The following is a 56,593-nucleotide window of genomic DNA, read 5'->3' as shown; positions in this document are numbered from 1 at the left end:
TTCCAAAGAGCACATCATGCCTTCGCTGGGGAGGCCGCGCATTTTCGTTTCTTTAATTTTCATGCCGCCGGCAAGTTTTGCACCGTCCAGCGCCACGGGCACGACGGCGCCTTCAAAGACGTTTTTTGCCGCCGTTAAGATTTGTTTTTCTTCGCCGCCCACGTCGATTTGGCAGACCACCAATTTGTCCGCATTGGGGTGGGGTTCGATTTTCAATATCTTTCCTACGACGACGCCTTCGAGGCCTTTGCTGCGGTCGATAATGGATTCCACGTGATTGCCCGTGGCGGTAATTTCATCGCACATGGTCCGCGTGTCGGCGGGGAGTTCTACGTATTTTTCAAGCCAAGATTTGGGTAATAACATCCTTCAGTACCTCCTAGAATTGAGACAAGAAACGGTCGTCGTTTTCAAACATGAGGCGAATGTCCGTAATGCCGTATTTAACCATGGCAATCCGGTCGATGCCCATGCCGAAGGCAAAACCGCTGTAAACATCGGGGTCGATGCCGCAGTTTCTGAGGACGTTGGGGTGTACGACGCCGGCGCCCAAAAGTTCCATGCTCCAGCCCGTGTGGTTGCAGGCGGGGCAGCCTTCCCCGTGGCAGACGAGGCAGGTGACGTCAACTTCCGTGGAAGGTTCCGTAAAGGGGAAGTTGTGGGGGCGGTATCTGATTTGCATGTCGTCGCCGAACATTTCTTTGACGAAGACATTTAATGTGTCGATTAAATTGGCCAGGCTCACGCCTTTATCCACGACCAGGCCTTCAAATTGATGGAACATGGGCGAGTGGGTGTCGTCCACGTCGTCGAAACGGAAGACGCGACCGCTGCTCACAATGCGAAGGGGCGCGCCGTATTCTTTCATGGCGCGGATTTGCATCGGCGAGGTGTGGGTACGAAGCAAGGTTTTATCGTCGATGTAAAAGGTGTCGCTCTTGTCGCGGGAGGGATGGTTTTTCGGGGAATTCAAGGCGTCGAAATTGTTTGCGACGCTTTCGATTTCCGGACCGTCCACGACGGTGAAGCCCATTTCCACGAAAAGATCTTCCAATTCTTCTTTCGTCTTTAAAAGGGGATGGCGATGACCGACGCGGAGCTTCCCTGCATCTAAGGTGACGTCCAGGTATTCGTCTTCCATTTGCGCTTCGTAGACGCTTTCTTTCAGGTTGACGATTTTTTCTTCAAGCTTTCCCTGAACTTTTTCCCGCACTTCGTTGGCAAAACTGCCGACGATGGGGCGTTCTTCCTTAGATAACTTACCTAAGCCCTTTAAAATTTGAGTTAATTCACCTTTCTTACCGAGGTATTGCAGGCGAATTTTTTCCAAATCATCCATGGTTTTGGCGCCGTCAATGGCGGACAGTGCGCCGGATTCCAATTTTTCAAGTAACTCTTTCATAAGTACTCCCTTCGGTTTGTGCTCTGATCTAATGGTTCATTATACCATAGAATGGACGGCGGATAGGGCATCGGCGCCAATTTCTCTAGTCAAAAAATCCGCCTTGCTTATATTTAAAGTCTATGTTATACTGACATAGTCAATAGGTAAGGCGACATAGCCAAGTGGTAAGGCGCGGGTCTGCAACACCCTTATCCCCGGTTCAAGTCCGGGTGTCGCCTCCAAACCGTCGAGAAAGCTCGGCGGTTTTTTTGTGCCCTTTTTTACTTCTTCGGCCTCACGCTTTCATTCCGACATAAAAAACAGCACCTGCCGAAACAGGTGCCCAAGCAAAAAATAAGTCCGGTTTAAAAGCTATTTGTCCTTTACATTCATTCCGACGAGCATGCCCAACAACATGCCGACGGAGATTCCCATGGCCAGGTTTTCCGCGCCCAAGGCGATTCCCGTCGCCGTGCCGAAGCACATGCCGATGGCCATGCCCTCGGCCATATGATTCTCGGCTTTCTCCTCTTCACTTTTATCCTGCGAATCCTGCATCTTCTTTGCTCTTTGAATCGTATAGATGACCAGTATGCCGACTAGTATGAGCGGCAAAAGAATTCTGATGATTTTCATTGATCGGCCTCCTCGTCATGTTTTTGGGTAAGAAAAAAGCCCGGTATGAACCGAGCTTGGAGCGGAAGACGAGATTCGAACTCGCGACCCTCGCCTTGGCAAGGCGATGCTCTACCACTGAGCCACTTCCGCAAGTGGTGCCCAGAGCCGGAATCGAACCAGCGACACGCAGATTTTCAGTCTGCTGCTCTACCGACTGAGCTATCTGGGCAAGGTCGTCAGCGACAACCTTTTTCTATCTTACAGAAACTTTACGGATCTGTCAAGAAATTTTTAAACGGGTCGAAGAAATTATTTACTCCTCCGCCTCGTGGGCCGAGAGCATGGCCTCAAGTTCCGCTTCGTCGAATTGATAGCGGCGATTGCAGAAATGGCAGGTGGCTTCGCAACCCTTGTCTTCTTCGATCATTTCGCGAATCTCGAAATCCGGCAGCGCGGCGATGGAATCCGCCACTTTCTCTTTGGAACATTCGCAGACATAGGCGATGGGTGCCTCACTTAAGATCTTCAATTCGTAGCCGGGCAAGAGGGCGTGCAAGAGCCCTTCTGTGTCAAGCCCCTGCGCCAAAAGTTCCGTCACAGACTTCACGCCCTTTAATGTCTTTTCCAGGTGCTCGATGTCGTCGTTGTCGGCGCCGGGCATGATTTCAATAATAAAGCCGCCGGCGTGTTTCACGCTTAGATCCGTGTCCACGGCGACGCCGAGGCCTACCGCCGAAGGAATCTGCTCGGACTGGTACAGGTATTGGGCCACATCCTCGCCGATTTCGCCGCTCACGAGGGCGACTTTTCCCGTGTAGGGCTCCCGCATGCCCAAGTCCATGGTCACGGTTAAGGTGCCGGGAAGGCCCACGGCGGCGCCGACATCCAGCTTGCCGTCGGTCTCGCGACTGGGAAGGTCCGCCTGGGGATGATCCACATAGCCTTTAATGTGGCCGTTGTTTCTGCCGGTGACCACGATTTTTCCGAGAGGCCCGGATCCGTCCACGATCATGGTCATGGACTCCTCTTTGCCCTTTAATTTATTTCGGAGCAAAAGCCCTGCGATTAGACTCCGCCCCAAGGCCGCCGTGGCCGTGGCCGAGGTTTGATGGGTAATGCGGGCGGTTTCCACCAAAGCCGTGGCCGTGGCCACGCTCACTTTAATGGTGCCCTTCTCATTCATTGCACGAATACATGTATCGGTCATAAAACTCCTTTACTCGTCGATTCCCGCGACGAAACTGATCCGCTTCGATAGCGGCGTCGCAGGCGAAAAACTATAGCCGTCGTACATAGCGAGCACCTTCAGGCCCGCTTCCTTTAGGCATTTTTTCACGGTCTTTTCATCGTAAACATACTCTTCGTGGATTTCGTCGAAGCGCTCGTAGGAGCCGTCTTCTTCTTCCAAAAAGGCGGTAATGACGTAGCGATTCACATCGCCGTCGAAGTGATTTTCCCACGTTAAAAAATAGTCCTCTTCGTCGCGAATTTCTTTTAAGTCGCCGTATTCCCGAAAACGGGCGGCGGTATTTAAGTCGAAGAGAAAGCGGCCGTTCGTTTTTAAATGGGCTCGCACCTGTTTAAAGCACGCCAAGAGATCCGCCTCATCAGGCAAGTAATTGAGCCCGTCGCAGAGGCAGAGGATCAAGTCAAAGGATTTGCCGAAGGAAAAATTCCGCAGATCCATTTTTGTCCACTTGGCCCGGGGATTTTTGTAGAGGCGACGGTAGGCCTGCATCAACATTTCTTCGGAGCGATCGAAGCCTACCACCGTGCCCATGGCCGTGAGCTTTTCCGTAAGCTTTCCCGTGCCCATGGCCATTTCAAGAATGTCGAGTCGATCCCTTTCACCGGCCACGCCTTTCACCCAGTGAAAGGCCTCGTCGTAGTCGTAATTGGCCATGACGGCGTCATAGATCAGGCTAAAGGCTTCGTATTCACTCACTGAGTCGCTTCTCCAATTCCGTTAAAATGGGCGAGGCTTCCCCGTCGAAAATCACATCCGCATTATGGTCGTAGGGCGTGGTGCCCTTGTTGATGATGATTAAATGCTCCACCATTCGCGGCAAATAGGCCACGGGCATGACCTTTAAAGAGCTGCCCACGACGATCATGGTGTCGGCTTTTTCCGTGGCGCGCACGGCGTCGTCAAAGGCTTGGGGCATGGCGTCGCCGAAAAGAACCACATTGGTTCGCATCACGCCGCCGCACTTCGGGCATTTCGGAGGAATGTCCCCCGACTGCACCCGCTCGTCGAAGGCCTTGAAATCTTCCCGGTAGTTGCAACGTTCACAACGGGCCGTGGAGGCGTCGCCGTGCACCTGAAGCACATTCTTCGCGCCGGCCGCCTGATGCAAATCGTCGATGTTTTGCGTAATGATTTCGTGAATAATGCCCTTTTCCTGCATTTTAGCCAAAGCCACGTGGCCGGGATTGGGCTTTTTGCCTTCCAGATCCTTTAAAATCGTGTAGCCTTCCTTGTAAAAGCGCTGCGGATTACTTTCCAACACGCCGACGGACAGGGCATCTTCCGGAATAAAATTGGTGTAGTAGCCCCTATCGCTTCTGAAATCGGGAATCCCCGATTCCGTGGAGATGCCGGCGCCGGTTAAACAGACGGCGTACTTCGCATTTTTTAAAATTTCTGTCGCTTGTGCTAATTTATCCATCATCGACCTCCTATACAAGTAATTGAATCACATAAACTGCCGCGAGCATGGCAATCGGAATCCACTCCTTGCGCCGCACCACTTGCTTTCCGCGAGGCAAGGGCCTTTTTATGGAGGCGCGCAAAATCAAAGCCACGCCCACGGCGCTCGCCACGAGGAGCATCACCGTGGTGGCATTTTTTACGCCGCCCAGGCGAAGCACGATCCCCGCCTTTGAAAAGGACGCGATCCACCGTTCGTTAAAGAAGTGGATAAACAGAATGGATGACAAATTATAAAGAAAATGGGAAAAAATACAGGCCTTTAAACCGCCGTAGAGGTAAATATAGCCCAGGACCAATCCGAAGAGAAAGGGAGCCAAGCTGTTTTGCAATTCGAAATGAAAAATGGCGAAAAGTGCCGCCGACAAAACCACGGCGCCCCGCGGGCTGCGGCGGGAAAACTGTTCGCACAAGACGCCGCGGAAAAAGAATTCTTCCATAATCGCCGGCGCCAGGGCCATGGTAAGGATTTGTTTAAAAAGGCCCACGTCGCCCCTGAGCAGGTCCAGATTTTGATTTTCCAAAAGATAAATGCGGCTCAAGGCATCGAGAAAAATGCCGTTGATCACGAGGATGATGGGAAAGACGGCCACGGTCAAGAGCGCCGCCTCGCCAAGGGCCATGCCTCCGTGCTTTTTCCCGCCGTAGCGGCCCCTGAAATAAATTGCCGGGAGAAAAATCGCCACCGCCTCCGTGAGCACGATGCCGAAAAACGGATCTCTCTTTGAAAACAGCGGCCCTAAGAGCAAAAACAAAATCGCCGCCGGGACGCACCAATAGAGCAGGCCGATGAAATTAATCTTCGTAGGTGTAGATGTAGGGTTTGTTTCTGTAATACGGCCCATAATTTAATCCATAGCCCACGATAAAGACATCGTCGATGGTAAATCCCGTAAAATCGGCGGAAAAATCCACTTGTCTGCGGGAGGGTTTGTCGAGCATCACCGCCGTTTTCACCGACGCCGGCTCCATTCTTTCAATGGCTTCCGCCACCGTTTTAAGGGTGTGGCCCGTGTCGATAATGTCGTCGACGATGAGCACGTGGCGGCCCTTCACCTCACTGCGCAAGTCGCCGAACACCTTCACATCCCCGGAAGAGGATTCGTTGTTTTCGTAGCTGGAGGTGGTCATAAAGTCGATTTCCATTTTGCTCTTCATTTCCCGAACAAGGTCCGAGCAGAAGACGAAACAGCCGCGCAAAAGGCCGATAATCAGAATCTCCTCGCCGGCGTAGGCCGCGTCAATCTCCTTTGCCAATTCTCCGACGCGCTCGGCGATGGCTTCCCTCGAGTACAACACCAATTCTTTCTTTTCCATAGGCTCCTCCTTTTTACTATCTATTCATTATATCAGAATCCGGCCCATCTTTTCTCCTCGGGTGCTATAATTCTTATAGGTGATACTATGAAAAAGGAAACATTACACACATTGGCGGCGGACAAACTCTACCTGCTCTCCTCCATCGACGCATGGAAGGGCCCGGTGAGGCGGAAGGATTTTTACGACGCTGTTTTAAACGAAGGGCGCATGAATTACTTCTTTCTGTGCCAATACATGAGCGAATTGTGCGATGCCGATTTTATCGAGGATGCTGACGAGATTCTTACCTTAACCGAAGAAGGCAAAGACGTCCTCGCCATGTTCGGCGATGCCGCCACTCCCGTGGCCCAAGGAGACGGGTTGCCCAAGGCGAGCTACGCCGTATACGACGAGGGCAAGTTCAGAGTCTATCAAAAGCGCGTGGACGACGTGCTCGTCTTTTCACTTGCCCTCTCAAGCGACGCCTTTGAGGTAAATCTAGCCGGCGAAACCGACGAGGCGCAGGTGGAGGAATTAATGCAGCGTCTAAAAAACGGATAATCTCTTAATCTTTACACCATAAGACCATCGAGAAGCCTTTCTCGATGGTTTTTTAATGCTCACCTGGCCTTTTCGGAAACCAAGGAAGCACGCGATTCACCTTCCTACAATAGAGGGCATATTCCTCGCCGAATTGGCGGAGCAACCACTTTTCTTCCGTTTGCTTCATTAACAGGGTGAGCATCGCCCAAAATAGAATAGGCAGTAGGAGCAAGAGATAATTGGCAGCGAAAAGAAGGGCTCCGGTAAAGATAAATAAAAAGGCGCTGTATACGGGGTTTCGAACCCATCCGTAGACGCCGGTGGTTAAAAGCTTCCGTTCCCGAACTTTTTCGTTGATGCGTTGTAAAATCACTGCATGAATCCAGAGATACATGCCGCCGAATAAAAATAAAATGCCGAAGGCGACAAAAATGAGTCGTTCCCATTCCATCTGGCCTGCACTCAAAAATCTCTTGTTTCGAAACATGATTCCGAGCGTGGTTAAAAACAAACAGCTAAGTACATAAATCGGCCCCACACCAAAAGCGGGCATTTTAAAATCGTCAGATCTCATGCATCCCTCCTGCGTTATTTATTTTTATTTGATATTATCTCTCAGGATTATTATATAGTAAAACCGCTTTTCGCTCACAAAAAAACGGATGCCGAGAATCTCAGCATCCGTTTTTTCGCGAACTGATTTTATATCAAGCCCTTGGATTTACCATTGACGATTGTAGTCTTGTTTGTTGGATCCGACTTGATTGGAAATGCTCTTTTGTTTCTTTTCTTCGAAGTCTTTGCGGGTGAGTACGTCGACGACTTCCATATTGAGTTCCACGACGTCCAAGCCCGTCATAAGCTTCAGTTGTTTTTCCGTGTATTGTTTTAATTCTTCAAAAATCCGCGGTGCCGATTGGCCGAATTCCAAAAGGATTTTTACGTCCAACACGACTTCCTTGCCGTTGATCGTGGCATCGACGCCCTTGGTGTCGTTGGATGCGCCGAAGCTTTCCGTAATGCCGGAGATGAAGCCGCCTTTTAAGTCCAAGACGCCTTTTATTTCGCGGGCGGCCAAGGAGACGATTTTTTCTACGACGGAATTATTGAAGATCAAGGAGTCTTTGTGTTCGACTTCTTTCGCTTCTTCGCCGGGAACTTCCGGTAAATCCTTTAAAGCTTCTTTTACTTCTTCTGCATTTTTTTTGATTTCGCTTGTCATGATCCGGTCCTTTCTCTTAACCAATGGAATCTAAAAACTTGAGTACGACGGGATTGCGGTCGAAGAAACCGCCTACCACAAAGCCCGCACCGATTAAAATGGCGAGGAGCAGGGTTTTGAAAAATCCGATGGTGATGAATAAAATCCCGATAATAAGGCCCATCACCATGCCGCCGACGGTTTTCTTGTAGCGTCTGAAGAGGGGCGAGGAAAATAAATCTCCCAACCGCCTTCTTTCCGCAGGCGCACTTCCGCTTTCCGCGATTTGGGGTGCCGCAACGTTTTGCGGAACGATGTCGTAATCGCCCAGGTAGTGCAGCTGCTGCTGTTCATCTTGTGTAAATAATCGCATCGCCTCACCCCGCAACCTGTTCTGTCTTCACTTCACCGGGCTCGGTGAGGGTGATTTCCACATCGCCTACGGGATAGCCCACGTAGTTTTCCAAATTTTCCCGCACGCGTCCCTGAATGGATTCAGACAACGCGTCCAGATTGGTAACTTCCGCGACGCCGCAGGTAATTTTCGATCGAATCGTAGGCTCTTTGCCCCCGTGGATGTCCACGGACACCTCGGGCCGGGTCACTTCGGAAAAATTTTTCACCGTACATGCCACGACCGAGCGCACCGACGATTCCGTTAAATACACTTCGCCGTCCTCATGCTTGATGCGGATGCTTCTTTCCCGCGTCTTTACGGTTAATGAGCGCAGGAAAAGGAACAATCCGTAAACGGCCGTAAGAGCCGCGAATACGGAAAAGGCATAAAAACCCCATTCCTCATTTAAAATCCCGATCAACGCTTCCTGCCACCGGTCGAGACCGACGGCACTGCCGTAAAATGAGAAGAAACAAACGCAGGCAAAGACGAGAAGTACCAGGGCCACGAGAATATCCATGACCTTCTTACTCTTTCTCACAAACATGCCTCCCTTCACACGAGTCCTCTCGTGTGATCTTTCCTTCTTCTTACACTTTACCCTTCGCGAAGGGAGATTACGCATCAAGCAACTGTAAATTCCTTGGTTTCAGAAAAAACCTAATCCGCCAATTGCTTTTGAACGAAGGCGGCCCGTTCTTTTAAGTTCTTGAGGTTTTCCTTGTGTGTTTCCAGTTTTTCCCGTTCTTTTTGTACGACTTCGGGTTTGGCTTTGCTGACGAAGTTTTCGTTGGCCAGCTTCTTTTCCGCCCGCTCGATTTCAGCTTCGGTCTTTTCCATGTCTTTTTTCAGCCGTTGGGCTTCCTTGTCGTAGTCGACCAAGTCTTTCATGGGGAGGAAGAGTTCCGCTTTTTCTACGACTACGGAAATGACGTCGTCGGAAACGGCGTCGCGATCGGGAATTCGCTCGATGTCGGTGCAGTTAGCCAAGTTGGCGAAGTGATCTTTTAATTCGTCGTAGACTTCCGCCCGGGCGTCGTCGTCGGTTAAGAGATAGAGCTTGCTCTTTCTGAAGGGCTCGATGTCCATTTCCGCCTTGGCATTGCGAATGCCGCGAATGGCTTCTCTCAAAATAGAGATTTTTTCCACGTCTTCGTCGTATTTGTAGACGCCGCTTTCGGGCCAGGCGCTCACGATAAGATCTTCTTTCGTAGAGGGCAGGAAGGCGTAGATTTCTTCCGTAATAAAGGGCATGAAGGGATGGAGCATTTTCAGGATCTTTTCAAGCACATCGAGGAGCACGCCATAGACCACTTCTCTGTCTTCGATGTCGTCGCCGTAGAGGCGCGGCTTCACCATTTCGATGTACCAGTCGCAGTATTCGTCCCAAATAAAGTCGTGTACCGCTTCGGCGGCCATGCCGATGTCGTATTTTTCGATTTTTTCCTGAACTTCCACAATGGTTTCATCGACGCGGGTTAGGATCCAGCGGTCTTCCGAATGGAGTTTTTCCTTCATCACCTTGGCGTCGTAGAAATCTTCCGGCAGATTCATGAGCACGAAGCGAGACGCGTTCCACAATTTGTTGCAGAAGTTGCGGTTGCTTTCCACACGCTTGTAGCTGAAGCGCATGTCGTTGCCCGGAGTGGAGCCGGTGATCAAGGTAAAGCGCAGGGCGTCGGCGCCGTATTGGTCGATGACGTCCAAAGGATCGATTCCGTTGCCCAAGCTCTTGGACATTTTGCGGCCCTGTTCGTCGCGAATAAGCCCGGTGAGGTAGACGTCGGTGAAGGGCAGTTCGCCGGTAATTTCAATGGCGGAGAAGACCATGCGAATGACCCAGAAGAAGATGATGTCGTAGCCGGTGATCAAGACGTCGGTGGGATAGTAGAAATCCAAATCCGGCGTGGAGTCCGGCCAGCCCATGGTAGAGAAGGGCCACAGGGCGGAACTGAACCAGGTGTCCAAGGAATCTTCGTCTTGGCGAATGTTTTTGCTGCCGCAGGCGGTGCAGGTGTGAACGGCTTCTTTCGATACCATCACCTCGCCGCAATCGTCGCAATAGTAGACGGGCAGGCGATGGCCCCACCACAATTGACGGGAGATGCACCAGTCGCGAATGTTTTCCAGCCAGTGGGTGTAGATCTTGCCGAAGCGTTCCGGCACGAAGTGAAGATCGCCTTTTTCGTAGGCTTCCAAGGCGGGCTTAGCCAGCTCTTCCATGGACACAAACCATTGTTTGGAGAGCATGGGTTCGATGACGGTTTTGCAGCGCTCGCAGTGGCCTACGGCGTTGTGGTGATCGTCGATCTTTACCAAATAGCCGCCTTCGTCGAAATCCTTAACAATGGCTTTACGCGCTTCTTCACGGCTCAAGCCACAGTATTTGCCGGTGTTTTCGTTGAGTCTGGCTTCTTCGTCCATAATCAGAAGTTGGCCCAAATCGTGGCGCGCGCCTACTTCGAAGTCGTTGGGGTCGTGGGACGGGGTGATTTTTACGGCGCCGGTTCCGAATTCAGATTCCACGTAGCTGTCGGCGATGATGGGGATCTTCCGGTCGATGACGGGGATCACGGCGTATTTGCCCACGTAATCTTTATAGCGTTCGTCTTCCGGATTGACGGCGACGGCCAAGTCCCCGGGAATGGTCTCCGGCCGAGTCGTGGAAATCATAATGGCGTCGTCTTCGCCGTCGATGGGGTAGCGGAAGGTCCACATCTTGCCTTCCTGCTCCTCGTGTTCCACTTCCGCATCGGAAAGGGCGGTTTTGTCGTGAGGGCACCAGTTAATGATGCGATCGCCCTGATAGACCAGGCCTTTATTGTAGAGGCGAATAAACATTTCTTCTACGGCGGCGGATAGGCCTTCGTCTAAAGTGAAGCGCTCCCTGGACCAGTCGCAGGATACGCCCAGCTTCTTTAATTGGTTTTTAATGTTGCCGCCATATTCTTCCGTCCAGGCCCAAGCGGCTTCCAGGAATTTTTCCCGGCCCAAGCTGTCTTTGGACTTGCCCTCTCTGCGCAACTTTTCCACGACTTTTACTTCCGTGGAAATGGAGGCATGGTCCGTTCCGGGAATCCACAGGGCGCTGTAACCGCGCATGCGCTTGAAGCGAATTAAAATATCCTGCAGGGTGTTGTTCATGGCGTGACCCATGTGCAAATTCCCCGTAACATTCGGCGGCGGCATGACGATGGTAAAGGGCTTCTTCCCCGCCGCCTTGTCCTTTTCGCGATCCGGCGTAAACTCGCCTTTTTCCATCCAATCGGCGTAGATGCGCGATTCGAAATCCTTGGGATTATAGGTTTTCTGCATACTGTTCATAATTCCTCCTACTAAAAAATCTCGCCCTGAAAAGGACGAGATTCCGCGGTACCACCTTTATTCCGTATTGCTACGGCACTTCTTCCCCATAACGACGGGACGCCGTTTCGCTCTCACGAAAAAAGGATGAAGGCGACCTTCAATTGCTTCGCCGATCGCTTCCACCACGCGCGACCTCTCTATGGACGAGGGACAATCTACTCCTCCTTCACATGTTTAAAGATAGGTTCATTATAGAAAATTTTCTGTAAAAAATCAAGACTTGTTTAAAATTGTACTAATCCGACTTTTCTGTATACCTTTCTTAGCGTCTTCTGTGCCAAGTAGGATGCTTTTTCCGCACCGTCTCGGCAAATGGCTTCCAATTGTTCCTTGTCGCCGCGAATGGCGTGGAAGCGCTCTTGTACCGGCGCGAGACCTTCAACCACGGCTTCTGCCACAGCTTCTTTCAGCTCGCCGTAGCCTGCGGATTCAAATTCCCTGAGTGCTTCCTCGGGGCTGATGTGCTTAAAGGACGAGTAAATGTCGAGAAGGTTTTTAACCCCCGGTTGCTCGTCGGTGTAGGCGATGGTGCCCTTGGAGTCGGTGACCGCCCGCTTGATTTTTCTGCGAATCACGTCGGGTTCGTCGAGAATTAAAATAAAGCCGTTTTCGTCGGGATCGGATTTGCTCATTTTCGATGTGGGATCCTGCAGACTCATGATCTTCGCCCCCACCTTCGGCGCCATAATGTCCGGAATGGTGAATGTGGGCGAATAGCGGGTGTTGAAGCGCTCGGCGATGTCGCGGGTGAGCTCGATGTGTTGCCGTTGGTCTTCCCCGACGGGCACAAAGGCCGATTGATAGAGAAGAATGTCCGCCACCATGAGCACCGGGTAGTTTAAAAGCCCGGCGTACACTTCTTTTTGCTTTTTGGATTTATCCTTAAATTGGGTCATGCGGTTTAACTGGCCGATGGAGGTAATGGTGTTTAACACCCAGGCCAGCTCCGTGTGCTCCGGCACTTGGGACTGAATGTAGAGAATGGATTTTTCGGGATCGATGCCGCAGGCCACGTAGAGGGCGATCAAATCCAAGGTCCGCTTTCTTAAATCGGCGGGATTTTGGGGCACGGTAATGGCGTGCATATTGGCGACGCAGTAAATGCATTGGTATTCTTCCTGCAAATCGGAGAAATTGCTCAGTGCGCCTAAATAATTGCCGATGGTCAAGCTGCCCGAAGGTTGAATGGCCGAGTATACTACTTTTTTATCCATGATGTCCTCTCTTTCCGCGGCCTAAAGGTCGCCTTTAATCGCATCGCTTAATTCTTTGCGGTCGATCAGCTGTTGAAATTTCCGTTCCACTTTTTCACGAATGTCGTCCAGATCCACGCGGGTCAATTTGCGGTCTTTTAATACAAACTTCCCGCCGATCAAAACGTGTTTCACATCTTCCGCCTGGGCCGAGTAGCACAGGGCGCTGATTAAATTGTTCCGGGGCGTGAAGCTCGGCGAATTTAAATTAAAGCAGCTAATGTCGGCGAGCTTTCCTACTTCGATGGATCCGATTTCAAAATCCCGCCCCAAGGCCCTGGCTCCGTTGATGGTGGCCATGCGGAGCACATCTTCCGCCTTCAGTGCTTCGGGATCGTAGCTCACGCCCTTGGCCAAAAGTCCGGCCAGGTGCATCTCCTCAAGCATGTTTTGATTGTTGTTGGAGCTGTCCCCGTCGGTTCCCAGTGCCACGGTGAGGCCCTTATCCAACATCTTTTGCACGGGCGCGATGCCGCTCGCCAATTTTAAATTGCTGGAAGGATTGTGCACCGGGAAAAACTTCTCGGGATCCACTAAATCCATGTCCTCTTCCGTCATGTGGACGCAGTGGGCGGCGATGGTGCGCACCTGATCCAGCCCGAGATTCCACATGTAGCGAATGGGCGTCGTGCCGTAAAGGGCTTCGGCGTCTTCCATCTCCTTTTTCGATTCGGACAAATGGGTGTGGAGCACGCCGTCCAGTTCTCCGGCAAGTCGGATAATGTCTTTAATGTAATCGCCGCTGCAGGTGTAAATGGCGTGGGGCGCCGGAGCTACCTCCAACAAATCATCGCCCAGTCCGTGGCTGTTAATGTAAAGCATGCGCACTTCTTCCAGCTTTTCGTCCCCTGCGCCGTCGCTGTCCGTAAGGCCTCGGGTTAAAAGCCCCCGCATGCCGATGGCCACCGCCGCCTGGGCCACCATGTCCATGTGGTAGTACATGTCGCAGAAAGTCGTTGTGCCCGATAAAATTCCTTCCGCCATGGAAAGCATGCTGGACCAATAAATATCGTCTCGGGTCAAGTGGGCTTCCAAGGGCCAAATCGCCTTGGTGAGCCAGGTATTTAAATCCATGTCGTCGGCATAATTTCTGAAATAGCTCATGCCCAAATGGGTGTGGGCGTTGACAAAGCCCGGCACGAGCAAGAGATCCCTGCCGTCGATGATTTCGGCGCCTTCTAATGTATAGGCGCCTGCAATGGCCGCGATCTTGCCGTCTTTAATCTCAATGTCTCTGCGGTCAATGACCTTTCCGGCCACCACATCGACGTATTGCGTGTCTTGAAAAATGATATGCATAAGTCCTCCTCGCAAGTCTGTTTTTAGTATAGCACAAGGGAGAAAAAAGCGGAATATGGCCTTTTTCCCTTTACATGTCCTCTGTTTTCTTGTATAATACCAGAGGTTCTAAATTATCGCGGCAAATAATAATTTAGGAGTGAAGACAATGGCAAAAATGATGGGACCTAGATTTAAACAATCCAGAAGATTAGGTCTGAACGTATGTGGACATCCCAAGGCGATGAACCGCGCCGGCAGAGGCACGGCTCGCTCCGACAAGAAGTTAACCGAATACGGGAAGCAATTGTTGGAAAAACAAAGACTCAGAGCTTACTATGGCGTAATGGAAAAACAATTCTACCGCTACGTCCTCGACGCTCAAAAGGCGGAAGAAGAAACCGGCCCTGCACTTGTTAAACGCTTAGAAGTCCGCTTAGATAATTTAACGTATCGTATGGGTTTTGCATCCTCCATTCGTCAAGCAAGACAAATGGTTACCCACGGTCACATTCACGTAAACGGCAAGAGAATCAACATTCCCTCTTACCAAGTCCAAGTCGGCGACGTGATTTCCTTAAGCGACCGCGGCCGCAAAGTTGACATGTTCAAAGAAAACTACGAAACGAACTTCGTCAACGCCTATCCCTACATCACGAAGGAAAAGAACAATCGAGCTACCTTAAGCTCCGAACCCGCTCGTGAAGATATCCCGATCGAAATCGAAGATCAACTGATCGTCGAATTCTACTCCGGAAAATAAGAAATTGCGGATTTTCCGCAATTTTTTTATTTGTCGTCTTATAAATAACTACCAGGAAGTGAGGTAAGCATGTTTCAATTCCAATTTGGAACAACGGATTATCACCATATCCACTTTATCGGCATCGGCGGCATCAGCATGTCCGGCCTCGCGGCACTGATGCTTTCCAAAGGTTACACCATCTCCGGCAGTGACCGAAAAGCTTCGCCCATTACAGAACATCTTCAGGAACTAGGCATTACGGTTTACGAAGACCACGACCCCGCCCAAATCGAAGACGCGGATCTCGTCGTCTACACCGACGCCATTCAAATGGACAATCCCGAATATCGGGCGGCCGTCGCAAAAAAAATCGACGTCGTGGACCGCGCCACGTTCCTCGGCGCCGTCATGAAGAATTTCCACGTCTCCATCGCCGTCTCCGGCACCCACGGAAAGACCACCACCACGTCCATGATCGCCACGGCCATTAAAGATGAGCCATTCTCCCCCACCATTATGGTCGGCGGAAACCTCGGCGAAATCAGCGGCAATGTGCGCATCGGCGACGGGGATTTCTTCCTCACCGAAGCCTGCGAGTACCGGGCCAATGTGTTGAAATACTTCCCCTCTACGGCGATTATTTTAAACATCGACGAAGACCACCTGGACTTCTTCGACAACATTGACCACATTCTGGAAACTTTCCGGGCCTACGCCGGCAACCTCGGCGAAGGGGACGTGTTGATTCTAAACAAAGACGATGACTACGCCTACGGCATGAAAGATGCCACCAAGGGCCGCGTCGTGACCTTCAGCCACAAAGGAGCCGCCGATTACGAGGCCCGCAATCTCGTCATCGACTCCCACACGGGCAGACCCAGCTACGATCTGTACATTCGCGGCGAGATGATCGCGCCAATTCAGCTGCAAGTCATGGGGCTCCACAATGTGTCCAATTCCCTGGCCGCCATCAGCGCCTGCGTGGAAAACAACGTCCCCGTGGAAGATGCCATTAAAGGCGTCCTCGGCTACCACGGCGTGGGCCGCCGCCTGGAATACAAGGGTGAAGCGGGCGGCATTCGCGTCATCGACGATTACGCCCACCACCCGACGGAGATCGCATCCACCCTCCATGCATTAAAGCCCACGGTGAAAAATCGGCTGATCTGTATCTTCCAGCCCCACACCTACACCCGCACCAAGCTTCTTCTCGACAGCTTCAGTCACAGCTTCTCCGAGTCCGACATGACCATTATCGCCGACATCTACGCGGCGCGTGAAAAAGACTACGGCGACATCCACTCGAGAACCTTGGTCAATGCGGTAAAGGCCAATCACGATTCAGCCATCTACATCGGCGAACAGGACGATATTTTGGACTACATCAAAGACAAAAGCCGCCCGGGCGATGTGATCCTCACCATGGGCGCCGGCGATATCTTCCGCGTCGGGGAACGCTTCTTGGAAGATGCAAGTAAGTAAAGGTAAACAAATAGCGCCTCATCACTCTCGATGAGACGCTTTTTTTGTGCTTATTTTTCCTCCACGAGGCGGCCGTGAAGGACCATTCGCTCTTCTTTTCCCGAGCAGGTTTGCAGGGTGATGATTTTTTCTTCCTGCCAATTCAAGGGATCTTTCAGTATATTTTTTGTTTCCAGTCGCGTACGGAAGGCGGCGAGGCGCTTACCTTCGTATTGAATGGAGCGGAAATCTTCGTAGGGATTCGCCTTGTATGCGGCGAAAATTTTATACACCTTTCGCCCTTTTTCCGTATCCACGACGATTTTCGGCGCCGTCTTTACGAACTCCGGATCCTCGTAGGACAAAAGAGGATGAAAGACTTTGCCGTTTTTCACGCGGTGGCCGTAGATGATCGTGTTTTGATCGGAAAAATCCGCCTTGTTTCGGTAATCCATAAAGGGCACGCCGAGGGCGTTTCGGCTTTTCTCGATGTCGTGATTCAGGTAATAGTCGTTGTCCTTCCCCTGCACCACGGGCAGGGAGAGGGGCGTTCCGGGAATTTCGATCCAGGCCACCAAATCGGGATAGTCTTTTTTCAGGGCCGCGATTTTTTCCGCGGCGGCCTTATCGGCATCTTTCGCGGCGGCCTTTTCGCCTGCTCTGTATTTTTCCTCTATGCGGGCTTCGTTTCGATCGTAGACGTGTTGATCTTTGTAATAGAGGCCGATCTTTCCCAAAGAAAACACAAGCACGAGGACCAAAACGAGTCGCAAGCCGTTTAATACTTTTTTATTCATAACGCTCCTTTCTTCTGATTATTACCCTTTTCGGAAATACATTCCCAAGAAAAAAACGAGGGACCATGGGCCTCTCGATTCTTCGGAATGATAATAGGAATGTAGCTGCAATGATTTTACAGCACTTTGTTTAAGAATTCTTGCGTCCGGGCTTCTTTCGGGTGGCCGAACACTTCTTCCGGCGTGCCCTCTTCCAGCAAATAGCCTTCGTCTAGGAAAAGGATCCGATCCCCCACTTCTCTTGCAAAACCCATTTCGTGGGTGACGACGACCATGGTCATGCCGTCGGCGGCAAGCTGTTGCATAACGTCCAGCACTTCGCCGACCATTTCCGGGTCCAATGCCGACGTGGGCTCGTCGAAGAGCATGACTTTGGGCTCCATGGCCAGGGCGCGCACAATGGCGATCCGCTGTTTTTGTCCCCCGGAAAGTTGATTGGGGTAGCTGTCTTTTTTGTCCAAAAGGCCGACGCGATTTAAGAGTTTTTCCGCCTTGGCTTCAGCCGCCTTTTGATCCGCGCCCTTTACCAGCACCGGCGCCATGGTGATATTTTCCATGACGGTTTTGTGGGGAAAGAGATTAAAGGATTGAAAGACCATGCCCATATCTTCACGGATTTTTTCGATTTCCGTGTTCTTGTCGTTAATGTCCACGCCTTCGAAGATAATTTCGCCGCCGTCGGCTTCTTCCAGGCGATTCAAACAGCGCAGGAAGGTGGATTTCCCCGAGCCCGAAGGCCCGATGACGACCACCACTTCTCCGTCTGCGATTTCCGTGGAGATGCCTTTTAAGACTTGGTTGTCGCCGAAACTTTTTGTCAGATTATGAATGCGAATCACTGTTAGCCAACCTCTTTTCAAACACACTGATGACCTTGGAAAGGCCGGTTACGAGAATCAAGTAGATAAGCGCCGCCGTCACATTGGGCATAAAGGGTTTGTAGCTCGCCCCTTGGGCGATCTTTGCCTGATACATTAAGTCGCTTACGCCGACGATGGAGACGATGGCCGTTTCTTTGATCAAAGTGACGAACTCATTGCACAGGGCCGGAAGCACGGTTTTAATAGCTTGGGGCAAGATAATGTAGCGCATAATTTGGCTTTTCTTCATGCCCAGGGATGCCGCCGCTTCCCCTTGGCCGCGATCCACGGCGTTGATCCCGCCGCGGATAATCTCGGACACATAGGCCGAGGAGTTCATGCATACGGCGATTAAACTTAAGGCAAAGGGATTTTTTAAGGCCGCGTATTGATCGGGGAGCACGCTGGAAAAGCCGTAGTAGAATATCGTTACTTGAACCAATAATGGCGTGCCGCGAAACATTTGCACGTAAATTTTTGCGATGGTTTGCAGAGGCTTTAACTTCGACCGACGAAGCAGCACGATTAAAATGCCCAGGATAAAACCGAAGAATACCCCTAAAAAGGAGAGCTTCAGGGTCATCAAGGTGCCTTCTAAATAGGATGGACCGTATTTATTTAAAAAGGCCATCCAAGATTTCATTAAGTCCATTTTTCCTCCTCGATAGAAAAAACTGTTTCACGAGGAAACAGTTTTAACTCTATGGTTCGGGCAATTTTACTTGCCGTTGTTTTCTGCTGCGTTGTCGGCTGTCGCTTCTTCAGCGCCTCCATCGCCTGTGGATTCGTCGGCTAATTTTTCGTATTCCGCAATCCAGCCTTCGATCTTGCCTTCGTCGATTAATTTTTGTACCACTTGGTTAATGTAGGCGGTAAAGGCGTCGTCGCCTTTTTTATTGGCTACACATACGCCCGGTTCTTCGGGTACGCCTGCGTCGATGACGACGAGTTCGGGGAATTGTTTTGCGTATTGTGCGCCGGCACTGCTGGAAATGACCAGTGCATCGGCGGTTTTATTCTTAACTTCCATAGCCAAGTTGTTTAACTTCGCTAAGCTCTTTAATTCCACATCTTTCGGGAAGTTTTCGCGGACGGTTTCTTCTTGGAGGGAACCGGTTTGCGCACCGACGACCTTGCCGGCAAAGTCTTCCATCTTCTTGTATTTATCCGCATCCTCTTTGCGAACGAGGACCACTTGTTCGTTGGTGAAGTAGGGTACGGAGAAGTTGACCGCTTCTTCACGTTCCGGAGTAGCCGAAAGACCGGCGACGCCGATGTCCGCTTGACCGGAGGTAATGCTCGGGATAATGCCGTCGAAATCCAAATCCTTGATTTCAAGTTCTACGCCGATTTCATCGGCAATGGCTTTGGCGATTTCAATGTCGAAGCCGACGATTTCGTCTTTACCGTCTTTTATTAAGTGCCATTCGTAGGGCGGGTAGTCGGCGCTGGTGGCCAGGACTAATTTGCCGTTGTCCTTAATCTTCTTGACGGCGGCGTCCATGTCTTCTTGACTCACTTGAGCGGGTTCTTTATTGCCTGCGTTGTTGGCGGCCTTTTCTCCGTTTTTCGCACCGGATCCGCAACCGACCAATGCAAATGCCATGATCATGGCTAAAATTGTAAGTAAACCTGTCTTTTTCACTTTATTTCTCCCTTCAATCTTAAATACATCGGCTATCATTTGTATCGGCGTCGTCTTTTAGGGCCGGACGCGCAAGTCGAATGGATTCTTCCCTTGCGACAATTCCGATCGCTCTCGAAAAATTTTTCTGTATTCAAGATTAAGGCCTCCTTCTTTGTTTTTTCTTTTGTGAAATTATACTATATCGTGTTAAAATCCACAAGAAAATCCGAAAGATATTGAGAAACGGTGTTTCTCGTTTGCCTTAATCGAAATTTACTTCGCTTTTCGAAAACTGTCTACTATAAGTAGGCCCTTTATCAAAGGATTTGCGTCAATCTTGCTTTATTTTTCCAGAAGCGGTTTCAGATAGATGCCCGTGTAAGACTTTTCGTTTTTCGCCACGTCCTCGGGCCGGCCCGTGGCCACCACTTCGCCGCCGCCGTCGCCGCCGTCGGGCCCCAAGTCGATAATGTGATCCGCCACTTTGATGACGTCCAGATTGTGCTCGATGACCACCACGGTGTTGCCCATGTCGGCAAGCTTGGAAAGGACGCCTAAAAGCTTTCGAATGTCTTCGGCATGAAGACCGGTGGTGGGCTCGTCAAGGATATAGAGGGTGTTGCCCGTCCCCCGCTTGGAAAGCTCCGTGGCCAGCTTGATCCGCTGGGCCTCGCCGCCGGACAATTGGGTGGAGGGCTGTCCGAGCTTAATGTAGCCCAGGCCCACTTCTTGCAGGGTAATGATTTTTCGTAAGATTCGCGGGTGGTTTTCGAAAAATTCCGCCGCCTGATCCACGGTCATGTCCAGGACGTCGGCGATGTTTTTGCCCTTGAATTTAACCTGCAACGTCTCCCGATTGTAGCGCTTGCCGCCGCAAACTTCGCAGGGTACGTAGACGTCGGGGAGAAAGTGCATTTCCACTTTCAAAATCCCGTCGCCTTTACAGGCTTCGCAACGGCCGCCCTTCACATTAAAGGAGAAGCGGCCCTTGGCGTAGCCGCGAATTTTCGCCTCGTTGGTTTGGGCGAAGACGTCGCGAATGGAATCGAAGACGCCGGTGTAGGTGGCGGGATTGGATCGGGGCGTGCGGCCGATGGGGCTTTGATCGATGGACACAATTTTGTCCACGTGCTCCAAGCCCTCGATCTTTTCGTACTTGCCCGGACGCACTTTGTTTTTGTTTACCTTTTGAGCTACGGCCTTTTTCAAGATCTCGTTGATGAGGGAGCTCTTCCCCGAACCTGAGACGCCGGTGACGCAGATAAATTGTCCCAGAGGGAAGTGTACGTCGATGCCCTTTAAATTGTTTTGCGCCGCGCCGTAGACGACGATCTCATCCCCCGTGTAGGGCCGCCGCTCTTTCGGCACGGGAATTTTTTTCTTCCCGGAAAGGTATTGCCCCGTGAGGGATTCTTCCACTTGAATGATCTCGTCGTAGCTGCCCTGTGCCACAATGTGGCCGCCGTGGACGCCTGCGCCGGGACCGATGTCCAAGATCTCGTCGGCTTCCCGCATGGTGTCTTCGTCATGTTCCACGACGATGAGGGTGTTGCCGATGTCCGTCAGATTCCGAAGGGATTTTAAGAGCATGGCATTGTCTTTTTGGTGGAGGCCGATGGAGGGCTCGTCAAGTACATAGGTGACGCCCACGAGGGCCGAGCCGATTTGGGTGGCGAGGCGAATCCGCTGGGCTTCGCCGCCGGATAAGGTGCCCGCCATGCGGGCCAAGGTAAGGTAGCCCAGGCCCACTTCTTTTAAGAAGGAGAGCCGCTCGTGAATTTCCTTTAAAATCTGATCGGCGATGTTTCGATCCATGTCGCTGAGATCCAGGGAATCGAAGAAATCCATGGCGTCGATGACGGAAAGCAGGGTGGATTCGTAAATGTTTTTTCCGCCAAGCTTAAAGACCAAGGATTCCATCTTCAGCCGCGCCCCGTGGCAATCGGGACAGGGAATGTCCGAAAGGAAAGCTTCGATTCTTTCCATGGCGCGATCGCTGGTGCTCTCGCGATAGCGGCGATTTAAATTGTTTAATATCCCTTCAAAGTGGCCGGCGTACTCCTTCTCTCCGCTAAAATGGGATTCGAAGACGAAGTGCAGGGGCTCTTTCGTGCCGTGCATTAATTCGTCGATCATGGCCTTCGGCGCATCTTTAATCGGAGCCTTCGTGGAAAAATCGTGTCTGGCCGCGATTTGGTCGATGATTTCTTTGTAATAGGTGCCTTCCGTGGTGCCGTAGCAGGCGATGGCCCCTTCGTCGATGGATAGCTCTTTATTGGGAATGATGAGCTCCGGATCCGCCCGGCGGCTGCTTCCCAAGCCCTTGCAGGTGGGGCAGGCCCCCATTGGCGTGTTAAAGGAAAAAGACCGAGGCGTGGCGGGCTCGATGGAAATATCGTGCTCGGGGCAGGAGTAGCTCGTGGAGTAAAGCTTTTCGTTGCCGTCCATGGTGTCCACGATCACCGTGGAACCGGAGATCTCCAGTGCCGTCTCGATGCTGTCCGTGAGGCGGCTCTCGATTCCCTCGCGAATAATGATGCGATCCACGACGATGAAGATGTCGTGGATTTTATTTTTATCCAGCTCAATCTCTTCTTCCGTGCGGTGCATTTCTCCGTCGATGATCATGCGCAAAAAGCCTTCCTTGCGAATGCGGTTCAGGACTTTTTTATGCTGGCCTTTTTTCTGGCGCACTACCGGGGCCAGGAGTTGAAAGCGCGTGCCCTCCTCCATTTCCATAATCTTGTCCACGATCTGATCTTCCGCAAAGGCCTCGATGGGCTTTCCGCACACCGGGCAATAGGGCTTCGCCACACGGGCGTAGAGCAGGCGGATGTAGTCGTAAATTTCTGTCACCGTGCCCACGGTGGAGCGTGGATTTTTCGACGTGGTCTTCTGGTCGATGGCGATGGCCGGGCTCATGCCCTCGATGTAGTCCACCTCGGGCTTGTCCATCTGCCCCAAAAATTGCCGGGCGTAGGAAGACAAGCTTTCCACGTAGCGCCGCTGTCCTTCGGCGTAAATGGTGTCGAAGGCCAGGGAGCTCTTGCCGGAGCCGGAGAGGCCCGTGATGACCGTCATTTTATTTCTCGGAATATAGACGTCGAGATTTTTTAAATTGTGCTGGCGCGCCCCGTGAATGTGGATCGCCTGTTCAATGGATGGATTCATCTATTTCCTTTCTCTTTATTCATTTAATCCGTAGCGTTCTTTTATTTCTCTTATTTGATCGCGGATGCTCGCCGCCCGTTCGAAGTCCAGTTGCTCGGCAGCCTTGAACATTTCCGTCTCGAGATTCTTCAACATGGCCAAGATGTCTTCCTTGGCGAAGTCTTCATCGAAGGCTTCCTCTTCTTCCGCCGCAATGGTGTTTTCAATGACGTCGCGAATGCCCTTGACGATGGACTTGGGCTCGATGCCGTGTTGTTTATTGTAGGCCATTTGAATGGCGCGGCGCCGCTCGGTTTCTTCGATGGTGCGAGCCATGGAGCCGGTGATGGTATCGGCATACATAATAACCCGGCCTTTCACATTTCTCGCGGCCCGACCCGCCGTTTGAATGAGGGATGTCTCCGAACGCAAAAAGCCTTCCTTGTCCGCATCCAGTATGGCCACGAGGCCCACTTCCGGAATGTCCAGGCCCTCCCGTAAGAGGTTAATGCCCACGAGCACGTCGTAGACGCCGAGGCGCAGATCCCGAATGATCTCCATGCGCTCGATGGTCTTGACATCGGAGTGGAGGTAGGCGACTTTCATGCCCATGTCCTTAAAATACTTGCTCAAATCTTCCGCCATGCGCTTGGTCAATGTGGTGACCAGGGTCCGCATATTTTTCGACGTCATGTCGTTGATCTGTTCCGTCAAATGGTCGATTTGATTTTTCGTGGGCACCACGTCGATCTTCGGATCCACGAGACCCGTGGGACGAATGATCTGTTCCACCCGCTGCTCTTCGTGTTCCGTTTCGTAAGGCCCCGGCGTGGCGGAAACGTAGACCACTTGATTCTGCAGAGATTCGAATTCCTCGAAGCGCAAAGGCCGATTGTCCAAAGCCGATGGCAGACGGAAGCCGTATTCCACGAGGGTTTCTTTTCTGGCGCGGTCGCCGTTAAACATGCCGCGAATCTGGGGCACCGTGGCGTGGGACTCGTCGATAATGGTCATGAAATCCTTCGGGAAGTAGTCGATGAGGGTGTAGGGGCGGCTTCCCGCTTCCCTGCCGCTTAAGTGGCGGGTGTAGTTCTCGATGCCGGAGCAAAAGCCCATTTCCTCCAGCATTTCCACATCGTAATTGGTGCGCTGCTCCAATCGCTGAGCCTCCAGGAGCTTTTCCTGATCCCTCAGGGTAAAGAGCCGCTCTTCCAATTCCTTGCGAATGGTTTTGACGCCCCGCTCGATTTTTTCCGGACGCGTGGCAAAGTGGGACGCCGGAAAAATGGACACGTGGTTGCGATAGCTTTCGATGCGACCGGTGACCGCGTCCACTTCGGCGATTTGATCGATCTCGTCGCCGAAAAATTCCACGCGAATGGTCTTGTCGGAATTGCCGGCGGGAAAAATTTCCAGCACGTCCCCTCGGGCGCGGAAGGTGCCTCGGGAAAAATCCACGTCGTTTCTCACGTATTGGATGTCCACGAGCTTGCTCATGAGGGCGTTACGATCCCACACCATGCCCGGGCGCAGACTCACGACCAAGTTCTTGTAGTCGATGGGGTCGCCCAAGCCGTAAATGCAGCTCACCGATGCCACGATAATCACATCCCGCCGCTCGAAGAGGGCCATGGTGGCGGAGTGGCGGAGCTTGTCGATCTCATCATTTATGCTTGCATCCTTTGCGATAAAGGTGTCCGTCCCCGGCACATAGGCTTCCGGCTGGTAGTAATCGTAGTAGCTGACGAAGTATTCCACGGCATTGTCCGGGAAAAATTCGCGAAACTCCGAGGCCAATTGGTAGGCCAGGGTCTTGTTGTGGGCGATGACCAAAGTGGGCTTTTGCACACGCTCGATGAGATTGGCCATGGTAAAGGTCTTGCCGCTTCCCGTGACCCCTAAAAGGGTTTGGTGCTTCATGCCCCCCTCGATGCCCTTGGCCAGTTTGTCGATGGCCTGGGGCTGATCGCCGGTGGGTTTATAGTTCGAATGAATTTTAAAATCCATAAATCCTCCTGCAAAAAGAGCGATCTAACGACCGCTCTTCTCAATAATGGCAATTGCCTTTTGCAATTGTGTATCCTGATCTCGATGCTCGAGTCCGATGGCCTTAACGTCTTCAGGCAAGGTGACTTTCACGTCGGGCTCGATGCCCTTATCTTGAATACTTACCCCGGACGGCGTGAAATATTCACTGGTGGTAAGCTTTATGCCGCCGCCACCGGGCAGGGGAACCAGGGTTTGCACCACGCCCTTGCCGTAGGTCTTTTCACCGACCAAGGTGGCCGCCTTGTTGTCCTTTAAGGCGCCGGCCACGATTTCAGATGCCGAGGCACTTCCGCCGTTGACCAAGACCACGATGGGCTTGTTCCAGCTTTCCTCGTCGGAGGTGTAGTGGAAGACTTCCTTATCCCGATTGTCCTTGGCGCTTACGATGTCCGCTTTGGGAAGCAATTGATCGCTGATGCCCACGGCGGCTTCCAAAATGCCGCCGGGATTGCCGCGAAGATCCAGAATCAATCCCTTTTTTCCCGCCGCGGCATTCATGGCCTCGGTAAATTCGTCCACCGTATTTTCTTCGAATTGGGTGAGGCCGATGTAGGCGATGTCGCCGATGGAACCCGTGATTACCGATTCCGTGTGGATTTCGTCGCGGGTAATCTTCACATCCCGCACGCGGCCGTCCCCTTCGGACATAATGCCCAAGGTCACCGTGGTGCCCTTGTCGCCTTTAATGTGCTTGACCGCCTCGTCCATTTCGTCCACGGTGTATTCCACGCCGTCGACGGAGACGATTTTATCGCCGGATTTTAACCCCGCCGCCTCCGCAGGCGAGCCCTTAATGGGCGCAATGACCGTGATCAGTTTGGAACCTTCGACGGCGCCGATTTGCACGCCGATGCCGAAAAATTCGCCGGTGGTGGATTCCATAAACTGTTTGTACTCCTCTTCGTCGAAGTATTGGCTGTACGGATCATTCAACGCCGCCACTGTGCCCTTTTTTCTGCCTTCGATAAAATCTTTTTCGGTGATTTCGTCGCTGCGCAGGTAGTATTTCTTTAAAAAGCGCTCCAATACTTTCGTCTGGGCCACTTCCTTCGCGCTTCCCGTGGCCACTTGCACCGAGGCAAAGGCGGTGATGATATTGGTCACGAGCAAGAGGGCGATAATGCCCGCTATGTGTTTCTTTTTCATGGGTACTCCTGTTTTAAATGGAAGAAAGAACCTTCCCGAAGAAAGGTTCTTTTACTTTCGATTATAAATAGTTAAGGGGATTTTGCACTGCGCCGTTGACCCGCACTTCGAAGTGCAAGTGCGCGCCGGTACTCATGCCCGTGCTGCCCACATAGCCGATGGTTTCCCCTGCGGAGACGGATTGCCCCGGGTTCACGGCTCTGGAAGATAAGTGGCCGTACACCGTGACCTTGCCGCCGTGGTCGATCATAATGCAGTTGCCGTAGCCGCTCATAAAGCGGGAGGCGATGACCGTGCCGGAACCGGCACTGACCACCGGGGTGCCGTTGGGGGCGCCGATGTCCACGCCGGTGTGGAGCTTGCGGTATTTCAAAATCGGGTGTATGCGGTAGCCGAAAGGCGACGTGATCCGGTGATGGCCGGGGACAGGCCAGTAAAATTCGCCGGTTTTCGCTTCCGGCGTGGCCTTTTCACCGTAAGAAACCACGTCGTTGGAGACGGCGGGCGCGCTGTTTACGGATGCCGATCGAGTCGATACGGTGCGGCCGGTGGAGCGGCTCGCCTTTCTCGCAGCCGCTTCCTTTTCGCGACGGGCCGCTTCCGCCGCCGCTCTTTGCTTGGCGATGCGGGCCGATTCTTCTTCCTTGGCCTTTTGTATGGAAAGATCCAGATTGGCGATTTGCGATTCAATGGCGTCGGATTCGCGAAGCATGGCGTCGTATTGCGCTTCGTAGGCGCTCAGATTGCTCATGAGGCTGTTCATGTAGCCGGTCTTTTGCGCATTGGCCGCTTCAAGATTGCTGCGCTCGATGCGGGCTTGTGCCTGCTTTTTAGCCAATTGCTTTTCCTGCTCGGCGAGAAGGGCCTGCTTTTCTTCGATTTCCTTTACCTTGGCGTTAATTTCATCGATCAGCTCCCGGTCGCTGGTGGCGATGGAGCGAATCATGCGGGCGTTGCCGATGATGGACGTGGCCTCCGTGGAGTCCAAAAGAATGTCCAAATAGCCCCGATCGTTGGCGATGTACATGGCGCGAAGACGCTTGGCGTAAAGATCTTTTTTCTCCAAAAGCTCCGCCTTTGCCGCCTCGAGCTCCGCCTTCGTTTGCGCGATTTCCGCCTGAAGCTTTTGCATTTCGCCGTTTAATTGATCGATTTTAATATTGACTTGAGTAATTTGTGCGTCCAAGGCGCGAATTTCCGCTTGCACCGTGGCCACTTGGCCCCTGGTTTGGCTGATCATGGATTGGGTGCCCGCCATATTGGATCGAATCGAATTCTTTTTTTGTACCGCTTCCGAACGGGTGGCTTCCAAGCTCGATGCCAGCACCGGCTGGGAACTTAACATTAAAATGGCGAGAGCCGCGGAAAGTTTCTTTCTGTGATTCGCTTGCAAAGTGAACCTCCTTCTGGTTACCGTCTATACATCTAAGAACCGCTTCAGCGACAGAGAGCTTCCGATTAAGCCGACGCCGACGCCGATACATAGAAACATAATGGCCATGTCCTTCAGCATATCCGTGGGCCGAATAAGCCTCAGCCCCATGAGAACATTGAGTTTTTCATCGAACAGGCCGAACATGCCTTTGTAGCCTAAATACACGAGCACCAAAGCCAGGGCTCCGGCGACGACGCCGAAGAACATGCCTTCGATAAGCAAGGGCCGACGTATGTAGCCGTCACTGGCGCCGATGTATTTCATAATTTGAATTTCCTGACTTCGATTGGCGATGGTGGATTTAATGGTGTTGTGAATAAGCACGATGGCGATGATCAAGAGAATGGCGACGACGGCCACGCCTAAAATGCGTACCCAATCGTTAATTTGCACAATCTTGCCGATTAATTCATTTAAGTAATCCACCTGATAGACCCCGGGCATGCCCTGCAAGGTATTGGCCACGGTCTTCGCCTGTTTTATATTGGACAACTGCAAAGTAATGGAAGCGGGAAGGGGATTTTCTTCCATGCCTTCCAGGAAATAGGCGTCGTTGGTAAGCTCCATGTTCTTGGAGAAATCTTGCCAGGCCTGTTCCTTGGAGGTGTAGCTCACGTCCTTTACATAGCCCGTGCCCTCGGCCTTTTTTATAATGGCCCGAATGCTGTCTTCGTTGGCGTCGTCGTTTAAGTAAACGACCACCTTGTCCACTTTCTTCTCCGTTTCGTTGACGATGCCGGTCATGTTCAAAACCAAGAGCACCACCACGCCGAAGAGGACCAAGACGGCCATAATGGAAATCACGGACAAGAGGCTCATGCCCTTGTTTCTCGCGATGCCCTGAAAGGCCTCTTTTATGTTGTTGCCGAATTGTCTAATCCACCGCATCGTAACCTCCCACGTTCACATCGCTGATGATTCGACCGTTGTCGAGGGTAATGACCCGGCGCTGCATGTGATTGACGATTTTTCTGGCGTGGGTGGCCATAATCACCGTGGCGCCGTCGTCGTTAATGCGCTTTAAGGTCTGCATGACGGTCATGGCCGTCTCGAAATCCAAGTTTCCCGTGGGCTCGTCGCACACTAAAACAGGCGGTTTGTTCACGATGGCCCGGGCAATAGCGAGGCGCTGCCCTTCCCCACCGGACAATTCGCCCGGGTAACTGTTTAATTTATCGCTTAATCCGACAAGCTCCAACACTTCCGGCACGCGCTTTTTAATGGTGCGGCCGCTTTCGCCGACGATTTCCAGGGCGTAAGCCACGTTTTCGTAAGCGGTCTTTTTTTGGAGCAGACGGAAATCCTGAAACACGACGCCCACTTGACGCCGCAATTTGGGTATATACCATGGAGACAATTCGGTGATGTCTTTATTGTTTACGTAAATGTGGCCGCGAGAAACTTTTTCTTCGCAGATCAACAATTTGATTAAAGAGCTTTTGCCCGCGCCCGAAGCGCCGACGATAAAAACGAATTGACCGTATGGGATTTCCATATTAATGTCCATTAAAGCCTGTACGCCGTTTTTGTACTCTTTATAGACATTTTGAAACGTAATCAACGATCCACCTCATTCCATACAATTTATCTCATTTATTATAGTATAAGTTACAAAAATATGAAAGCAAGGAGCCCATTTGCCATGAAAAAGAAATGTTTGCGTAATAATTCCATCGTCATTCGAGATAAAATTCCCGAATCGGCGCGAAAAGAAAAGTCCCGGACGATTTTTTCTCGCCTTAAGTCCCTGGATGAATACAAAAAGGCGCGGCAGATTTTCATTTTCGTCTCCATGGGGAGCGAAGTGGAGACCATTCATTGGCTCGACGATTTGCTGAAGGAAAAAGAGGTCTTGATCCCCGCCACGAAAAAAGGCGATTCGGAAATGAAAATGGCCCGCCTTTTATCGAAAGACGAGCTCGTTGAAAATTATTGGGGGATTTTGGAACTGCCGGAAGCATTGGCTCAGGCGCGGGATGCGGCTACCTGCGATTTAATCATCACCCCGGGCCTCGCCTTCGATCATTCGGGCTACCGCATGGGCTACGGCGGCGGCTTTTACGACCGCTTCTTCTCGAGCCACGAGGGCTTTCGATTGGGCGTAGGCTTTCACGAACAATTGGTTGAAGAAGTACCTCGAGACGCATACGATCTGCCCGTCCACGCCTTTTTATCCGAGACGGATTACCTCGTCTTTTGATGGATGGCGTAGACGATTTCCGCTGCCATGTAGGCGGCACCGTAGCCGTTGTCGATATTCACCACGGCCACGCCCTCGGCGCAGGAATTGAGCATGCTCAATAGGGCCGCTACGCCCCCAAAGGACGCCCCATAGCCTACGGAGGTGGGCACGGCGATGACGGGAACAGAAACCAGCCCCGCCACCACGGAAGGAAGGGCGCCGTCCATGCCGGCGCACACGACGATCGCATCGCACCCGCTGATGGCGTCGATCTTATCGAAGAGGCGGTGGATTCCCGCCACGCCCACGTCGTAAAAGGGCACGGCCTTTACGCCGAAATAGGCGAGGCTTCTTGCACACTCCTCCGCCACCTTTCCGTCGGAGGTGCCCGCCGTCACCACGGCCACAGAGCCTACGGGCTCTTTTTTTGTGCCCGCCAAAGCGGTTTCGGAGAGAGGATCGTAATCCAGCCACTCTTTTAACTCGCCTAATTTTTCGTAGACTTCCGGGGCGAGGCGTGTGATCAATACATCGCCCTGGGCTTCCAGCAAGCCTTCAATGCAGTCCTTTAGGTGGGCCGGCGCCTTGTTCTCGCCGTAAACCACTTCGCCGAAAAGCCGCCTGCTTTTTCGTTTCGTATCCAAATTATAAAACTGTTTGTCGTCTCTCATCATGGCCTGCTTCTTTCTATCTTTGACAAGTCTTAAAATACGTCTCTTCTTTGAAATGTACATCATTCTTTCACAAATGATATAATGATATAATAATGGCAAGGATGTGATGCTTTGGATCCATTGATTCGCATAAGGAATTTGTACCGAGTCTACCACATGGGCGAAGAAAAAGTCTATGCCCTTCGTGGCGTCAATTTAGATATACAAAAAGAAGAGATCCTCTGCCTCCTGGGAACCTCCGGCAGCGGGAAATCCACACTCTTAAACATGATGGCCGGTTTGGACCGGCCCAGCAAGGGCGAGATTATTATTAACAACAAGATCCATATGGAGAAGCTTTCTGAGGAAAAGCTCACGAAGTTTCGCCAATTAAATGTGGGCTTCGTCTTTCAGTCCTATAATTTGATCCCTACCTTAACGGCCACGGAAAACGTGAGTCTGGGGCTTATCTTTAAGGGCGTAAAAAAGCAGGAACGGGAAGAAAAGGCCCGCGCCATTTTGGAGCGGGTGGGCCTGGGCAATCGCCTGGATCACAAACCCAGCGAAATGAGCGGCGGCCAGCAACAGCGGGTGTCCATCGCCCGGGCCTTTGTGGATGCGCCGCCCATTCTCTTTGCCGACGAGCCCACGGGGAATTTGGACACGAACACCTCCGTGGAAATCATGGAGATGATGTGCGATCTCGCCAAGGAACATAAGCAAACCCTCATCATCGTCACCCACGATTTGGAAACCGCCGTCTACGCCAATCGCATCGTCGAGCTGCGTGACGGAAAAATCGTGCGGGACGAAACCCAACAGATCATCGAAAAAGCACGGGAGCTCGAACTTCTCCCCCAAAATAACAACGAGGAGACCCTATGAAAAAACAAGCATGGCTATTAGCCGGTTGTCTGGTACTTACAAGCGTCGCGCCCCAAGCGGCCTCGGCTGCAAACGGCGCCGATGCCATTCCCCCGCAGAAGGTGGAATCGACGAGTCACGCCCCCATATCGATTTTAGACTTCACCAACATCAGCTGGCCCCAAGACAACGGCTCGGGGGCCGACATCCCCATTCGCTTCTCCATTAAAAACAACGGAAAAGGCGCCGCGAAAAACATTCGCATTCAGGCGGAATCCCAAGATTTAAACGGCCTGGTGCCGAAATCCGTGACCACGGTCAATGCAAAATACTACGCCCCGGATCAAAAGGAAAGCTATACCTTTACCTTTCAAATGACGCCGGGAGCCGAAAAGAAAAACTATCCCGTGAAGCTTTCCGTGGCCTACGTCGACGTAAACACCAATGAGGTCCACGAAAGCAAACAGATGGTCACCGTTCGCGCCGCAGGCGCTCCGGATCCTTCACAGGCGGGGGCATCCTCCGGCGATCTTTCCGGCGGCGGGGACTTCTCCGGCGGATCCATGGGCGGCTTCTCCGGCGGTGACATGGGCTCGCCCCTTCCCGTCACGGGCTCCGAGGGTGCATCATCCGGCGGACAGGCTCCTTCCGGCAACAATACGCCGAAGCTCGTCATCGACCACTACTCCTACGATCCCGTGGATGTCAAAGCCGGGGTGCCCTTTACCCTGTACTTCCGCATTCTGAATACCAACGGCAAAAAATCCGTGCAAAATCTGCGCGTCGCCCTTTCCGCCGATGCAGCGGAGGCCGTGGATGTGCCCACCACCTCCGGCGGCCAGGGAGCCCAAGGCGCCATGGAAGCCGCCGCATCGAGCGGCGGTGGCGGCAGCGCCTTTATTCCCATCGGCAGCAGCAACACCTTTTATATCGACAAGATAAAGCCGAAAAAGCACGCGGAAAAAGAAATTACCTTGACCACGGCTCCGGATACGGCGCCGCGTACCTACACCATTACGGCGAATTTCGAATACGAAGATTCCGACGGCAATCCCTACACCTCTTCGGAAGTCATCGGCATTCCCGTGATCCAAAGCGCGGAAATCGAACTCGGGGATTTGAAAGTCGACAAGGAAGGCTTCGTCGGCGGCGAAATGCCCCTGTCTCTGGAATTTTTCAACACGGGCAAATCCGTGCTTTCCAATGTGATGGTAAAAATGCGGGGCAATTTCGATGCGGACACCAATACCTACTTCGCCGGCAATGTGGCCCCGGGCAGCGCCCAAACCTACGATGTGAACATTACGCCACGGGCCAAAGGCGAGCAAAAGGGAGAGATCGTCATTACCTACGACGATTCCACAGGCAGAAAACAGGAATTGGTCAAGCCTTTTGTGGTACAGGTGGAAGGCGATATGCCGGCAGGCGATGAAGAAGAGACGGAAGCGCCCCGCCCGGCCTGGGCTGTTCCCTTGGGCGTCGCCTTAATCGCCGCCATTGTCGGCGCCATCGCCTTCTACGTCCGTAAGAAGCGCAAAAAATCCGGCGACGTGGACGACGAGGATTTGACGATCTGATGAGTTACCGCGACCTATTCGACATGGCGAAGAAGAATCTCCTCGCCAGAAAACTTCGCACTGGCCTCACCCTTCTCGGCGTGGTCATCGGCAGCGTCTCCATTATTATTATGCTCAGCTTCGGCTACGGCATGACGGAAAACAATCGGCGCATGATCGAAGACTTCGGCGATGTGAAAAACATCAATGTGACGCAAAAGGAAGAAGGCGGCAAGGGCAAGGCCCTGACGCGCAAAACCATTTCGGAATTAAAGGAGCTTCCCCACGTGGTGGACGTGACGCCGGTTTACAACACCAGCGTGAACATGAAGCTCAGAAAATTTCAATCGGATTTCGTGGGCATTACGGCCATGGAAAAGCACACCTACGATTCCCTGGGCTGGGAAATGGAAAAGGGCAGTTTCTTCCACGGCGACGGCAAGGGCCAAATGCTTTTCGGAAACGGCGTGGCGGATATGTTTTACGATCCCACAGGCTCCACGACCATGCCCGCCATGGACGACGGCGAGGATCCGCCCCCGCTCTTTAACGCCGCGGGAAAAACCATGACCATTAGCTCCTCGGATTCGATGATGCCGGGCGAGAATACGGGCGCCGAGAATCTTTCCACGGAAATAAAAGTCACCGGCCTCATCGCCAAGACGAAAAAAATGGACTACGACAACAATGTCTTTATGACCGTGGACGGTTATATGGATTTAATGGACCGTTTAAAAATGCCGCGGCCCAACACCCACAGCTACGACCGCATTCAGGTGCGGGTAGACGATATGAAAAATGCCGAAGAGGTCACCGACGGCATTAAGGCCCTGGACTACGAAGCCATGGGCATGCTGGAGATGATCAAGAGCATGAACAAGGCCATGGCCATCGTCAACGCCATCTTCGCCGGCATCGGCTCCATCTCCTTTATCGTCGCCGCCATCGGTATCGCCAATACCATGATTATGTCCATTTACGAACGCACGCGGGAGATCGGCGTCATGAAAGTTATCGGCGCGTCGATTCAGGACATTCAAAAGCTCTTTCTCACGGAGGCCGCCCTTATCGGCTTTATCGGCGGCGTCATCGGCGTGGCCCTGAGCCTGATCTTGAGCGCCGGCTTTAATCTCATCGGCAACCGATTCGCCATGGCACAAGGCGCGGAAGAGGCCGTAAAGATATCCCACATTCCCCTGTGGCTCGTGTTGGTGGCCCTCGTCTTTTCCACCTTGGTGGGCGTCGCCGCCGGCTACTTCCCCGCCAAGCGCGCCATGAACCTTTCGGCCCTGGACGCCATTCGCAGCGAATAAAAAAACACGCAAACAAAAATCGAAAGCGACCTGCGCCGTTTTCGATCTTCCGAAATCATTCCATTGAAAAAGGACCTCTTTACTAGAGTGACCCCATATAGTTGGACTTAATCGAGTAAGCTTTTCGCTTGCTCGATTTTGTTTTACATAACATATTTTCTATGCGGATTTCATGCGTTCACGGTATTGTTTCGGACTTAGCCCTCCTAACTTTTCTTTGATTCGATCGTTGTTGTAATAGCGGATGAAACTTTCAATGGACTGCACGAGTTCTTGCCGGCTTCGATAAGCGTTCATTTGGTATCTCCAACCCGGATCTGAGTGAAAGGTGCATCGGCAGGAGCAGACGTTGATCCGTTCGACGGCTTCTTCTGGGCCCCGTAAAATGGTTACGACGTTGGGTTGATCGCAGAGGAGGCATCGTTGAACTTTCTTTTTATTCACCGCCAACCTCGATTTTTAAGACTTTTTGGAGCCCGTTCAACCGCAGGTGTTTTTTTCATGGATGCTGTGCCTAAATAACTTCATTGCGATGAAGAATGTAATAGTCTTCAAGATTCGCTTGGACAGGACGGGCACCTTCCAAAGCATCGCCTGTGTAGCGAATTTTTAACCTTTCCCCTTCATATCGCATCCGAATAATTTGAACCTTTCTTTCATAAGCTGCCAATTCCGAAAATGGAATCGTCACCTCATACACAAGGCCCTCCATTTTTTCGATTAACTTATCCGACGTGGTTTTGGCCCGAATTTTTCCGTCGTTTAAAATGATAATGCTTTTTGTAATGGCTTCAATGTCGGAAATAATATGGGTTGAAAAAAGAATGATCTTATCTTTGGACATATTGGACAAAATGTTTGAAAATCGAATGCGTTCGCCGGGATCCAAGCCGGCCGTCGGTTCATCTAAAATAAGAATTTTCGGATCGTTTAGCAGAGCTTGGGCGATGCCGACCCGCCGCTTCATCCCACCGGAAAAAGTCGATACTTTTTTGTCCTTTACATCCTCAAGATTTACAAAAGCGAGAACCCGAGGGATTTTTTCCTTCAGTTCCCTTTTGCTTAATCCCTTTAATGCGCCCATATAGTTTAGAAACTCACCGGCCGTAAAGCCGGGAAAAACCGCAAATTCCTGGGGCATATAACCTAAAAGATCTCGATACTTTCCTTTCAGCTGAGAAATATCCTCTCCCTCGTAGAGGATACGGCCCTTCGTCGGCTTATCCACGCCGACCAATAACCGCATCAAGGTAGACTTCCCGGCTCCGTTATCCCCTAAAAGCCCATAAATTCCGGCATCCAGTTCCAAGTCCACATCCGAAAGAGCTTCTTTTTTTCCAAATTTTTTGCTTACGCTTTCAATTTTTAACATAATCAGCGCTCCTTATGCGTCACCAAACGACTTCCTTTTTTCCAGCCACAACCCAATCCATAAAAGCGCCCCGTAAATTATGGGAATGATTAGCGAAAGCAAGTAACAACTTTCTAGCCCCGGAGAGGATACGCGGGCACGTAGACTTTCGATGTTAATTAAAGATAAGGGCGAAAGGAAGAGAAGTTTCCCGGTACCAGGAGATGTCCACAGGGATTGAAGCAAGAAATGAATGGACGCATAGGCCAGAATGAGGGAAAAAGAGACCTTGACGTCTTTGATTCGATCGCCTAAAAAAAGAAAAAGAAAGACAAGGCAAAAGGTCAATGCAAGGCCATTAAAAAATTTATAGATAAAATACTGAAGATAGGTCACCTGAATGGGAAAGAAGAAAAATTCTCTTGAATTTTGAATGAAAAGGTCTCGTCCGTCGCTTCCGTAAATGAACAAAACCAAAAGAGAAAACAAAGCCACGCCGCCCACATAGGTGATGGCGCCAATTTCCAAACCGTTGATCAGCCGCGCCTGAAAGAGTTTTTTCTTCCCGTAAAGGGTGGCTTCCACCAGATCTTTCGTTTTGAACCGCTCGTCCTCTCTCATTACGGGAACGAGAAGAAGGATCAAGGCCAAGGCGACGGCGTAAAAAAGCTTATCGAAGTTTCGAAGGAGAACTTTCCATCCTTCGCAATAGCCGATAAGGAGCCGATCCATTGGCTTCACTCCTTGAGCTTGACCTGCCTTTTTTATCAGATTCATTCGATACTCGAAAAAGCCTTGTGCTCGGGGCTTTTTTCCCCGGAGAAGAGCGTCATTTACACTCTCAACAGGCAAAAACTCGTCGATATCAATATCCTCTTTGATCAAATTTTCTTGAGGCAAGTCGTACTTTGCAATTAAATCCTCTACTTTTGTATCGTCGTACCAGGTCTCCTCCATCAGATAGCGGTATTCCGTACCGTCAGAAATTTCTACGTGCAAGCTCTCTTGAAGATACCTTCCCTGTTCCATCTTGATAAGATAGATCGACGAAAGCAATAAAAACAGACAGAGGACCGGGAGGCAGGGGAATGGAAGTATTCTTTTTCTATTGACTTCCAGTAAAAACTTCATTTGCCCTCTCCTCCTTTTAAATAATAGCGGTTCATGATCACCATGGCCAAAAATCGGCTAATCGCAATGTAAATCAAAGATAGAAAGCAGGCCGTCGCCGTAAATGGATAGACGTGATTTTGAAGGACCAAAAGCTTGGACGCGGAAAAATTGCCTTGCACAAAGTTTTGCGGCGTAAAGTAGGCCAGAGTGTTCGCCCAGGGCTGCGGTGAATACGCCCACTTCTGAAGCCAAACAAAGGCAAGCACCAAGACGAGAAGGGAGACTTTCGACTTGCGGAAGGCCAGGGAGAAGAAAAGAAGAATATTGACCACCACGAGAACGGCGCCAAAACCAGATAAGGCCTCCAGAAAATACCCTTGCCATGTGGTGAGGTTGAAAACCGCCGGTCCGGCATAAAATTCGATGGAGGCATCGGCTCCGTGAAGGGAATAAATCATCCCGTGGTAGAGAAGCAAAAAAAACAAATAAGCGAGGTAGGCGAGGCCTGCAAATAATTCTGCCGCCCTTACCTTGGCCAAATAGAGGGAAAGGCGCCCATTCTTCGTGTGCACGTCCATTTCAGTAAATCCCTGCGCCTCGTCGGCCGACGTTAAAGAAGACAGGGCGAGGGCCAAGTAGATTAAAAAAATGTAAAAAGTCATGTGCAGGGCATCGCCCATGTAACGCCATCCTTCATTATAAGCGTAGTAAAGGGGCGTTTTCACTTCTCCGGCTTGACTAAGAATGCTTTCAACCTCCGACCGGTCGTAGGACCGATACGAGGTGCGCGCCCATGAACCGATGGCCTTTAAACGATCTTGGTAAAAATTTTCAATCCTTTGATCGCTCATATGAATTGAAAAGTCTTGGATTTCGATCTCTTTCGGAAAATTCAAACTTTGCGCGAGCCACTGGAAGGGGTAAATCAACTTTAAGCCCAACTCTTTTTCTTCCGTTCGCGCGCCTTCCACATAGTCTTTTTCTTTGCTTTCGCTGTAAAGAGTTTGGACCTTTTTCATTTGCTCTTCGGTTAAAGAGCCGTCGTATTTAATCCCTTCTTCTTTCAGCAACGCCCAATAGGAAAGACCGGAGCCAAACTTTCCTCCCTCTAAGACCATGTCTAGGGATTGGCTATAAGGAAGGATCTTGGCCAGACAAATCAACAAAAACAGGCACGCAATCAGGGCATTGTTCTTGGTCGCTATTTTTTTAAATTCCAGTTTTACGACAGCAAACATCGATTTCTCCCCTTTTCTCCTAACACAGGCCGACCTGTACCTGCTCTTCAAAAAGATTTTTTTGCCTTTATTGAACCGCCTTTTTCAAGTCGTAGTAAGACCCGGCAAAGACTACCTTCCATTCCTTCTCGCCATGAGGCCTGGCTAAAAGAAGTTCGTCATAGGACCCGTCCAGCCTTCTGGCTTCATAGACAAAGAGTTCGTCATTTCCAAGACCTTGAATCGGGCCTTTTCGTGCTTCCGCAGGGATGGTACCGATCATCTCATCGATTCGGTAATCCACCGTCGGCATAAAGACCAACTCTGCCTCATGATCGTTCTCGTGTCCCTCTTCCCTCGGAGGATAGATGTCCGGTTTTGCTTTAATATAATTCGATACAGATTGTTCCAACTCAGCAAATAATTCCGGACCCCTTTCATCGCCCATTGGCCCGAGGACGATGTCGCCGCCTCTGGTCACTGAGCCGCTCCGACCTTCTTCGATCCAATCCTTTCTGTTCTTCGCCCGTTGTTTTGCAATTTTCTTGTCCGCAGCAATATCTTGCGGGCTTCTCTCATCGGAACCGTCCTGTCTTTTACCTTGGCTATTTTCACTTTTCCTTTGGCCCTGCACCATGGAATAGGTGGATTCTTTTTTTAGATACAGCGCCGAAGCCAGAACGACCAAAACCAACAAAATTCCCAAAATTGTTTTTTTCTTGTTCATTATCTCTCATCTCCTTTTCTATTGATTATAGGAAACTTGCACCTCACTCGCAGTTAACTTTTGTCCGAACTATTCACAAAAAAAGAAGAAGGCTTGTGGCGCTTCTCCTTAAAAGGGATCGATATAGCCGATTTCTCTGGCTTTTTGTACCATCTCCTGGTAATTTTTTACGTCCAACTTACCATAAATGCGATTCAACAAGACGGCCAGGGAAGATGTGGACATATAGGCTTCTTTCGCGACTTCTTTTCGGGATTTTCCCGAGGCATAAAGGCGGAGAATTCTTAATTCACTTTCCGTGAGTTTTTCTTGAAGGTGTTTCTTTGAAGAAAAATACCTTTTGTTCTCCAAGCAAACTCCCCGTATCTTCGCTAATAGACTTTGGGTCGACTCTTCTTTCGAAATAAACCCCATGCATCCCATATCTTCGGCCTTCTCCCGATAAAAATCCAGATTATAGCCCGATAAAATCAACACTTTTGCACCGAAATCCCGTATCAACGCTTCGCTTAACTCCAAACCATTTTCTCCCTTCGCTAAGCCGTCCAGATTAATGTCTATAAGTAAAAGATCGTAGGTCTCTTCCTTTAATTTATCTTTAATGTCCTCCATTTTCTCTAGTATATCCACCCGGATTTCACCGTCGGATTCTAAATCCATCTTCAGGCATTGGGCCAGCATTTTATGATCTTCGATTAACATAATCTTCATAGATCCGCTCCTTTTTAATCGGTACATTCACATAAAAGGCCAGGTACTTTTCCTCTCCTCCTCGTCCTTCTTCTATCCGAAATACTCCGTCCAGCCGTTTGATTTCGAAATCCAACAATTTTAAGCCGGTGCCCCGTGCCGCACCTTTCTCCAAGTAATCGCCGTAATTTGTCATGGACAGACGAATCTCCTTTTGTTTTTCCTCCAAGCGAATCTCTGCGAAATCGCCCTTTCCGTGTTTAAAAAGATTGCTCACCAACTCGTATAGGGTTTTATATAGAAAGCGGTCGTATGGACCGGGCACGGAAAAATCCTCGGAACAGGTGAAGTCGATTAAAATGCCTCGATTTTGATACTTACCCTCCAAATCTTTAATAAGGCCGTAGTAATTGTTATTTAAGCTTTCCTTAGTACTTAAGGTCGGGTCATAGGCATTCAATTCTTGGCGAATTTTTACGATGTCGTTGGAGAGAATCTCCAGAATTTGCTCCCTCTCGGAAAAAAGCGGCGACTTCTGAACCAGCTTCTGTGCGAGAATAATGTCCTGCAAAATCATGTCGTGGAGGAAACGGGTGTTTTTCTCGGAATAGAGGCGCGCATACTTATCCAACAGGAGATTTTCCGTTCCCCTGTTCAGGAGGTTTCCTATCTCTTCCCGGCTCAGATCGCGGTAATTGAAGTAATTGGAGACCATGACGAAAAATGCGCTCAAGTAGAGGGAGAGGAAGAGAATTTTAGTAAAATCCCTTGGAAAACCGTTGACGATAAAAAGAATGAGAGAAAGCACAGAGCAATACTTCGCCCACTCTTTAAAAGACGGGGCAAAGGCTTTGAAGGATAAGCGACACGCTTTTGTAAGCAAATAGATCAAGATACCGGCCAAGACGGCCACCATGTAAAATTCCTCGAAATTCTCAAAATAATTCCATAGAGACGAAAGATAGAAACCGCCCCATAAATACAAGACCAAAAAGACCGCAGTCGACACCATAATCCGGTAACTGTAAAGACCCCGCCCTTGAATTTCATTCTTTTTGACGAGGAAGAAGAGAAGGGGAAACAGACAAAAGATAAAGTAGATCCCCATATATAGAAAGTTGACCTCCATAGAAGTAAAGGTCGATAGAAGAAAGATCGCTAAAAAAGCGAGGAGTGTAATGAGACGAGAGAGACCGAAACGAAAGTGTCCTTCCAAGACGATATCCATATAGGAAAAAATCAGCTGAAGAACAAAAAAGTAGCGAAGAAGAATATCATTGACCAGATACGTTACGATGAAATCTTCCGAAATAAAATAAAGTGGAATTAAAAGCAAAGTCGTGCAAACCCGGTAGACGTAATTTTTTTCTCTCTCCTCCAGCAAAATAAAGAAAGAGATAAAATTCGTGAGCGTAAAAAGACCGGTTAAGGCGACGATATGAAAACTGCCTCCGCCTTTTTTTACGGCAACTAAATAAAACCAGTAAAGGGCCAGCTGAGTAAGGCTATGGGCCCAAAGCAAGATCGGTTTTTTATAAGGCAAAAATCGGTTCACGGCTTCCTCCTCACACTAATTAGTTGTTATTTTAATCATACTGAATTGAAAAGGAATTTTCACCTAACTTTTGTCCGATCTCTATTGCCGCCGCCCTATTCGAAGCACTTTTACGACCGAGTCCTCGCCGTCTGCTGATGTTTGGTGATTGATCCAAAATTGATATGGATCTTCTCCCTTTTTGGAAAGGATTTCCCTTGCTCGATTTTGTTTAACATAACATTCCTTCTATTCAGATTTCATAAGTTCACGGTATTGCTTCGGACTCATGTCTTCTAACTTTTCTTTGATTTGATCGTTTTATAGCGTGTGTTGGCTTCTAACTTAAACTTTACGTTGTAAGCGCATTTATTGCCAGAGCGCATTAAGCCTTCATCGCCAAAATGTTTGTAATTACTGACCCATCGTTCAATCCGTGAGACGCCAATCTGGTATTTCTTAGCCAGAATTTTATAACCTACGTTACCATTCGAGTATTGCTCAATAATTTTCCTCTTGAATTCGTAACTGCATTTTGCCATTAAAAGACCCCCAAAGGTTGAATTTCTTGGTCCAACTTTTGGGGGTCCGTGCAATTTTATAGAGGTCCTCTTTTATTGCCCGGCCTTTTGAAGCGCGTCGCCGACGGCGGCTCGTAAACCCGCCGATGTTTCCGTGGCGCCGGCGATGCCGTCGACCATGGGGGTGTTTTTCCGCGCCATGGCCCCGGGGAGTTTTTCCAGGGCGCTTTCCGCCTGGGGCACCTGCTCCGTGGACTCGCCGTGGCTTATGACGGCGATGTCTGAAATGCGCCCGCCTTCGATGACGACGCGAAGGATGATGGGCTCCTTTTCGTTGTAGCCCTTCCCCCGCCCTTCGTAGGTGCCGTCTTTGTAGGCGTTTTTTTCGGTGCAGCCGCACAAACTCGTCGCGAGGGCCAAGAGCAAAACCGCAATTTTTCTTCGGGCCGTCATTACTTGCGGCTCTTTAAATAAGCCTTCGCTTCTTCCGTTACGGCCTCTGTGGTTAGGCCGAAACGTTTAAATACTTCCGAGGCTTTGCCCGAGGCGCCGAAGGAATGCATGCCGATGGCCAGGCCGTCGAGACCGATGTATTTGTACCAGCCCATGGTCGTGGCCGCTTCCACGGAAATTCGGTTGCGCATAGCCGAGGGAAGCACGGCTTCTTTGTATTCCTCAGGTTGTTCGTCGAAAAGCTCTTGAGAAGGCATGCTGACTACCCGCACGCCGTGGCCTTCTTTTTCCAGAGCTTCGGCGCTTTCCAGGGCGAGATGCACTTCGCTGCCCGTGGCGATAAAGATGAGATCAAGCGCGTTGGATTCTTTTTTCACCACGTAACCGCCTTTCAATGCGTCCTTGGAAGAACCTTCAAGCTCCGGCAGGGTTTGACGGGTGTAGATCATGCTGACGGGTCTGGATTCGCTGTGCATGGCCACATACCAGGCGGCGGCCACTTCCGTGGAATCCGCCGGACGGAAGGTGATCATATTGGGAATAGAGCGAAGCATAGCCAGATGCTCGATGGGTTGGTGAGTCGGCCCGTCTTCGCCGACGCCGATGCTGTCGTGGGTGAAGATGTAGGCCGTGGGAATGCCCATGAGGGCGGCGAGACGCAGTTGCGGTTTCAGATAATCGCTGAAGACCAGGAAGGTGGCGCCGTAGGCACGGAAGCCGCCGTGGAGGTAGATGCCGTTCACGATGGCGCCCATGGCATGTTCTCTGACGCCGAAATTAATGTTTCCGCCCGGGCGATTGTCCACGCTGTATTGGCCTTCGCCCTTCATGTCGCTCTTGTTGGAGGGGCCCAAGTCGGCGCTTCCGCCGAAGAGATTGCCCATGCCGGCGGCGACCCGTTGCAGGACTTCGTGGGAGCTTGCCCGCGTCGCCATGTCTTTTTCAACAGGCGCCCAGTAAGCATCTTCGTCCATAAAGGAGAGATCTTGCTTTTTCGTGTCGTAGCTTGCCAGGAAGGCTTCGTGCTTTTGCGGGAAGGCTTCTTTGTATTTTTCTTCCAATTCCTTCCATTCGTCGTAGACCTTGCGCTTTTCTTCGAGCTTTTCGTCGACGAAGGCCTTTACCTCGTCTGCCACGACGAAGGGCGCCACATCGTAACCTAATTTTTCGCGGGTGGCTTGATTTTTTTCTTCGCCGAGGGGAGAACCGTGTACGCCGGCGGAGCCTTCCAGAGGCGAACCGTAGCCTATGGCGGTTTTAATTTCGATCAATGTGGGTTTGACCTTTTCCTGTTTCGCCGATTCCACGGCCCGGGTAATGGCTTCCACGTCGGTGCCGTCTTCCACGGTGAGCACTTGCCAGCCCAAAGCGCGGTAGCGGGCGGCGATGTCTTCTTTAAAGGACAGCTCCGTATTGCCTTCGATGGTAATGTTGTTGGAATCGTAGAGGACGATGAGCTTGCCCAGCTCCAAAGTGCCGGCGATGGAGGAGGCTTCGTTGCTCACGCCTTCCATTAAGTCGCCGTCGCCGCATAGAACGTAAGTATAGTGGTCGATAAAGTCGTAGCCCGGTTCATTGTAGATGGCGGCCAGGCGAGTTTCCGCCATGGCAAAGCCCACAGCCGTGGAGATCCCTGCGCCTAAGGGGCCGGTGGTGGTTTCCACGCCGGCGGTGTGGCCGTACTCCGGATGGCCCGGGGTCTTCGAATCCAGTTGACGGAAATTCTTTAAATCATCCGCATCCAGTCCCAGGCCGAAAAGGTGGAACAAAGAATACAAGAGGGCGCTGCCGTGGCCGGCACTTAAAATGAAGCGGTCGCGATTGGGCCACAGGTGATCCTTGGGATCGAAGTTTAATGTATTGGCCCACAAGGCCCAAGCCATAGGCGCCGCGCCTAAGGGCAGGCCCGGGTGACCGGAATTGGCCGCATCGATTTGGTCGATGGAAAGTGCCCGCAAGGTGTTGACCGCGAACTGTTCGTTATGATTCATGAGATCCTCCTCTGTTTTCTTTTACGACGGTGACCGCCTTTTTGTTTCTTGCAATGGTCCATAAGAATTTCGGAATGGCCATTTGCCGCCCGATGCGGGAAGGATTTTTTAACAGACGATAAAACCACTCCAGGTGGAGCCGAATGAAAATATCCGGCGCCCGCTTGGCTTTTCCCGCAAGCACATCCAAGACGCCGCCGTTTCCGATGGCCACGACGATGTTTTCGAGCTTGTCTCGATTGTTTAATATAAACTGTTCCTGCTTCGGAAAGCCCAGTCCCACGAAGAGAATCGACGCGCCGCTTTCGTTGATGGCGCGGATCACCGCCGCCTCTTCTTCGGAATTTTCGTAGCCGCGGTGGGCGCCTTTAAAATACCCGTGGTGCTCTGCCGCGACAATGGGCCCGTACTTCTCTTCTACCCGTTTTTTCGCTTCCGCCGCCACATTGGGCTCGCCGCCTAAAAAGAAAATTTGCTCGTTCTTCTCTTTGGCCAGCTCCAAAAGGTAGATGGATAAATCGTAGCCGGTGACCCGCTCCTCCAAGGGATGGCCCCCCATTTTCGAGCCGATGACCAGGCCGATGCCGTCGGGTACCACGAGATCCGCCTCGTTCATCACCGTCGCTTTTTCGGCGTCTTCTCTCAAGGCCATGACGATTTCCGTGTTGGGCGTAAAGATCCAGTGAAAGCCGCCTTCGTCCAGAAAACCGGAGAGGATCGCGCGGCTCTCTTTTTCGCTCACGGGATCCACCACGGTGTTAAAGATTTTGATCTTGTCCTTAGGATTGTAAAAGGTCGAAGACATGCTTCACATTCCTCCTGCTTTTTTCCAAGAGCACCCGGTGCTGGGCTTCCAGGCGCACCCGCTCCTCGTTCCGCTTACGGTACATGGCCACTACGGCGTTTAGGAGCTTTTTCTCATCCATGCCCTCGGCCTGAATGTCGGCGTCGATGGACAGAGATTCCAGTTGAGCCTTTACTTTCGGGTCGTAGACGATGCCCACCGCCGGCGTTTTCGACGTGACGGCATAGATCAAGGCGTGAAGGCGCATGCCGATCAACAGGTCGCACAGGCCGATGATCCCTTCCATTTCTTCCACGCCGTAATTGCCGCTTAAGACGTGGCAGTGGTCCTTGTGCACCATCTTCGCCTTGATTCCCTCGGCGAAATGTTTGTCTTCCGGATAGTGCAGAGGCGTAAATAAAATCTCGAGGCCCAATTCTTCGTGGGCGCGGTCGGCGACGTAAGCGATTTTCGATGCCAATGCCGGAGCCTTCTTCCACTGACGCACGGCGATGGCCAGAAATTGCTTGTCCGGGTCGATGCGCTCTTCCCTGAGGATCGCTCTCGCCGCTTCCCTGCTGATGCCTTCGATGCCGTAGACGGGATCGGCGGTGACTTCCACCGGCGGCACCTTCACGCCGATGTCTTCAAGAACCTTGGCGCTGTCCGCATCCCTCAGGGTAATGTAGTCCACCTTGTTTAAAATGCGCGCCGTCAGTCTTCGGTTCAGAGATTTGTGAATGGGCCCGACGCCATTGGCATAGACGTAGATCTTTTTGCCCATGCGCTTCGCCAGGGCCATGACGCCCAGGTAGTAATACAAACTCCTGGAAGAGGTCTCGTCCTGGAGGAGCGACCCGCCCCCGCTAATCAAGAGATCCGTCCCCATGAGGGCCTTCTTCACGGATTTGTAGTGAAAGCGCTGGGTGGCGTTCACTCCGTAGAGCCGGCGGGTTCTCGGCGGATCGTAGGAGAGAACATTCAATTGTACGGTGGGATCACAGGCCCTGATGTCCGCTACGATGGCGTGCAAAATCGCGTCATCGCCGCTGTTATCGAAGCCGTAATAGCCGCTAAATAAAACTTTCTTTCCCATAACAATCCATCCTTTTCTCCCCTTGTTCCGCGGAGAGATGTCGTTTACAAATGCGTACCAGGGCGAAGGAAATGGCCAGCAGGAGCCAGAAGGTGGTGGTGATCTTGGTCATGTAGAAGATGTTTTCAAACATGCCGTGAAAAAGCATGCCGGCAAAGGAAGCGCAAAGGGCCGCTCCCATGATTTTCACGTATCTGTCTTCGCTCTTTAAGGGGTAGCGGGCCAAATTGACGAATAGGCTCACCATAAAGATAATGAACAGGATAAATCCGATCAAGCCCATTTCCGCAAAAACCTGCAAAAAGGTATTGTGGGCGTGGTAAATGGGCATGGTGCGAATGTATTGTTCGAAGACCATTTTAAAGGGCAAGTGGCCCAGGCCCAGGCCGACGATGAGGTGATCGCGAATCACCGCCTCGGTAATCTCCCAAATCTTGAAGCGATAGGAGGTGGAGGAGTCGGCAAAATTAAAAATCGTCATAAAGCGATTGACGATGCTTTCCGGCACCACAAACACCGCCGCCCCCATCAGGGGGATGGCCAAGAGTAAGAGCTCTTTTCGCACGAGGCAAATAAAGACGATGGCCGCCACGGCGAGGCCCAGCCAGCCGCCGCGAGACATGGTCATAAATAAAGACAAGACCTGCACGGCAAAGAGGAGCAAGAAGAAGATCCGCACGCCGTCCCGCTTCGTGGACCAAAACAGGCCCACGCAGAGGGGAATGGTCATGACCAGGTACTCGGCGAAAATATTCGGATTGCCGAAGACCGAGTAGGCCCGGGCGCGGATGGCGCCGTTGGAGCTAGTGTCCACCCACTCCTTCTTAATGTCCACGCCGACGACGTATTGGTAAATGCCCACCAGGGCGAGGAGCGTCGCCGCACAGACTACGGCGACGATGACGCCGTGGAGCTGCTCCACTGTCTTTACTTCGTTAATCAAAAAGATCAGGTACATAAAGCCCGCCGTGTGGATGGCCAAATCCCGCAAAGAACCCATAAGGTAGACGGAGGTCGCCGTCTGAATTACCATCAAGAGAAAGTACATATAGGGCACCACTTCGTGGCCGGCCACGATGAGGGGATCGTCTTTTTTGAAGAATTTTCTGAACAGATACAGGCCGAAGGTGCCGTATAGGAGCATGAGAACCAAGAGATCCGGCAAAAACACGTAACCGAAGGTGGTGGCGATGAGGCAGACCATGGGATTTTCAAAAAAGACCATGAGCCCGATCAGGCCCGCAAAGAGCAAGACCACGAAGGGAATCTTAATGCTCAGGCCCACGCCGCCGACGACAAAGCCCAGAGCGAGCAGGAGGAGGGGGTTGATTTTTACGCGCGTTTCCACGATGCCACCTCCTTGTCGTGTAAAAGCAGACGCCACAGATGCCGAAATCCCTTCAGTGCGTAGGAGCTTTCGGCGATTTCGTCGATGCCCTCTGAGACTTTGTACATGAAAAGGCCTGCGAGAAGAAAGAAAAGGCCCGAAATGCCCCAAAGGCTGCGGTGCAGTAAAGAGAGAATCAACACGCTTAAGCCGAAGCCCACGCTGATCATGCCCGTGGTTTTAAAGGCCGAATCCCAAGCGCGGTAGCTGTCCGCGATGTCAAAGCCCACGGAGCCGGACACGGCGCCCGTCAGGCGAATGCGCACCCAGTGAGCGATGGTATTGAACAGGCGGTAAAAAAACCGGAGGATGCGAAAAAACAAGGTGCCGGCGAAGGCTGCCTCGGCCCCGTCCAGCATTTTTCGCGTCGCGGATGCCCGCCACTGTCTGTTTATCGCGCCGCCCACGGCCGCAAAAAAACCGTGAAGGAAACTGTGTTTATACCAATTCTCCAATGCCCGCACTGCAGTAAGTAATCCTTGAATCAGTACACTGGATTGAATCATAATTACTTCCCGTCTTTAGTAATGCCTACGCAAATGCCCGTAAATGCGGAGGTCTTGGTCTTGACGCGATACTCGTTGCCCACGCGAATTTCTTCGCCGCCGACGACGTAAGACTTGTCCGATTCCTTAATATCCACATTCACGTCCAGGTAGACGGAATATTTGTCCGGCACCGGCGCGTTCACCCACTGCCCTTCATATTCCACGGCATCTTCGTAGGGACGCACGGTTTTTCCGGAGATTTTACCCATAAAAATGCCTTTGTCGTAGCTGTAAAGGTCCTGACCTTCGGTGATGTTTTCCACCGTAGGCGTGCGCACATTCTCCACGAGGAAGGTCATCCGTCCCTTGGACGTGCTTTCCACGGCAATGGAGGAATCTTTAAAGCGAGAGACGCCGCCTATGACGGCGACAATGAGTATGAGCAAGAACAGGCAGTCGATGACATTGATCTTGCCGAAGAGTTTTCCTTTTTTATCGATCATGTTGGCTCCTTTGAAGAATTTTTTTATAGATTTCCGAATGGCTTTCGGCCATGGCTTCCTGACTGAAGTGTTCGTTTACAAAGCGGTACAGACCCTCGCCTCGCGCCTTCATTTCGTCGGGGCGATTTAAGGCATAGAGCATGTTTCGGGAAAGGCCCTCAGCGTCTTGCGGCTGAAAGAGCATGCCATAGTCCCCGGCCATTTCACCGATGCCGCCGACATCCGTGGCGATAAAGGGAATTTTTGCCTTAGCCCCTTCCAAAAGGGCGTAGGGGAAACTTTCCGAGACGGAGGTAAGCATATTCACGTCTCCGGCTTCATAGAGGCTGAAGGGATCGGATACTTGACCTAAGAAAGAGACCGCATCCTCCAGGCCTTCTTCTTTCACATAGGCCATAAGCTTTTCCCGCTCCGGCCCCCTGCCGGCGATTAATACGTGAGCGCCTTTAAAAGCCTCTTTATTCAGGGCCACGGCCCGCAAAAGGGTCATGTGATCTTTCACTAAGTCCAGACGGGCGGCGATGACAAAGAGCATGCGGTCTGAATATTTTTTCAAGCCGTAGCGATCCAAAAAGCGGTCTTTATCCACGGCGATCTCCGGCTTTTTCATGTCGATGCCGTTGTAGGTGACGAAGATGGCTTCTTCCGGAAAGCCCCGACTCACCAACATGGTCTTGAAGCGCTCCGTAATGGCGATGTAGTTGTCGAATCGCTTTAAGGCGTATTTGTTCAAGGGCGTAAAGACCTTGTCCTTAATAAAATTGTCTTTAAAATCCAGCAAATAGTCGCTGTGCAAAGTGGTGACCATGGGCACGTCCACGCGTTTTCTGAGATACAGGGCGTTAAAATTAGCCCGCGCGCCGTGGCAGTGGATTAAATCGAATCCTTCCTCCTCGATCATGCGGGCCACTTCTTTCAGTGCCCCCATGTCGAAGCGGTTTTTCTGTTCCACGAGACGAGCATCAATGCCCAAATCCAAGGCGCCGTCGAGAAAAGGCCCGGGGCAGAAACAGACCATGCTCACCTGATGATGGGCTTCGAGGCCTTTCAGCAAAGTGTAAATATGCGTCTTCGCCCCGCCGGTGTCGCCGCCGCTGATAAGATGAAGAACTTTCATCGTCATCTCCGCTACATGCCTCTCGCGACGCGGTAGCTGCCCCGCATAAGGACGATGGCATTGGTGGAGGCTTTAAGGCCCCGACCGTCGCTTCTCGGCGCGATGAGCATGTGATTCAGAGGCGCACGTTCCCCTTGTTTTAAGTCGACGCCTGCGGTAATGTCGCTGAGGCCGCCGAGCTCTTGGGCGATGGTTTCCACCCGCCCGCTTCTCGGGATCATTTCCGCGCCTTGGGCCGCGATGATTTTATCGCCGGCCTTTAATTCCACCACTTCCAGGGTCTGCGCACCGGAAGGAGCCGCCGATTTTTGATTTTGATTGTTCTGTATGGCTTCAAGCCTTTGGTTTAAATAACTTAATGAAACCAAGGGATCGTCGTCTTTGGCAAAAGCGGGAACCGCCGCGCCCATCAATAAAAGTCCCAGGGCACAGGCCGCGCTTATTTTTTTCCAATTGCGTTTCACAATCTCATCCTTTCTGTGTTTTATTTCATCCTATCTATTATACAACAATCCACCGACGAGACCAACGAAAACGACAAAAGCGCGGGGCTTGCCCGCGCTCGTCTATGTATTACAGACCGATGCTGATTTTTAACGCTTCGTCCACGTCGTCCATAATTTTCGTACTGAACTTACCGATCTTTTCCCTGAGGCGCTTTTTATCAATAGTTCGCACCTGCTCCAGAAGGATAACGGAGTTTTTCGGCAAATCGTTGTTCGCAGCCTTCACCTTCACGTGAGTAGGCAGCTTTGTCTTGTTCATTTGCGATGTGATCGCCGCCACGATCGTCGTAGGCGAGTACTTGTTGCCCACGTCATTTTGAATAATGACCACGGGCCTTACGCCGCCCTGCTCCGAACCGATGACCGGGCTCAGATCGGCATAAAACACATCGCCCCTCTTAATAACCATAGATCACAACCTTTCTAATTCTGACAGATCTCTCGCGGCCTCGAGGCGGAGAAAGGCTTCGGGCAAATAGTCGATTAAATCCGAAGCGATCAGTCCCCACTTGCTTTTATGTAAGGCGGCGAGATCTCCTGCCAATCCATGTATATATACCCCGAGGCGCGCCGCTTGAAAACAATCCAGCCCCTGGGCTAAAAACGCCGTTATGATGCCGGTCAAAACGTCGCCGGAACCCGCCGTGGCCATGCCGGCATTTCCCGTTTCGTTGACTACGCGCTCCTCTTTCGAGGCGACGATGGTTCCGTGGCCCTTTAAGACTACGACGCCGCCGTAGCGGGCCAGGCATTCGTCTACGGCATCATCCCGGTGGGCGTTTACCCGTGACACATCCCAACCGATAAGGCGGGCCATTTCCCCGGCGTGGGGCGTGTAAATTTTCGGTCCAGCCCCTTCGGGCTTCGCTTCCGCCAAATGGTACAGGCCGTCGGCATCCACTACCATGGGAAGGCCGAGGGCATATACTTTTAAAAATGCATCCCGCGCCCGAGTGTCGCGGCCCATGCCCGGCCCGATGCCCAAAGCGTCCACGTCCTTTAAATCATCTAAAGCGCTCTGTTTCTTTACGATTACTTCCCGCATGCGCAGGGAAAAATCGTCGGCAATGGCGTCGGGAACGTAAGCGTAGCTCAGGCCGCAACCGGCCCTTAAGGCCGCCGAGGAAGAAAGATCCACGGAGCCGAACATGCCCGCGCTTCCGCCGACGATGGCCGCCTTTCCCCGGGCGCCTTTGTGGTCTTTTTCATCCACCACCGGGAGCAGATTCGCCGCCTCCTTCGATACGCAAAGATCACCGCCCGTTCGCAGGCGGGCCACGGCCACGGCGTAGTCTCTTTCGTGAGAGAGGGACAGATCGAAGGTGTCATTTTTGTAGCGTCCGCAAAGGGCGCCCTTCGCGTCTTGTGTCACGATTAAATTTTTAAATCCCGCTTTAAACAGGCCCACGCCCAGGGCCTTGGCCATGGCCTCTTTTGCGGCAAAGCGGCCGGCCACGGTTTCCGGGCGTAAATTCAGATTCGCCCGTTCCTCCGGGGAAAACACTCTTTCGAGAAAATCATCCCCGCGCCTGTTCATTACTTCTTTTACTCGCGGTATGTAAACCAAATCCACGCCAATCATATGCCACCTCTTTTTCATCATAACACAATTTCAAAAGAAAAAAACGATTTTTGCTTGACAAAGTTTTTATACGACCATATAATGGAGAACAAATTCATAGATACGATGATGGCGTCACCAAAATTACAACGCTGGAGTATGATAATTTTTTCGAGGCTTTTTGCGAAGAAAGGTGGTACCGCGTTGGAAGACGCCCTTTCGCAGGAGCTTTTTTTGTGCTTAAAAAAGGAGGCATCATGACTGAGAACGTATTTGATCTACTTGAAAGAAGAGGTTACATTGACCAAGTAACATTCCCGGAAGAATTGCGCGAACGCTTGGCCGAAGGACCGATTACATTTTATATCGGCTTCGACGCCACCGCCGATTCCCTTACTTTAGGTCACTACCTTCAAGTAAAAGTTCTTCAACATTTCCAACGGGCCGGTCACGTGCCCATTACCCTGTTCGGCGGCGGAACCACCTTAATCGGCGACCCCTCCGGCCGCAGCGATATGCGTAAAATGCTGACGAAAGAAGACATCAACCACAACATCGACTGCTTCAAACGTCAACTGTCCCACTTTATCGACTACTCCGACGGCAAGGCCATTGTGGCAAACAATGCGGACTGGCTTTTGGACCTCGGTTACCTGGATTTCATGCGCAACATCGGCGTGCATTTTTCCGTAAACCACATGCTGAAGCTGGATGCCTACGCCAACCGCCTGGAACAAGGGCTCACTTTCTTTGAAATGGGCTACATGCTCATGCAGTCCTACGACTTTTTGATTCTTTACAGAAAATACAATTGCCAATTGCAATTAGGCGGCTCCGACCAATGGAGCAACATGCTCGGCGGCTACGACTTGGTTCGCAAGCTGGACGACGGCAAGGTCTACTCCATGACCTTCAAGCTCCTCTCCACCGCCGACGGACAAAAGATGGGCAAGTCCATGAAGGGCGCCATTTTCTTGGATCCCAACAAGACGCCGCCCCACGAAATGTTCCAATACCTGCGTAACTGCGACGACCGCGACGTCGTGAAATTCCTGAAGCTCTTAACCGACGTGAGCGACGAAGAAATCGCCGAATACGAAAAATTGGAAGGCCAAGAACTGAATGTGGCCAAGGAACGCTTGGCTTGGGAAATCACCAATGAAGTTCACGGCAAGGAAGAAGCCGACAAGGCTCTGGAAGCTTCCCGCGTGCTCTTCGGCGGCAGCGGCGACACGGAACACATGCCCACCACGGAACTTTCCGAAGACGTGGTGAAAGACGGCATTACCATCGTTGAACTCATGCAAAAAGGCGATCTCATCGCCTCCACCAGCGAAGGACGCCGACTTATTAAACAAGGCGGCGTGTCCGTAGACGACGAAAAAGTCGAATCCCACGATGCGATCATCACCTTGGATGCGCTGAAAAAAGGCGTTCACGTCCGAAAAGGCAAGAAAGTTCACCACTTATTCAAACTTAAATAAGTTGAGCGCATAGAAAAAGCGACCCGCGCGGCATTCCGCGAAAGGTCGCTTTTTTTAATCCATGGGTTTGGCGAAAATCATTTTTCCCGCCGAGGTTTGAAGCATGCTGGTCACCATGCAATCCACATTGTGCCCGATGTAGTCGATGCCGTTTTCCACGACGATCATGGTGCCGTCGTCCAAATACCCCAGGCCCTGTTTTTCCTGGCTGCCGGGCTTCACGACGAAGACATTGATCTTCTCGCCGGTGACGAAGACGGGCTTCATGGCATTGGCCAAGGCGTTGATGTTCAAGACGCGAATGCCCTGCACCTCGGCCACTTTGTTTAGATTAAAGTCGTTGGTCACCACCACGCCCTTTACTTCTTTGGCCATGCGCAAAAGCATGGTGTCCACTTCCGTTAAATCGGCGTAGTTTTTCTCCACGATTTTAATTTTGTAGCGGCTGTCCTCCTGAAGCTTTTTCAGTGCGTCCAGACCCTTTCGGCCCTTCGCCCGGCTCATGCCGTTGGACGAATCGGCGATGCCTTGCAGCTCCCGCAACACGAAATCGGGCACGACGATGGGCCCTTCGAGAAAGCCCAGCTCGATAATGTCCACGATTCGCCCGTCGATAATGACCGACGTATCCAAAAGCTTCGGCACGCCTTGTTTTTTGTCGCCGCTTTTCAACTTCACGGCGCCGGTTCCCTGGAGAAAAAGGTTCCGAAAGGAGCCGGCGATTTCTTCTCGTTTATAAAGCATAATCCGTATGCCCAAAACGGCCAAGACGATGTAAATGATCAGCGACAAAATGCTGCTGACGTAGTCGATGTTCAGCCGGTAAATGGGCAGGGACACGAGAAAGGCAATTAAAATGCCGATGATCAAACCGAGAATGCCCCACAAAATATCCGATGCGGGGATGTCTTTCATTTCCGATTCGGCAAAATCCACAAGGCGCCACAATGCCCCGTAAGCGTGTTTCCCGAGGATAAAAAATATAATGGCAAATAAAATATAAATGACGACGGGAATCGCCCCTTGGGGAATCAGACGACCGAGAATTTTCATGGCATTTAAATCGCGCAACAGTCCCAAAACCAAGCGCCCGACGGCCAGGCCCAAAAGGGTAAACAGCAGTCGGAACACCCAGTGGAAGATGCGATTCGATCGAATTCCCATGCGCACCCTACTTTCTTTCTTCAATGTCCTTCAGGCAACCCTCCGCCATGGTATTGTCCACGAGTTCCACCACTTCGTCGAAGGTTTTATCGTAGACCAGGACCATTTCAGACAAAATAATTTGGCGGGCCGTGTTCAAAATTTTGCGTTCCCCTGTGGAGAGTGCTTTTTCTCTGTCCAGGCTTTCCAAATTTTTAATGACCTTGGCGATTTCTTCCAAGTCGCCGGTTTTGATCTTGTCTTGGTGGAAGCGGTAACGGCGATTCCAGTTTGTCGGCATTTTTTCCTTGGCGGGATCTTTCAACACCTCCAACACCTTGTCCATTTCTTCCGGCGTCTTAATGTCGCGAATGCCCACATCCCCCATGCTGCCCAATGGAACCAGCACCTTCATTTCGTTGACGGGGATTTTCATGACGTAGTATTCTTTCTTTTCTCCCAAGATCACCTTGGTCTCGATGTCGACGATGATGCCGGCACCGTGTACGGGATAGACGATCTTATCACCTATATTAAACATAGTTTCCTCCTATCCTACCTATATTCCCAATTTAATTATATCATATTTAGGAAATTTATCATAGTATCACATCTATGATGCCGTTTCAAGTGATTTCAAAAACTTTCCCCCGCTCGATCGGGCCCTTCCATTTAAAAAAGGGGCTGGGGCCCCCTTTTGTCTCTTTAAGTTATAAACGCTCTTTCATGGCTTTTTTGTAGGCCTCCACGCCCGGTTGATCGAAGGGATTCACCCCTTGAAGATAGGCGCTCATGGCACAGGCGTATTCCATGGTATAGAAAAATTCGCCCAGTGCGTAGGCGTCGAAAGCGTCGTAAACGAAGGAGATCGTGGGTACGTTCCCCGCTTCGTGGGCCGCCCGCGTTCCTTCGAAGGCGGCGCGGTTCACATCGTCTACGGCCACGCCTTCCATTGAATCCAATCCGTCGTCCATGGCCATGGCGGGAATCTTCAGATCCGATCCCGAGCGCTCGGCGTAGAGCACGGTTTCAAAAAAGTTTCGCGGCCCTTCCTGCACCCATTGGCCCATGGCGTGAAGGTCCGTGGAGTAGGTTAAGGTGAGGGGCAAAATACCCTTTCCTTCTTTGCCTTCGCTTTCGCCGAAGAGCTGCTGCCACCAGCGGCCCAAAGGCGCGAGGCGCGGCTCGTAGGTGGCGAAAATCTCCGCCACTTTCCCCTCGCGGCGCAAGCCGTGGCGAGCGAGGGCGTAGTCGACGGCCCGATTGTTTTTCGGGTCGCTGGCGACGGCATCTTTCGCATCCCGCGCCCCTTGCATTAAGGCCTCGAGGTCCACGCCGGCGAAGGCCATGGGAAACAGGCCCACGGGACTTAAGACGGAGTAGCGCCCGCCCATGTCCTCTGGAACGACGAAGCGGCGAATCTTTTTCGCTTCGGCGAAATCGTGAAGCTTTCCTTTTTTTCCGTCGGTAATGGCGGTGACACATTTCGATAGATCTGCGCCGGCCGCCTCGGCCTTTTCCAAAAAGAAGCGAAAGGCCATGGCCGTCTCCCGTGTGGATCCGGATTTTGAAATCACCACCACGTGGTCCTTCTTCGGATCGTAGGACGTGAGGCCTCTTTCCAAATCCCGCGCGGAAAAGGAATTTCCGTAGAAATGCACGCCTTCTTTTTCGAGGGCACAAATCGCGGCATAGGCCCCAAGGTAGGACCCGCCGATGCCCAAGACGTACAGGTCCCGGGCATCGATGGTGTCGACATAGGCCTTTACCTCGCGAATATCTTCCGCCATTTTTTCGTCGGGATAGTCGATCCAGCCGGTCCATTCCGTCCCCGGAACGCTTCCCTTTTTCAGCCCGTCCAGAACGAGATCCAGGGCCTTTTGTCCTTCGTTTCGTTTGCATTCGTCGAATGTATGGGAACTTCTGAAATCCATGGCTCCTCCTAGATCAGTTTCATATAAAGGCATGTCATGTCGTCGACAATGTCTTCGTAAATAAATTCGCTGAGCGCCCGATGAATTTCGGCCAGGGGCTCGTCGCCGATTTTACTGAACAGATCCCGCAGGGCATCGACGCCGTATTGCTTCCTGCCCCGACTGCGGCATTCCGTAATTCCGTCGGTGTAAAACAAAAGCTCGTCGCCTTTTTGCAAATAGACGCTGCGGCACTCGTAGAAGGTCGCCTCCACGAGCTGGGACACGGGAAAGCCCGAGTTGATCAAAAGCCGCACATAGCCCTGCCGCTTCAACAGAGGCGGGCAATCGTGGCCGGCATTGGCGTAGGTAAACTTCCTCGTCTTTTTCGAGTAGACGCCGAGAAACATGGTGAAGTACATGGTATCCGGCGGATTCAACTCCCGGAAGCGGTGCACCAATTCCATCATGGCCACCGTGGGATCCGTCAAAATCTCCGGATCCATGTTTCGCATCGTCTGGGAAATAAACAGCGTCGCCATGGAGGAGGCGAATCCGTGGCCCACGGCATCGGCCATGTAAATCGCCGTCCGATCCTCGTCGATTTCGATAATGTCGAAGAAATCGCCGCTTAAAATTTCCGCCGGGCGGTAAAAGTAGTCTCTGAAGAAAAACCGATCGTAGCCGCGCTTGGGCAAGAGAGCCCGCTGTACTGAAGAGGCGCTGATCTGCTCCTCGATGAGGGCGCGATTTTTTTCGATCAATTCCACCTGCAGCCGCTTTTCCAAACTTTTGTCGCGAAACACCTCGATGGCGCCCACGATCTCTCCCGCTTCCGAGCGAATGGGATTGGTTTTTACCGAATAATAGGTCTCGCCGATGTAGGTCTCCCGCTGAATGTTTTCGCCGCTTCCCAAGCACCGGGCGGTCATGCGTAAATCGTCATGGCCGGTGGCCTTTCCTTCGTTTTTCTCAAGGACCTGTTTCATGGCATGATTATAGTAGACCACGCGATTGTCTTTGTCCACGACGCGAATTAAATCGGTCATCGTGTCCAAAAGCTTGGCCTCGATTTTATTGCTTAAAATCTCTCTTTCGTTCATGCCTGCCTCTTTCGAAACTTAAGG

58 protein-coding genes and 3 tRNA genes (2 of these 61 running past the window's edge) are annotated in these 56,593 nt (G+C 51.5%); 9 read left to right on the top strand and 52 right to left on the bottom strand.

The window, feature by feature from the left end; all coding sequences use genetic code 11:
* Nucleotides 1-366: the 5' portion of a phenylalanine--tRNA ligase subunit beta gene (gene pheT, locus DG046_RS01090; protein WP_108830752.1), read on the bottom strand. Its footprint begins 2,031 nt before the window's first position; 366 of the gene's 2,397 nt are visible here — the first part of the coding sequence; the start codon lies at nt 364-366; its stop codon lies beyond the left edge, outside the window.
* 13 nt (nt 367-379) lie between these two features.
* Nucleotides 380-1,402 carry a phenylalanine--tRNA ligase subunit alpha gene (gene pheS, locus DG046_RS01085; protein ID WP_108830751.1) on the bottom strand — a complete coding sequence of 341 codons (1,023 nt, stop codon included), beginning with the start codon at nt 1,400-1,402 and terminating at the stop codon, nt 380-382.
* 150 nt (nt 1,403-1,552) lie between these two features.
* Between pheS and DG046_RS01080 the strand changes: the two genes are divergently transcribed.
* Nucleotides 1,553-1,626 (top strand) — tRNA-Cys (locus DG046_RS01080).
* Between the two features lie 130 nt (nt 1,627-1,756).
* Here DG046_RS01080 and DG046_RS01075 read toward each other — a convergent pair.
* From DG046_RS01075 to hpt, 8 genes are all read right to left on the bottom strand, one after another.
* Nucleotides 1,757-2,020 (bottom strand): glycine zipper domain-containing protein, encoded by a 264-nt coding sequence (locus DG046_RS01075; protein ID WP_108830750.1) that lies wholly within the window; start codon nt 2,018-2,020, stop codon nt 1,757-1,759.
* A 57-nt stretch (nt 2,021-2,077) separates the two neighbouring features.
* Nucleotides 2,078-2,152: transfer RNA gene (locus tag DG046_RS01070), tRNA-Gly, on the bottom strand.
* Nucleotides 2,153-2,155: 3 nt separating this feature from the next.
* Nucleotides 2,156-2,231: transfer RNA gene (locus DG046_RS01065), tRNA-Phe, on the bottom strand.
* Nucleotides 2,232-2,315: 84 nt separating this feature from the next.
* Nucleotides 2,316-3,209: an Hsp33 family molecular chaperone HslO gene (gene hslO, locus DG046_RS01060; RefSeq protein ID WP_108830749.1), complete on the bottom strand. Its 894-nt coding sequence runs from the start codon at nt 3,207-3,209 to the stop codon at nt 2,316-2,318.
* A gap of 9 nt (nt 3,210-3,218) precedes the next feature.
* Nucleotides 3,219-3,947, bottom strand: coding sequence for a class I SAM-dependent DNA methyltransferase (locus DG046_RS01055; RefSeq protein ID WP_108830748.1), 729 nt, complete (start codon nt 3,945-3,947; stop codon nt 3,219-3,221).
* The gene (locus DG046_RS01050) at nt 3,940-4,671 is read right to left on the bottom strand and encodes an SIR2 family NAD-dependent protein deacylase (protein WP_108830747.1); all 732 of its coding nucleotides are present in this window, start codon (nt 4,669-4,671) and stop codon (nt 3,940-3,942) included. The genes DG046_RS01055 and DG046_RS01050 overlap by 8 nt, the downstream gene beginning before the upstream one ends.
* A 10-nt stretch (nt 4,672-4,681) precedes the next feature.
* Entirely contained in the window at nt 4,682-5,557 is an 876-nt protein-coding gene (locus DG046_RS01045) for a CPBP family intramembrane glutamic endopeptidase (protein ID WP_108830746.1), read from the bottom strand.
* On the bottom strand, nt 5,508-6,029 hold the full coding sequence (gene hpt, locus DG046_RS01040; RefSeq protein ID WP_108830745.1) for a hypoxanthine phosphoribosyltransferase: 522 nt from the start codon (nt 6,027-6,029) through the stop codon (nt 5,508-5,510). Before hpt ends, DG046_RS01045 begins: the two co-directional genes overlap by 50 nt.
* A gap of 87 nt (nt 6,030-6,116) precedes the next feature.
* On the opposite strand from hpt, the gene DG046_RS01035 reads away from it, so the two are divergent.
* Nucleotides 6,117-6,572: a DUF4364 family protein gene (locus DG046_RS01035; RefSeq protein WP_108830744.1), complete on the top strand. Its 456-nt coding sequence runs from the start codon at nt 6,117-6,119 to the stop codon at nt 6,570-6,572.
* A gap of 52 nt (nt 6,573-6,624) precedes the next feature.
* Here DG046_RS01035 and DG046_RS01030 read toward each other — a convergent pair whose 3' ends face one another.
* From DG046_RS01030 to DG046_RS01000, 7 genes are all read right to left on the bottom strand, one after another.
* On the bottom strand, nt 6,625-7,128 hold the full coding sequence (locus tag DG046_RS01030; RefSeq protein WP_108830743.1) for a methyltransferase family protein: 504 nt from the start codon (nt 7,126-7,128) through the stop codon (nt 6,625-6,627).
* A 147-nt stretch (nt 7,129-7,275) separates the two neighbouring features.
* Complete coding sequence (locus tag DG046_RS01025; protein ID WP_108830742.1) at nt 7,276-7,776, bottom strand: Asp23/Gls24 family envelope stress response protein; 501 nt, start codon at nt 7,774-7,776, stop codon at nt 7,276-7,278.
* A gap of 16 nt (nt 7,777-7,792) precedes the next feature.
* On the bottom strand, nt 7,793-8,128 hold the full coding sequence (locus DG046_RS01020; protein WP_108830741.1) for a DUF2273 domain-containing protein: 336 nt from the start codon (nt 8,126-8,128) through the stop codon (nt 7,793-7,795).
* Nucleotides 8,129-8,132: 4 nt separating this feature from the next.
* Nucleotides 8,133-8,693 carry an alkaline shock response membrane anchor protein AmaP gene (gene amaP / locus DG046_RS01015; RefSeq protein WP_159082010.1) on the bottom strand — a complete coding sequence of 187 codons (561 nt, stop codon included), beginning with the start codon at nt 8,691-8,693 and terminating at the stop codon, nt 8,133-8,135.
* A 119-nt stretch (nt 8,694-8,812) separates the two neighbouring features.
* Complete coding sequence (locus DG046_RS01010; protein ID WP_108830739.1) at nt 8,813-11,476, bottom strand: valine--tRNA ligase; 2,664 nt, start codon at nt 11,474-11,476, stop codon at nt 8,813-8,815.
* A 266-nt stretch (nt 11,477-11,742) separates the two neighbouring features.
* On the bottom strand, nt 11,743-12,732 hold the full coding sequence (trpS, locus tag DG046_RS01005) for a tryptophan--tRNA ligase (RefSeq protein ID WP_108830738.1): 990 nt from the start codon (nt 12,730-12,732) through the stop codon (nt 11,743-11,745).
* Between the two features lie 21 nt (nt 12,733-12,753).
* Nucleotides 12,754-14,070: an amidohydrolase gene (locus tag DG046_RS01000; protein ID WP_108830737.1), complete on the bottom strand. Its 1,317-nt coding sequence runs from the start codon at nt 14,068-14,070 to the stop codon at nt 12,754-12,756.
* Nucleotides 14,071-14,218: 148 nt separating this feature from the next.
* On the opposite strand from DG046_RS01000, the gene rpsD reads away from it, so the two are divergent.
* Nucleotides 14,219-14,812, top strand: coding sequence for a 30S ribosomal protein S4 (rpsD, locus tag DG046_RS00995; protein WP_108830736.1), 594 nt, complete (start codon nt 14,219-14,221; stop codon nt 14,810-14,812).
* A gap of 69 nt (nt 14,813-14,881) precedes the next feature.
* On the top strand, nt 14,882-16,276 hold the full coding sequence (gene murC / locus DG046_RS00990; protein ID WP_108830735.1) for a UDP-N-acetylmuramate--L-alanine ligase: 1,395 nt from the start codon (nt 14,882-14,884) through the stop codon (nt 16,274-16,276).
* Between the two features lie 50 nt (nt 16,277-16,326).
* Here the strand turns inward: murC and srtB are convergent, their stop codons facing one another.
* The 10 genes from srtB to ftsE form a co-directional block, all read right to left on the bottom strand.
* Nucleotides 16,327-17,052 (bottom strand): class B sortase, encoded by a 726-nt coding sequence (gene srtB, locus DG046_RS00985; RefSeq protein WP_108830734.1) that lies wholly within the window; start codon nt 17,050-17,052, stop codon nt 16,327-16,329.
* A 116-nt stretch (nt 17,053-17,168) separates the two neighbouring features.
* Complete coding sequence (locus DG046_RS00980; protein ID WP_108830733.1) at nt 17,169-17,891, bottom strand: amino acid ABC transporter ATP-binding protein; 723 nt, start codon at nt 17,889-17,891, stop codon at nt 17,169-17,171.
* Nucleotides 17,875-18,564, bottom strand: coding sequence for an amino acid ABC transporter permease (locus DG046_RS00975; protein WP_108830732.1), 690 nt, complete (start codon nt 18,562-18,564; stop codon nt 17,875-17,877). The genes DG046_RS00980 and DG046_RS00975 overlap by 17 nt, the downstream gene beginning before the upstream one ends.
* Before the next feature lie 66 nt (nt 18,565-18,630).
* Nucleotides 18,631-19,557, bottom strand: a complete 927-nt coding sequence (locus tag DG046_RS00970; protein WP_159082009.1) for a transporter substrate-binding domain-containing protein — start codon at nt 19,555-19,557, stop codon at nt 18,631-18,633.
* Nucleotides 19,558-19,881: 324 nt separating this feature from the next.
* The gene (gene uvrA / locus DG046_RS00965; protein ID WP_199909556.1) at nt 19,882-22,710 is read right to left on the bottom strand and encodes an excinuclease ABC subunit UvrA; all 2,829 of its coding nucleotides are present in this window, start codon (nt 22,708-22,710) and stop codon (nt 19,882-19,884) included.
* Between the two features lie 15 nt (nt 22,711-22,725).
* Nucleotides 22,726-24,696, bottom strand: coding sequence for an excinuclease ABC subunit UvrB (uvrB, locus tag DG046_RS00960; protein ID WP_108830730.1), 1,971 nt, complete (start codon nt 24,694-24,696; stop codon nt 22,726-22,728).
* A 24-nt stretch (nt 24,697-24,720) separates the two neighbouring features.
* Nucleotides 24,721-25,884 (bottom strand): S41 family peptidase, encoded by a 1,164-nt coding sequence (locus tag DG046_RS00955; RefSeq protein ID WP_108830729.1) that lies wholly within the window; start codon nt 25,882-25,884, stop codon nt 24,721-24,723.
* A gap of 61 nt (nt 25,885-25,945) precedes the next feature.
* On the bottom strand, nt 25,946-27,277 hold the full coding sequence (locus DG046_RS00950) for a murein hydrolase activator EnvC family protein (RefSeq protein ID WP_108830728.1): 1,332 nt from the start codon (nt 27,275-27,277) through the stop codon (nt 25,946-25,948).
* Between the two features lie 24 nt (nt 27,278-27,301).
* Nucleotides 27,302-28,207, bottom strand: coding sequence for a permease-like cell division protein FtsX (ftsX, locus tag DG046_RS00945; protein ID WP_108830727.1), 906 nt, complete (start codon nt 28,205-28,207; stop codon nt 27,302-27,304).
* Entirely contained in the window at nt 28,194-28,880 is a 687-nt protein-coding gene (ftsE, locus tag DG046_RS00940; protein WP_108830726.1) for a cell division ATP-binding protein FtsE, read from the bottom strand. Before ftsE ends, ftsX begins: the two co-directional genes overlap by 14 nt.
* 81 nt (nt 28,881-28,961) lie before the next feature.
* Here ftsE and DG046_RS00935 point away from each other — a divergent pair, with 81 nt between their 5' ends.
* Nucleotides 28,962-29,519 (top strand): 5-formyltetrahydrofolate cyclo-ligase, encoded by a 558-nt coding sequence (locus DG046_RS00935; protein WP_159082008.1) that lies wholly within the window; start codon nt 28,962-28,964, stop codon nt 29,517-29,519.
* Here the strand turns inward: DG046_RS00935 and larB are convergent.
* The gene (gene larB / locus DG046_RS00930) at nt 29,504-30,175 is read right to left on the bottom strand and encodes a nickel pincer cofactor biosynthesis protein LarB (RefSeq protein WP_199909555.1); all 672 of its coding nucleotides are present in this window, start codon (nt 30,173-30,175) and stop codon (nt 29,504-29,506) included. The two genes, DG046_RS00935 and larB, sit on opposite strands and share 16 nt — an antisense overlap.
* Nucleotides 30,176-30,286: 111 nt before the next feature.
* Between larB and DG046_RS00925 the strand changes: the two genes are divergently transcribed.
* The 3 genes from DG046_RS00925 to DG046_RS00915 are packed head-to-tail and all read left to right on the top strand — an operon-like array spanning nt 30,287 to nt 33,887.
* Complete coding sequence (locus tag DG046_RS00925) at nt 30,287-31,039, top strand: ABC transporter ATP-binding protein (RefSeq protein ID WP_108830724.1); 753 nt, start codon at nt 30,287-30,289, stop codon at nt 31,037-31,039.
* On the top strand, nt 31,036-32,595 hold the full coding sequence (locus DG046_RS00920; protein WP_108830723.1) for a COG1361 S-layer family protein: 1,560 nt from the start codon (nt 31,036-31,038) through the stop codon (nt 32,593-32,595). Before DG046_RS00925 ends, DG046_RS00920 begins: the two co-directional genes overlap by 4 nt.
* Complete coding sequence (locus tag DG046_RS00915; RefSeq protein ID WP_108830722.1) at nt 32,595-33,887, top strand: ABC transporter permease; 1,293 nt, start codon at nt 32,595-32,597, stop codon at nt 33,885-33,887. Before DG046_RS00920 ends, DG046_RS00915 begins: the two co-directional genes overlap by 1 nt.
* 159 nt (nt 33,888-34,046) lie before the next feature.
* Here DG046_RS00915 and DG046_RS00910 read toward each other — a convergent pair whose 3' ends face one another.
* The 19 genes from DG046_RS00910 to DG046_RS00820 all read right to left on the bottom strand — a co-directional run bounded on the left by DG046_RS00910 (nt 34,047) and on the right by DG046_RS00820 (nt 50,947).
* Nucleotides 34,047-34,184 (bottom strand): IS3 family transposase, encoded by a 138-nt coding sequence (locus DG046_RS00910; RefSeq protein ID WP_108830721.1) that lies wholly within the window; start codon nt 34,182-34,184, stop codon nt 34,047-34,049.
* A 217-nt stretch (nt 34,185-34,401) separates the two neighbouring features.
* Nucleotides 34,402-35,259: an ABC transporter ATP-binding protein gene (locus DG046_RS00905; RefSeq protein ID WP_108830720.1), complete on the bottom strand. Its 858-nt coding sequence runs from the start codon at nt 35,257-35,259 to the stop codon at nt 34,402-34,404.
* 12 nt (nt 35,260-35,271) lie between these two features.
* A complete protein-coding gene (locus tag DG046_RS00900) occupies nt 35,272-36,369 on the bottom strand; it encodes a hypothetical protein (RefSeq protein ID WP_108830719.1) in 1,098 nt (365 codons plus the stop codon).
* On the bottom strand, nt 36,366-37,589 hold the full coding sequence (locus DG046_RS00895) for a hypothetical protein (protein WP_108830718.1): 1,224 nt from the start codon (nt 37,587-37,589) through the stop codon (nt 36,366-36,368). The genes DG046_RS00900 and DG046_RS00895 overlap by 4 nt, the downstream gene beginning before the upstream one ends.
* Before the next feature lie 67 nt (nt 37,590-37,656).
* Nucleotides 37,657-38,295 carry a hypothetical protein gene (locus tag DG046_RS00890; RefSeq protein WP_108830717.1) on the bottom strand — a complete coding sequence of 213 codons (639 nt, stop codon included), beginning with the start codon at nt 38,293-38,295 and terminating at the stop codon, nt 37,657-37,659.
* Nucleotides 38,296-38,403: 108 nt separating this feature from the next.
* Nucleotides 38,404-39,006, bottom strand: a complete 603-nt coding sequence (locus DG046_RS00885; protein WP_108830716.1) for a DNA-binding response regulator — start codon at nt 39,004-39,006, stop codon at nt 38,404-38,406.
* On the bottom strand, nt 38,978-40,540 hold the full coding sequence (locus DG046_RS00880; RefSeq protein WP_108830715.1) for a sensor histidine kinase: 1,563 nt from the start codon (nt 40,538-40,540) through the stop codon (nt 38,978-38,980). The genes DG046_RS00885 and DG046_RS00880 overlap by 29 nt, the downstream gene beginning before the upstream one ends.
* Before the next feature lie 275 nt (nt 40,541-40,815).
* Complete coding sequence (locus DG046_RS09980; RefSeq protein WP_108830714.1) at nt 40,816-41,061, bottom strand: helix-turn-helix domain-containing protein; 246 nt, start codon at nt 41,059-41,061, stop codon at nt 40,816-40,818.
* A 72-nt stretch (nt 41,062-41,133) separates the two neighbouring features.
* Entirely contained in the window at nt 41,134-41,493 is a 360-nt protein-coding gene (locus DG046_RS00870; RefSeq protein ID WP_108830713.1) for an FMN-binding protein, read from the bottom strand.
* Nucleotides 41,493-43,484: a transketolase gene (gene tkt, locus DG046_RS00865; protein ID WP_108830712.1), complete on the bottom strand. Its 1,992-nt coding sequence runs from the start codon at nt 43,482-43,484 to the stop codon at nt 41,493-41,495. Before tkt ends, DG046_RS00870 begins: the two co-directional genes overlap by 1 nt.
* Nucleotides 43,474-44,289, bottom strand: coding sequence for a WecB/TagA/CpsF family glycosyltransferase (locus DG046_RS00860; protein WP_108830711.1), 816 nt, complete (start codon nt 44,287-44,289; stop codon nt 43,474-43,476). Before DG046_RS00860 ends, tkt begins: the two co-directional genes overlap by 11 nt.
* A complete protein-coding gene (gene csaB, locus DG046_RS00855; protein WP_108830710.1) occupies nt 44,264-45,364 on the bottom strand; it encodes a polysaccharide pyruvyl transferase CsaB in 1,101 nt (366 codons plus the stop codon). Before csaB ends, DG046_RS00860 begins: the two co-directional genes overlap by 26 nt.
* Complete coding sequence (locus tag DG046_RS00850) at nt 45,342-46,712, bottom strand: O-antigen ligase family protein (RefSeq protein ID WP_108830709.1); 1,371 nt, start codon at nt 46,710-46,712, stop codon at nt 45,342-45,344. The genes csaB and DG046_RS00850 overlap by 23 nt, the downstream gene beginning before the upstream one ends.
* Entirely contained in the window at nt 46,697-47,257 is a 561-nt protein-coding gene (locus DG046_RS00845; protein ID WP_108830708.1) for a hypothetical protein, read from the bottom strand. The genes DG046_RS00850 and DG046_RS00845 overlap by 16 nt, the downstream gene beginning before the upstream one ends.
* A gap of 2 nt (nt 47,258-47,259) precedes the next feature.
* Nucleotides 47,260-47,742, bottom strand: coding sequence for a DUF4330 domain-containing protein (locus DG046_RS00840; protein ID WP_108830707.1), 483 nt, complete (start codon nt 47,740-47,742; stop codon nt 47,260-47,262).
* The gene (locus tag DG046_RS00835; RefSeq protein ID WP_159082007.1) at nt 47,732-48,859 is read right to left on the bottom strand and encodes a glycosyltransferase; all 1,128 of its coding nucleotides are present in this window, start codon (nt 48,857-48,859) and stop codon (nt 47,732-47,734) included. Before DG046_RS00835 ends, DG046_RS00840 begins: the two co-directional genes overlap by 11 nt.
* Nucleotides 48,860-48,870: 11 nt before the next feature.
* On the bottom strand, nt 48,871-49,323 hold the full coding sequence (locus tag DG046_RS00830) for a hypothetical protein (protein WP_108830705.1): 453 nt from the start codon (nt 49,321-49,323) through the stop codon (nt 48,871-48,873).
* Between the two features lie 109 nt (nt 49,324-49,432).
* On the bottom strand, nt 49,433-49,774 hold the full coding sequence (locus DG046_RS00825; protein WP_108830704.1) for a type II toxin-antitoxin system PemK/MazF family toxin: 342 nt from the start codon (nt 49,772-49,774) through the stop codon (nt 49,433-49,435).
* 3 nt (nt 49,775-49,777) lie between these two features.
* Nucleotides 49,778-50,947: an NAD(P)H-hydrate dehydratase gene (locus tag DG046_RS00820; RefSeq protein ID WP_159082006.1), complete on the bottom strand. Its 1,170-nt coding sequence runs from the start codon at nt 50,945-50,947 to the stop codon at nt 49,778-49,780.
* 236 nt (nt 50,948-51,183) lie between these two features.
* Here DG046_RS00820 and tyrS point away from each other — a divergent pair, with 236 nt between their 5' ends.
* Nucleotides 51,184-52,410: a tyrosine--tRNA ligase gene (tyrS, locus tag DG046_RS00815; RefSeq protein WP_108830702.1), complete on the top strand. Its 1,227-nt coding sequence runs from the start codon at nt 51,184-51,186 to the stop codon at nt 52,408-52,410.
* A gap of 54 nt (nt 52,411-52,464) precedes the next feature.
* Here the strand turns inward: tyrS and DG046_RS00810 are convergent, their stop codons facing one another.
* The 5 genes from DG046_RS00810 to DG046_RS00790 all read right to left on the bottom strand — a co-directional run.
* Nucleotides 52,465-53,574 (bottom strand): PIN/TRAM domain-containing protein, encoded by a 1,110-nt coding sequence (locus tag DG046_RS00810; protein WP_234411433.1) that lies wholly within the window; start codon nt 53,572-53,574, stop codon nt 52,465-52,467.
* Nucleotides 53,575-53,581: 7 nt separating this feature from the next.
* Nucleotides 53,582-54,094, bottom strand: a complete 513-nt coding sequence (locus DG046_RS00805) for a CarD family transcriptional regulator (protein WP_108830701.1) — start codon at nt 54,092-54,094, stop codon at nt 53,582-53,584.
* Nucleotides 54,095-54,263: 169 nt separating this feature from the next.
* Nucleotides 54,264-55,487, bottom strand: a complete 1,224-nt coding sequence (locus DG046_RS00800; RefSeq protein ID WP_159082005.1) for a glucose-6-phosphate isomerase — start codon at nt 55,485-55,487, stop codon at nt 54,264-54,266.
* A gap of 8 nt (nt 55,488-55,495) precedes the next feature.
* A complete protein-coding gene (locus DG046_RS00795) occupies nt 55,496-56,569 on the bottom strand; it encodes a SpoIIE family protein phosphatase (RefSeq protein ID WP_108830699.1) in 1,074 nt (357 codons plus the stop codon).
* An 18-nt stretch (nt 56,570-56,587) separates the two neighbouring features.
* A protein-coding gene (locus DG046_RS00790; RefSeq protein ID WP_108830698.1) for a THUMP domain-containing class I SAM-dependent RNA methyltransferase crosses the window boundary here: on the bottom strand, nt 56,588-56,593 show its 3' end. Its footprint extends 1,113 nt past the window's final position; 6 of the gene's 1,119 nt are visible here — the last part of the coding sequence; its start codon lies beyond the right edge, outside the window — the gene reads right to left on this strand; the stop codon is at nt 56,588-56,590.

It is taken from the genome of Aedoeadaptatus coli, from assembly GCF_900343085.1.
In the GTDB taxonomy this organism is placed as follows: Bacteria; Bacillota; Clostridia; order Tissierellales; family Peptoniphilaceae; genus Aedoeadaptatus; species Aedoeadaptatus coli.
The sequence above is the reverse complement of the archived record's forward strand: the minus strand, read 5'-3'. Positions and strand labels throughout refer to the sequence as shown.

Excerpts from the sequence above, each read along its gene's own strand:
- pheS (WP_108830751.1), bottom strand. The coding sequence starts at position 1,402 with ATGAAAGAGTTACTTGAAAAATTGGAATCCGGCGCACTGTCCGCCATT.
- DG046_RS01075 (WP_108830750.1), bottom strand. The coding sequence starts at position 2,020 with ATGAAAATCATCAGAATTCTTTTGCCGCTCATACTAGTCGGCATACTG.
- hslO (WP_108830749.1), bottom strand. The coding sequence starts at position 3,209 with ATGACCGATACATGTATTCGTGCAATGAATGAGAAGGGCACCATTAAA.
- DG046_RS01050 (WP_108830747.1), bottom strand. The coding sequence starts at position 4,671 with ATGGATAAATTAGCACAAGCGACAGAAATTTTAAAAAATGCGAAGTAC.
- DG046_RS01045 (WP_108830746.1), bottom strand. The coding sequence starts at position 5,557 with ATGGGCCGTATTACAGAAACAAACCCTACATCTACACCTACGAAGATT.
- hpt (WP_108830745.1), bottom strand. The coding sequence starts at position 6,029 with ATGGAAAAGAAAGAATTGGTGTTGTACTCGAGGGAAGCCATCGCCGAG.
- DG046_RS01035 (WP_108830744.1), top strand. The coding sequence starts at position 6,117 with ATGAAAAAGGAAACATTACACACATTGGCGGCGGACAAACTCTACCTG.
- DG046_RS01030 (WP_108830743.1), bottom strand. The coding sequence starts at position 7,128 with ATGAGATCTGACGATTTTAAAATGCCCGCTTTTGGTGTGGGGCCGATT.
- DG046_RS01025 (WP_108830742.1), bottom strand. The coding sequence starts at position 7,776 with ATGACAAGCGAAATCAAAAAAAATGCAGAAGAAGTAAAAGAAGCTTTA.
- DG046_RS01020 (WP_108830741.1), bottom strand. The coding sequence starts at position 8,128 with ATGCGATTATTTACACAAGATGAACAGCAGCAGCTGCACTACCTGGGC.
- DG046_RS01010 (WP_108830739.1), bottom strand. The coding sequence starts at position 11,476 with ATGAACAGTATGCAGAAAACCTATAATCCCAAGGATTTCGAATCGCGC.
- trpS (WP_108830738.1), bottom strand. The coding sequence starts at position 12,732 with ATGGATAAAAAAGTAGTATACTCGGCCATTCAACCTTCGGGCAGCTTG.
- DG046_RS01000 (WP_108830737.1), bottom strand. The coding sequence starts at position 14,070 with ATGCATATCATTTTTCAAGACACGCAATACGTCGATGTGGTGGCCGGA.
- rpsD (WP_108830736.1), top strand. The coding sequence starts at position 14,219 with ATGGCAAAAATGATGGGACCTAGATTTAAACAATCCAGAAGATTAGGT.
- murC (WP_108830735.1), top strand. The coding sequence starts at position 14,882 with ATGTTTCAATTCCAATTTGGAACAACGGATTATCACCATATCCACTTT.
- srtB (WP_108830734.1), bottom strand. The coding sequence starts at position 17,052 with ATGAATAAAAAAGTATTAAACGGCTTGCGACTCGTTTTGGTCCTCGTG.
- DG046_RS00975 (WP_108830732.1), bottom strand. The coding sequence starts at position 18,564 with ATGGACTTAATGAAATCTTGGATGGCCTTTTTAAATAAATACGGTCCA.
- uvrA (WP_199909556.1), bottom strand. The coding sequence starts at position 22,710 with ATGAATCCATCCATTGAACAGGCGATCCACATTCACGGGGCGCGCCAG.
- uvrB (WP_108830730.1), bottom strand. The coding sequence starts at position 24,696 with ATGGATTTTAAAATTCATTCGAACTATAAACCCACCGGCGATCAGCCC.
- DG046_RS00955 (WP_108830729.1), bottom strand. The coding sequence starts at position 25,884 with ATGAAAAAGAAACACATAGCGGGCATTATCGCCCTCTTGCTCGTGACC.
- ftsX (WP_108830727.1), bottom strand. The coding sequence starts at position 28,207 with ATGCGGTGGATTAGACAATTCGGCAACAACATAAAAGAGGCCTTTCAG.
- DG046_RS00935 (WP_159082008.1), top strand. The coding sequence starts at position 28,962 with ATGAAAAAGAAATGTTTGCGTAATAATTCCATCGTCATTCGAGATAAA.
- larB (WP_199909555.1), bottom strand. The coding sequence starts at position 30,175 with ATGATGAGAGACGACAAACAGTTTTATAATTTGGATACGAAACGAAAA.
- DG046_RS00920 (WP_108830723.1), top strand. The coding sequence starts at position 31,036 with ATGAAAAAACAAGCATGGCTATTAGCCGGTTGTCTGGTACTTACAAGC.
- DG046_RS00915 (WP_108830722.1), top strand. The coding sequence starts at position 32,595 with ATGAGTTACCGCGACCTATTCGACATGGCGAAGAAGAATCTCCTCGCC.
- DG046_RS00910 (WP_108830721.1), bottom strand. The coding sequence starts at position 34,184 with ATGAACGCTTATCGAAGCCGGCAAGAACTCGTGCAGTCCATTGAAAGT.
- DG046_RS00905 (WP_108830720.1), bottom strand. The coding sequence starts at position 35,259 with ATGTTAAAAATTGAAAGCGTAAGCAAAAAATTTGGAAAAAAAGAAGCT.
- DG046_RS00900 (WP_108830719.1), bottom strand. The coding sequence starts at position 36,369 with ATGAAGTTTTTACTGGAAGTCAATAGAAAAAGAATACTTCCATTCCCC.
- DG046_RS00895 (WP_108830718.1), bottom strand. The coding sequence starts at position 37,589 with ATGTTTGCTGTCGTAAAACTGGAATTTAAAAAAATAGCGACCAAGAAC.
- DG046_RS00890 (WP_108830717.1), bottom strand. The coding sequence starts at position 38,295 with ATGAACAAGAAAAAAACAATTTTGGGAATTTTGTTGGTTTTGGTCGTT.
- DG046_RS00885 (WP_108830716.1), bottom strand. The coding sequence starts at position 39,006 with ATGAAGATTATGTTAATCGAAGATCATAAAATGCTGGCCCAATGCCTG.
- DG046_RS09980 (WP_108830714.1), bottom strand. The coding sequence starts at position 41,061 with ATGGCAAAATGCAGTTACGAATTCAAGAGGAAAATTATTGAGCAATAC.
- DG046_RS00870 (WP_108830713.1), bottom strand. The coding sequence starts at position 41,493 with ATGACGGCCCGAAGAAAAATTGCGGTTTTGCTCTTGGCCCTCGCGACG.
- tkt (WP_108830712.1), bottom strand. The coding sequence starts at position 43,484 with ATGAATCATAACGAACAGTTCGCGGTCAACACCTTGCGGGCACTTTCC.
- DG046_RS00860 (WP_108830711.1), bottom strand. The coding sequence starts at position 44,289 with ATGTCTTCGACCTTTTACAATCCTAAGGACAAGATCAAAATCTTTAAC.
- csaB (WP_108830710.1), bottom strand. The coding sequence starts at position 45,364 with ATGGGAAAGAAAGTTTTATTTAGCGGCTATTACGGCTTCGATAACAGC.
- DG046_RS00845 (WP_108830708.1), bottom strand. The coding sequence starts at position 47,257 with ATGATTCAATCCAGTGTACTGATTCAAGGATTACTTACTGCAGTGCGG.
- DG046_RS00840 (WP_108830707.1), bottom strand. The coding sequence starts at position 47,742 with ATGATCGATAAAAAAGGAAAACTCTTCGGCAAGATCAATGTCATCGAC.
- DG046_RS00835 (WP_159082007.1), bottom strand. The coding sequence starts at position 48,859 with ATGAAAGTTCTTCATCTTATCAGCGGCGGCGACACCGGCGGGGCGAAG.
- DG046_RS00825 (WP_108830704.1), bottom strand. The coding sequence starts at position 49,774 with ATGGTTATTAAGAGGGGCGATGTGTTTTATGCCGATCTGAGCCCGGTC.
- DG046_RS00820 (WP_159082006.1), bottom strand. The coding sequence starts at position 50,947 with ATGATTGGCGTGGATTTGGTTTACATACCGCGAGTAAAAGAAGTAATG.
- tyrS (WP_108830702.1), top strand. The coding sequence starts at position 51,184 with ATGACTGAGAACGTATTTGATCTACTTGAAAGAAGAGGTTACATTGAC.
- DG046_RS00810 (WP_234411433.1), bottom strand. The coding sequence starts at position 53,574 with ATGGGAATTCGATCGAATCGCATCTTCCACTGGGTGTTCCGACTGCTG.
- DG046_RS00805 (WP_108830701.1), bottom strand. The coding sequence starts at position 54,094 with ATGTTTAATATAGGTGATAAGATCGTCTATCCCGTACACGGTGCCGGC.
- DG046_RS00800 (WP_159082005.1), bottom strand. The coding sequence starts at position 55,487 with ATGGATTTCAGAAGTTCCCATACATTCGACGAATGCAAACGAAACGAA.
- DG046_RS00795 (WP_108830699.1), bottom strand. The coding sequence starts at position 56,569 with ATGAACGAAAGAGAGATTTTAAGCAATAAAATCGAGGCCAAGCTTTTG.